This is a genomic window from Desulfurella amilsii, assembly GCF_002119425.1.
GTDB classification, from domain to species: Bacteria; Campylobacterota_A; Desulfurellia; order Desulfurellales; family Desulfurellaceae; genus Desulfurella; species Desulfurella amilsii.
In genome coordinates, this window is record NZ_MDSU01000018.1 from 587,501 (window position 1) to 645,171 (window position 57,671).

A 57,671-nucleotide genomic window follows, 5' to 3' on the forward strand; every position below is an offset into this window, starting at 1 on the left:
ATCCCCAAGATGAATCGCCCTATTCGGACTCGCTTTCGCTATGGATGCGAGGCTTAATACCTCTTATCCTAACCTTGAAGATTAACTCGCTGGCTCATTATACAAAAGGCATGCCAAAAGACTTGGTTACCCAATAGTCCCATGGCTGATTGTTAGCATACGGTTTCAGGTTCTATTTCACTCCCCTCGCCGGGGTTCTTTTCACCTTTCCCTCGCGGTACTTGTGCACTATCGGTCAATTGAGCATATTTAGCCTTGGAGGATGGTCCCCCCAGATTCACTCAAGGTTCCACGTGCCTCGAGCTAATCAAGAGAAAAGGAAAGGGCAGTTTAGTTCCTTTTGCCTACAGGACTATCACCTTCTATGGCAACGCTTTCCAGCGTTTTCGACTAGAAACAAACTAACCCCCTCGCTAAGGGTATTTAGCGAGACTCCTTTTTCTTACAACCCCTGAAGCTGCAACGAATACTCTCTTACACAGCTTTAGGTTTAGGCTTTTTCCGATTTCGCTCGCCGCTACTTTCGGAATCTCGTTTGATTTCTTTTCCTCTGGTTACTAAGATGTTTCAGTTCACCAGGTTTGCCTCTTTGCGCAAAGCGCAAAGATGGTAGAGGTTTACTCTACCGGGTTGCCCCATTCGGAGATCCCCGGATCAAAGCTTGCTTGACAGCTCCCCGAGGCTTATCGCAGCCTGCTACGTCCTTCATCGCTCTCAATTGCCAAGGCATCCACCGTATGCCGTAAATAGCTTAAACTTTTTGCTCTTTAATACTTAGATGCATTATTTACCTATTCTCTTTTAAAAGATCAACTGCAAGGTGCAGGGCAAAAAAGCAACTGTTGGTGGAGGCTAGCGGGATCGAACCGCTGACCTTCTGCGTGCAAGGCAGACGCTCTCCCAGCTGAGCTAAGCCCCCTTTCACTGGTGGGCCTGAGTGGACTTGAACCACTGACCCCTGCGTTATCAGCACAGTGCTCTAACCAGCTGAGCTACAGGCCCGGCTGCTTCTTTGCTATACACCTTAAACAATAATTCCAGACGAAGAGCTTATGGGTTGGTTATTACACCTAAAAAAATTAGAAAGGAGGTGATCCAGCCGCAGGTTCTCCTACGGCTACCTTGTTACGACTTCACCCCGGTCGCTGGCCCTACCATGAACGGCTGCCTCCCTTACAGGTTAGCCTACCGTCTTACAGTAAAGTCAACTCCCATGGTGTGACGGGCGGTGTGTACAAGGCCCGGGAACGTATTCACCACCGTATAGCTGACCGGTGATTACTAGCGATTCCAGCTTCATGCACTCGAGTTGCAGAGTGCAATCCGAACTGTGGGATGCTTTGGGGATTAGCTCCACCTCGCGGTATTGCAACCCATTGTACATCCCATTGTAGCACGTGTGTAGCCCTGGACATAAGGGCCATGATGACTTGACGTCATCCCCACCTTCCTCCAGGTTATCCCCGGCGGTCGCATTAGAGTGCTCAGCATAACCTGTTAGCAACTAATGCCGAGGGTTGCGCTCGTTGCGGGACTTAACCCAACATCTCACGACACGAGCTGACGACAGCCATGCAGCACCTGTGCTAGCTTTCTTGCCCGAAGACAAGAATCGTTACCCTTTCGAGCTCCTACTACTAGCATGTCAAACCCAGGTAAGGTTCTTCGTGTACCTTCGAATTAAACCACATGCTCCACCGCTTGTGCGGGCCCCCGTCAATTCCTTTGAGTTTTAATCTTGCGACCGTACTCCCCAGGCGGGATGTTTAACGCGTTAGCTTACGGCACTGAGAAGTGTACTTCCCAACGCCTAACATCCATCGTTTAGGGCGTGGACTACCAGGGTATCTAATCCTGTTTGCTCCCCACGCTTTCGCGCCTAAGCGTCAGTTGCGTTCTAGCAAGCCGCTTTCGCCACTGGTGTTCTTCCTGATATCTACGGATTTCACCCCTTCACCAGGAATTCCGCTTGCTTTTCCCGAACTCGAGTTTTGCAGTATCTAAAGCAGCCCATGGGTTAAGCCCAAGGATTTCACTTTAGACTTACAAGACCGCCTGCGCGCCCTTTACGCCCAGTGATTCCGAATAACGCTTGCACCCTACGTATTACCGCGGCTGCTGGCACGTAGTTAGCCGGTGCTTCCTCTGCAGGTACCATCAAGCTATAAAAGGTATTAGCTCTTATAACCTTTTTCCCTGCTGACAGGAGTTTACAACCCGAAGGCCTTAGTCCTCCACGCGGCGTTGCTGGGTCAGGATTTCTCCCATTGCCCAATATTCCCCACTGCTGCCTCCCGTAGGAGTCTGGGCCGTGTCTCAGTCCCAATGTGGCTGATCGTCCTCTCAGACCAGCTACCCGTCGTAGGCTTGGTAGGCCATTACCCTACCAACTACCTGATAGGCCGCGGATCCATCCCAAAGCAGAAGCTTGCAAGCAGAGGCCTCCTTTCTTTATACCTCTTATGAGGCATAAAGGTATCCGGTATTAGCGCACCTTTCGGCGCGTTATCCCAGACTTTGGGGCAGGTTATCCACGTGTTACTCACCCGTGCGCCACTTTACTTGAAGGTTGCCCTTCTTTCACGTACGACTTGCATGTGTTAAGCACGCCGCCAGCGTTCATTCTGAGCCAGGATCAAACTCTCAGTAAAAAACTAAAAGTTGTTTATTTGCTCTTCATCTGGAATTTTTCAAAGAACTTGTCATAAGCGACAGTTGTGTAATATATTCTAAAACTATTAGTTTGTCAAGGGGTTGGAGATGTTTTTCTAAAATTTTAAAAAGTCTTTAGAGGATAGGGATATTTTGCATACATATTGAAATTTTTGGTAGTTTGTTATATACTAAAGTATAAATTGTTGGAGGAAACATGAAAGAAAAGGTAGTTGCCAAAGTAAAAAAAGAGAATGATAAGCTTCATTTAACATGTGAAGCCTTTGGAATCAGTGAGTACTGCATTGACGAAGAACAAGCAAAAGCAATTATAGAATCAAAAGCACCAAAAGATGCTGAGATAGAGTGGGTAAAAGATTATATAGACGATAATGATAAATAAAAATTGCAGTACATACCTACCTTATTAATAATCAGTGTATTTGCCTTAAGTTTAGTAAGGAATATAGGCAAATTCAAAATACGCATATGGCAGTTGACATTTGGGGCTGCCGTAGTATGCCTTATAACGGATCGTATAAGCTTAGAGCAAGCTTTTTATTCAATAAATTTTGATGTTATTTTTTTTCTATTTGGGATGTTTTGCGTAGGTAGCGCTGTAGAAAAAAGTGGCCTTGCAAAATTCTTAACCAACTACATTTTGAGGTATATTAAAAATATCGACAGTTTGCTTTTGTTTATTATTTTCTTTTGTGCAATAGCAAGCTCTTTTTTGATGAATGATACAACGGCTGCGATCATTACACCTATTATTTTAATTTTTGCAAAAACATTGCATCTTAACCCCAAAAAACTAATAATTGTAAGCATGCTTGCAATTACAATAGGCTCTTGCGCAAGTCCTATTGGTAGCCCACAAAATATCTTAATTGTAAGCCATATTCCTCACTCAAATCCTTTTATTTTATATGCAAAATACTTAACCTTGCCCACAATCTTAAATTTAATCTTGCTTTTTTTATACGCTAAATTTAATTTTGAACAAAAAGTTTTATGCCACGAAACAAAAAAACCAGAATTTAGCGATGAAAGTTTAGTAATGTTATCAATATACTCAATTATTGCCCTTATTGTTTTGGTTTTTTTAAAAGCTTTTTTTATAACCGATATGCCTTTGCTGTACATCGCTTTGATTCCTGCTGCAATTGTGCTTTCGCATAAAAAAAGGATAACAATCATTAAAGATGTTGATTACAAAACATTAATTTTTTTCATTGGACTTTTTATTTTGATAAAAGCATTTTGGGACTCTAATGTTTTGCAAACCTATATTGCAGGCAGTCATTTAAACCTTGCTTCAGTATATGTAATATTTATTATAACAACGCTTGCAAGTCAGTTTGTATCAAATGTCCCGCTTGTTACGCTTTACTTACAAATACTTTCTTCCTATCATTTAGGATGGCAACCTTACCTAGCTTTATCTGTGGCAAGTTCTATTGCTGGAAATATTTTTTTGCTTGGGGCAGCAAGCAATATTATTGTTGCTGAAAATTTAGAAAAGTACACACAGCGAACCATCACCTCATTTGAATTTTTTAAATACTCAATAATTCTCACCATTATCAATATTTTTGTGTATTTAGCTGTTTTTGCAATTATCTAATTGCGTTAATGTTCTATTAATGTAGCGTGAGTATAGTCCTCTTTAAGATTTAAAAATGGAGGTGTGTTATGAAAAACACAAAAAAACTAGCGGCTTTGGCTTTAGGAGGACTTTTACTTACGACTTCGGCAGCAGGCATTGCAACAGCAAGCAATCAACTAAACGGCTCTATCAAAATCATGCATGATAACGAGGCAAACTATGCTGACCTTGCAAGTCTCACAATTGATCAGGCAGTGGCAAGCGCACTGAAGGCTCAACCCGGTAAAGTTATCAAAGCAGGCCTGGAAAATGAAAATGGATACTTAGTGTGGGACGTAGAAGTTGCATCAAATAATCAGATTCATGAAGTAAAAGTTGATGCAAAAAACGCTAAAATTTTGAAAATTGAAAAAGACAAAGCAGATTCCCAAAAAGAAAGCGCTGAAGAAAACGACTAAATCAAAAGGGGTACTTTGGTGCCCCTTTTTTTCTTGAAAAACTTTAAAAAGTGAGGTAGTATTGTTGCAATGAAGCTTTTAATCGTAGAAGACGAAAAAACCTTAGCTAATTTAATAAAAAAAGGATTCGAAGAAGAAGGGTTCGCAGTTGATATTGCCTATGACGGAGAAGATGGCCTTTATTTTGCAAAAAACAATACATACGATGCTATTATCCTTGATATTATGCTACCAATACTTGATGGCATTAGTTTGCTAAAAAAACTCAGAGATCAAAACAATTCAACACCTGTAATTATGCTTACGGCTAAAGATACTGTAAAAGATAAAGTTTTGGGTTTGGATAGCGGCTCTGATGATTACCTCACTAAACCATTTTCCTTTGAGGAATTACTATCTCGAGCAAAGGCGATTATAAGACGAAGGTATGCAATTTCAAGCCCAATCATCACAATTGGTGAATTAGAAATTGATACTGCCGAGAAAACAGTTAAAAGGGCAAGTGCAGCAATAGAGCTTTCTGCTAAAGAATACGCTTTGCTTGAGTTTTTGGCAGCAAACAAAAATAAAGTGGTAAGCCGCACCAAAATTATTGAGCATTTATACAATGAGGATTTTGATTTAGATAGCAATATTATCGATGTATTTATCAATAAGATTAGAAATAAAATAGATAGAAACTTCGACAAAAAACTTATCCACACAGTTCGTGGCATGGGTTATAGCATAAGAGAGTGAACTCTATAAAGTTTCGATTGTTTATATATTACTGCGCTATATCTTTTGTAATATTTGGTATATTGGGTGTCTTTTTATACTTTAGCCTTGAAGATACCGTTTTAAAGTCTATAGATAATACACTAAGCACAAAAGCTAAAGCTATTGCTACGCTTGTTAGCGAAGACGAAGGGGTTAATTTTAAGTTTTCAGATGAAATTCTTAAAGAATACTCACAGCGCTCAAAACACTATTTTCAAATAATTCAAGGCTCCAAAATAATTGAAAAATCTCAGTCTTTAGGCAATTATGAACTACCTATCATAAACACAACCCAAACGGTTAATTTTAAAAATGAACCTGTTCGCATCGTACCGTTTAATTTTTCGATAAATAACAAACAATTTACCATAGAATGCGCCCAGGATATTGATAACCAAATAGATTTGCTTCAAACCTACCTTGGTATACTATCTATAGCAATAGTAATTGCAATTTTTTTGAGTGCTTTGGGCGGGCTATTTATTGTCAATACAATGCTAAAGCCTATTAAGAAAATTTCTCAGACAATAAACAAGCTTTCTGAGTCCAATTTATCTAAAAGTCATATCGATGAAAATGTTGCAGATGAACTAAAACCTCTTGCAGTAGCTTTTAACCACACATTTGAGCGCCTTGACAATGTTTTTATCAGACAAAAGCAATTTGTTGGCGATGTATCTCACGAGCTTAAAACACCGCTGAGCGTCATACTGATGGAAACAGAAATGGCCCTAAGGAAACAGCGCAGCTTACAAGAATACATTAACACAATAAATCAAATAAAAGACAGCGCCGTGCACATGAAAGGCATTATAGAAACTCTTTTGAAGCTAATTTCAATAGAAAACACAAAACTTATAGAGAAAAAAGCTTGCAATATTAAAGAGATAATCCAGAAGTCTATTTCGCTTTTAAAGCAACAGTTAGAAAAAAAGCGCATAGCTTTTAGCATTCAAGGCAATACATTTTTTGCCGAAGTAGACGAAACACTCATAATGGAAGTTTTTTTAAACTTATTAGACAATGCGGTAAAATACAATAAAGAAAACGGCACAATTGATATTACAATAGATCCAGATAAAAAAGCTGTTGAAATACTAGACAGCGGCATTGGCATACCAGACAAAGATTTAGATAAGGTTTTTGATAAATTTTACCGCGCTGACCCTTCAAGGGCAAAAACAATTGAGGGCTTAGGGTTAGGCCTTAGCCTTGTTAGAGAAATTCTTGATTTGCACAAAGCTAAAATTGAGATTCAGAGCACACCCAATATTGGCACGAAAGCAACAGTTGCTTTCTAGAAAAAAAATAAAAATAAAGTAAAAAAGTAGCCTGTCCCCTTTTTTATCCTTTAACCTGCATCTTTGCATACGCCTTTTTATAGTAAATATAGGCTCCAAACCAACTCAAAATTAAAACAGCAGCAACACCTAAGCCTAACTTACTAAAAGGTATGTTTTGGACAAATACAAAAAAAGGCGATGTTAGATTTAACTTTCTAGACAATACCTGAATCCATTCAATTGTTCCTACAAACAAGGCTACAAATACACTTGCTCCTGTTACAAAAATATTAAAAAATAACTTTCTTATTACATCATTCATTGCCCAATCATACACTTTCATCATAACAAGACCGTCTAAACTATCCATAAGGCTCATACCTGCTGTGAATAAAAATGGAAACACCAATATACCCCATATAGGCAAATGTGAATTTTTTGCTAAAGCGGCTGAGATGCCAAGCACCGCTACTTCTGTTGCAGTATCAAAGCCAAGCCCAAACAAAAACCCAATGGGATACATTTGATAGCTTTTATTAATTTTTTTGTACAAAAAACCAAAAAATCTTCCCATAAGACCCCTTTTGGCTAGTAAGTTATCAATTTCTTCATGTTTAATATTGCCTTTTTGATATTCTTTTGATAAATCATAAAGGCTTTTTACCACTATTAAGTTTAAAATACCTATAATTGTTAAAAATAAAGCCGAAACGGTGGTACCAAAAATATTGCCAAAATTTTTTAAAAAATCCATGTGTGTGTGAATTGCCATTGCCGCTACAATAATACCAAAAGACAACAAAATAACCACTGTTGAGTGACCTAAAGAAAAAAACAACCCCACGCCCACAGGCTTTTGGTCGTCCTGCCTTAGTTTTCTAGTTACATTGTCAATAGCTGCTATGTGGTCTGCATCAAATGCATGCTTTAAACCAAAAAAATAAGCAAGCAAACCTAAGCTTGAAAGAACAGGACTTAGTCGCACCAGATAAAAAAAGGCGCCCCATGCCACAAGATTAAACAGTATAATAAAAACAAACATTAAAACAGCGCGCGATCTAAAAGACACTTCCCCCCTCCATAGTATTACTTTAATTTAAATAATAATACTAAAAAATTACATTTTGATTGAAAAAAAATTAAATCACATGTAGTAAAAAAGTTAGATAATTGACATAAGTCAATTATTTCTAAAAAATATATGATAAATTAATAGAAAATTTGTAAGTAACGGGGTATTTATGCAAGAAAAGCCGTGGCTTAAAAAAGTTGTTATAATGAGCATAGTTGGTGTATTAGTTGGTGTTATATTCTCTTATGCAACATATATTGGTGTTGAAAAAACAGCTGGGGAAAATTTTTGCGCCTCATGCCACTCTATGCAGCCGATGGCCCAATCATACGGGTTGGATGTACATGGAGGAAACAATCAATTTGGCTTTAAAGCTCAATGTACAGACTGCCATCTACCGCATAATAATGTTGCAAATTATTTATATACAAAAGCTAAAACTGGTATCAACGATGTATTTTTTGAGTTTTTTACAAATACTTCAAAGATAAACTGGGAACAAAAATTAAAAGAGCCAAATAAATTTGTATACGATAGTGGTTGTCTAAAGTGCCACAGCAACTTACAGCAAGAATCCCTGCAAAACCAAAGGGCATTTTTAGCCCACAGAGCATATTTTGCAAAAACAACCAACGAATCATGCGTAGACTGCCACAGCAATGTAGGTCATAAAGATTTAAAAGAATTTATTAAGTCATAGGGGGCTCTTATGAAAAAAAACATTGGTAATTGTGGGTGTTATCTTTCTTTTGGTCATTGTAGGTAGCGCTAGTTGGTATCTAAGCAAGGCTAACAAAACTCAAAATCAAGTTGTAGCTGACAACCCAAATGTTTCTCTAAACAACTCGAATTTGCGCTATGCCAATATTGCATACTCTGAAAAAATAACTCTATCAAAAGGCAAAGGCGTAACGAAACAGGCAGCTTCATGTATAGAGTGCCATGCTCAAAAAACACCTGCTATTGTGCAGGATTGGTCAAAAAGTTCTATGGCTCATGCAGGTGTAAGCTGCATTGACTGCCACGGCGTTTCGAAAGATAACCCAATGGCAAACCAAAACTGCCCTGGTGTAAAAGGCACAAATATATATGTGAGCAAAATGGTATCGCCTAAAACTTGTGCAAAATGCCATCCAAACGAAGTTAAAGAGTTTGAAGAAAGCGGCCATGCAAGAGCTGCCTTTCACCTAGCGCTAAAGCCCGATCAGGGGTTGATTGCGCATGAAGATATGGGTGCGCCTGAATACAAAGATGCGGTAGTGCTTACAGGGTGCGCTCAATGTCACGGCTCTATCATAAAAATGGGACCAAACCATGAGCCCACACAAGGCACCTGGCCAAGCCACGGCATAGGTAATGTTTACCCAGACGGCGGGGTTGGCAATTGTGCCTCCTGTCACTTTAATCATCAATTTTCTATAGCGCAGGCAAGAAAACCATCATCCTGTGCTACATGCCACCTTGGCCCAGACCATCCGGATATAGAAGTGTATAATAACTCCGTTCACGGGGCACTATTTGCAGCTCACGGCGACAAATGGCATTGGGGCAGCCCTCCTGGTGCATGGATTCCAGGTGTAGACTACGATGCTCCAACATGCGCTACATGTCATATGAGCGGTGTAAATGGTTTACAGCCAACGCATAATGTTGATATGAGGCTAAAGTGGAACCTTTGGGCACCAATATCAAAAGAAAGAACAGGCGGTTATGAAACTGCGGCTTTTGAATATATGAAAACTGGCAAATTAACAGCAGGCAACCCTCTTGCTGGAAACCCCAAAGGACCTCAGGAAGCAAGAAAGGAAATGCTTCAGGTATGTGCATCATGCCACACCCAATCATTTGCAAACAACTACTTAGCTATGGCTGATAAACAAATAGAGCTTTACAACAAATACGCCCATGCAGCAAGCGAAATGATTAATACATTAGAAAAGAAACATTTAATGATGAAAGACCCGTGGGCAGACCCAGCCTTTAGAACATACTACTATATGTGGCACCACGAAGGCAGAAGAATGCGCCAGGGTGCAGTAATGGAAGGACCAGATTACTCTCATTGGCACGGCGTATTTCAATTACAGCAAAGCCTAAGAATACTGCAGGCAATTTACAACCAACGCATGAAAGATGGCAAAATCGATCCAAATCAAATTGGCGGCGTTGGTATGGGCGAGTAAGCAATTTTGCCAAAGTGTTTGTTTTAAGCACTTTGGCTTTTTTTACCATTGAAAAGCAGATTCAAAAATAGTATGATAAAAAAGGTTGGGATGTTGCAAATGATTTTTAGTATGAAAGAGGTCTTAAATGTACTCTAATGTTTTGTCGATTTCTAATTTTATTTATATTGCAAGCGCCATCGTTTTAATCTTGAGCTTTATAGTAAAGAAAAAAAGCCTTGATGTAGCGGGGAAAAGTATTTTTGTTTTAGCGTTTTTTGTTGAATTTTTGTATTTTGCGCTAAGAACTATAGAAACATACCAAAAAGGATACAATTATCTGCCTGTTACAAACGCTTTTGAATCATTTGTTTTTTTTACTTTATGTTTGGGGTTTTTGCAAACAATTATAATTAAAAAAACTTCTAACTTTATAGTTCTTTTAAGCTCTATTGTAATCAGCGCAACACTTCTTGCCCTATCAATTGCTGGCTTTAGCGAACACATTGAGCCGCTAATTCCAGCCCTAAAAAGCAACTGGCTTGTAGCACATGTCATTACTTCTTTTTTAGCGTACGCTGGTTTTGCAATAAATTTTGCCGCAAGCGCATTTGTTTTGTATACATCAAAAAGATACAGCGATAAAATTACTGGTTCAATGTCTTTTGGCGCACTGCTTAGCTTGATGTTTACAGCATTTATTGTGTCAATTACACACTCAAAACCGTTTGCTGTGGGCATTGTGTTTTGGGTAATCATTTCAAGTATGCTTTTTGTATTGGGTTTTATACTAAAGCCATATGAGAAAAAAGAATGGATTGAAAAACCGCTTGTTTTTGGTTTTGTACTGCTTACAATTGGCGTTATTACAGGCTCAATTTGGGCAAAATACGCCTGGGGTGGCTACTGGAGCTGGGACCCAAAAGAAACATGGAGCTTTATCACATGGATTGTGTATTTAATAAATCTACACTTTATTAGAAAGAAAAAAAGTGTGAGGTTTTTAGCTTATCTGGGCGTTATTGGGTTTGTCTGCGTGCTTATTACATACTTGGGCGTAAATTTCGTACTACCGGGGTTGCACAGTTATGGTTCAAATTAACAAAGTCATTGATAAAATATACAGCTTTTTAAAGAGCTTAACGCTTGCTGTCATACTGCTTAGCTTGATAGCTTTTTTCAGCGCCGTTGGCACGATTGCTGGCAATGTTAAATTTCTAAAAGATTTAGGCTTGGATAATGTTTACTACTCAAAATGGTTTTTGCTTTTAATTGTTTTGTTTGTTGTAAATTTGGTACTGTGCACGCTGAGTATGATACCTGTTACAATTGCGCTCTTTAGCCCAAGCGCCCCAAATAAAACCTATAAAAGCAAAAAAGAAAATGCCAAAGAGCACTTAATAGCCCTGCTTAAATCAAAAAAACTATACGTCCAAGAAAAAGATAATCTTATTGCAGCCTATAGATACCCTGTGAGAAAATTTGCCGTATACGGCATACATTTTGGTATACTTATTATAGCTTTTGGAGCATTGGTAGGCTCTATTTGGGGTTTTCGCGGTATAATGGAAATCCCACAAGATCAATCAAGCAGTATAATAATAACAAGAAACAATTATGTAAGCCTGCCTTTTGCCATTTACAACAAAAACTTTACAGTTAGCTTTTACAAAGACAAAAATATACCATCTGAATATAAAACCACTGGCTACATTCTAGACAACAATCAAAAAATACCATTCACTACTACGGTAAATCATCCTTTTGTATACAAAGGCGTGTGGTTTTATCAAGCAAGCTACCAGCTAAACCCACATAAGAGCTTTATTGCTCTAAATATCAACGGCACTGATAAAAACCTTTACCTGCACAAACCATTGCTTTTCGATGATGCGCAGTTTTATCTGGCAAATTTGAGCTACTACAACTCAAAACCCATAGCGCTTTTGTATGTAGAGCTACCCCAAGGTAGTGCTTCTGGATGGATAAAGTTAGGAGACAGCGCCAATTTGGGCCCTATCAATATAGCCTTCAGCAGTGCAGAAGAAAGCTACATTACAGTACTAAGCGTGGCAAAAGACCCAGGCTCTACTATTGTGATTTTGGGCTTTTTAGCTGTTATTGCGAGCTTACTTTTGATCTTTTTTAAGTTTAGACGCAGGGTATACAGGATAAAAAAGCTCTAAAATTATCAAAATTGTTAAGCAAAAAGCGCACGACAAGGCATTAGACAAGGAAAAAGGAAGAACCGCTAAAAAAGCGACTCTCCCCTAACGGTACTTTTTGCTAAAAAGCGATTAGAAGCCAGTGTATTGACCTGTGCAGGAGTTGTAGGAAACTGCCTTGTCTTTACCACCAATACTAGTATTGGTAATATTGAGGTTATAGCCGCTCACCACGTAGCCATTAGTGCAAGTGGTATCAGCAGTTACCGTAATAATATTGCCGGTTGAAATGTTAAATATACCATTAGTACCAGTAGTAACTAGAGTCCCATTTGCGTCAAACGCTCCGGGGCCTGTCATTTGCTGGACCGCTACAGATCCTGTTCCTGATGCACTTTGACCTGGATACATACCATTAGTTGCATCATACGACTCCAGCGCCGTTACGACATTTTTCACATCACTTCTTACAGAATCTAAGTACGCACCCTGTTTGTACTTCAAAAACTGCGGTATAGCAATAGCCGCCAAAATAGCTATGATTGCAATAACAATCAACAGCTCAATCAAAGTAAAACCCGCCTGCTTTTGCAAAGTCCCTTTTTGTGCCACATCATGCTTTAGATTTAGCATGATTCACCTCCTAAATATAAAATATGTAAATTATAATAAATGAAAATATCATTAAAAGTCAAGAAAAATCGTTGCATAAAGTTAATTTTTTTAGAAAAAAATTTTTGCTGTTTTAGCAGTATTTTCTTGCAATTCAATTTTTAGTTTGTAAAATAAAATAAGCATATGAAAAAAAACACACAAAAACAGACTCAGTGCAAGCTAATAATTATGTATATAAGGTATTCTTAGTTGCGCTTGCGGTATCTGCATTTTTTTAACGCAACACCTGCAACGGCATACGCCACGACGGCATACTGTATCTGGGGCAAGCATTAACTAAACTACACCCAAATTTGCACCTTGATCCTTTTTTTGTATTTGGCTCGCAAAACAACTACACAATTTTTTCTTTCATTTATGCGTTTTTTATAAAGCTTTTAGGCTTAGATTTAACTGCAATTGTACTGCTTATTGTGGGATAGCTCTTTTTTTTAGCTAGCATTTTTTATTTGGCAAGTAAATTTGTAAATTTTAGATTTGTTATTTTAGGTGTTATTTGTGCTGCCATTACATACCCATTTTATGGGGGCTACGGTATATTTTTTTATGCTAAAGCGCTTTGACATAATAATAATCGACCGCAAGCTCAACTGGTATTGCTGCGGCCACAGAGGCAACAAAGCAAAACAAAAGCGTCCTTATCGTAGAAGAAGACTCTTTGGTTGGGGCATCTCAAAAACTGTCAGCTACAAGCAAAACCGCATAGACATAGGTGGGCATAGATTTTTTTCAAAATCTGATTGGGTGCTGGATTGGTGGGAAGAATTGCTCAAGCCTTGTTCGCTAAAAGAAGCTAAATATATACAAAAGTGTATGTTGAAGCGCAAAAGATTGTCGCGCATTTATTTTGAAAGTAATTGGCTTTGAAAGGGCTGGATATAAAATAACAAGCATAAAGCTTTTAAATACCAAAACAAACTAAACCCAAACATTAATCGCTGATTTTTATATCTCAACAATGCCAATAAAAGATTTAGCGTCTATAATAAACCCAAAAATAAACAAAGAAATTTACGATATTGCATTAAATTTGCGCTATAGAGACTTTATAAGCGTGGGCCTATTGTACAAAAAACTACTTAGACAAGAAGCAGGTGCATGTAAAATACCAGACAATTGGATTTATGTGCAGGACAAAAGCATGGGTTTGGGCAGGCTGCAGCTGTTTAACAACTGGAGTCCGTTTATGGTGGCAGATGTGGATAATATAATTTGGCTGGGTTTAGAGTATTTTTGCAGCGAAGGAGACGCTTTGTGGAGCATGCCTGATAAAGGCTTAATTGACTTGGCGAAAGAAGAGCTTGAAAAAATTGGTATTGCAAAAAAAAGCGATTTGCTAGATGGCGCAGTCATTAAACAAAAGAAAGCTACCCTGCATACTTCGGCGCTTATGAAAAATTTAATAAAGTAAAAGGTTATTTTAACTTGTTTGAAAATTTATTCTTAGCTGGCAGAAATGGTATGCACCGCTACAACAACCAGGACCACTCAATGCTTAGCGCTAAAACAGCTCTAGATTGCATCATGCATAAAACAGACAAAAGCGCTATATGGAATATAAACGAGAGATGATAAATGCCACGAAGGCTAATTTTAAAGCATTAAAAAATCACTTTTAAAAACTTAAAAAATATGCCAAAAGCGCGTTTTATTTTTTGCACTTCTGGCATAAACAAAAAATCATTGGTGATTTATATACTGCTGTATCTTCTTAATATCTGCTTTGCCCTTAAAGGGTATGAAAAGAAAATACTAACCCCGCTAAATATATGCACAAGCCTGCTAAACGGCAAAAGCAAAAATAATGTAAGCCCCATAAATATGTGAAGTTTATAAATAAAAGGCATACCGTTTAGATAATTTACGGCACCTGCTTTAAACAAAACAATTGACTGCGCATAATTTCCAAAATTAACAAGCCAATCACCGTTTTTATCCAATAGGTAAGAATACGGCAGGCTCATCAACCCTGCGGCGACTGTTAGAAAAATCCACAACAAGACAACTAAATCCATTGTTGTAGAGGTATTGTACAATAAATCATTAAAAAACCGTCTGATAATAAGTATAATAGCGCCAATTATACAAATAATCCCAGATATTGAGCCAGCATAAATTTCTACAATCTGATGTGTCTTATCTGTTAAGCCAAAAAGTCCAAAAATATAGTGCGGCGTCAAAAGGCCACCCAAATGGCCAAAAAACAATGCAATAATGCCAATGTGAAATAGGTTGCTACCAAGTCTTAGCTGGTCTTTTTCCAATAACTCACTTGAGCTTGATTTCCAGTTTAAAGGCATATAAACAAACCTTACAAAACTGCCTACCACAAAAACAGCCAAAACAATGTATGGGTAAATGCCAAATAAAAAATAATCAAGGTAGCTCACTTAAAACCTCCTTTTTGGCTAATGCTTGAAAAACAAGCGCATAAGGACTATTTAAACCCTTTAGTTTTTTATAAATTTTATCAAAAACATCGCTGTAGCTATCAATTTCAGCTAACGCTTTATCTTTTTCAATCAAAGATAAATACTCTAAATAAATAGGCAGATAATCGGGCGTAGTATTTTGGGCTATGTTTAAGCCTTTTTGCGTGTACTTTTCAAGAAACTCAAGGAGATTTTTGCCTTTATTTTTATCATCGGCAAAATGCTCTAAAATATACAAACTGCACGCAGGTGTAAGATCAAAAATAAAAGTATAATCTTTTTGCAGCTCAATTAAATCTTCTGAATTTTGCATATAATCTATCAAAGGCTCTACAAAACCCAATTTACTGCTGTGCACAAAATTTTTTAACTCACTGCAGTGGCTTATAAGCTCATTATCTGGGTATAAAAGCAGCACAGAAAAAAGCTTGAAGGTTTTCATTTTTTTATGCTTTGGCTTTAAGTTTTATGTAGTATGCAATGGCAATTGAGACTACAGCCAATACCACAAATACTATAAAACCCTTTGCATACCCAGCGCTTTTATAGGCTGCAACAAACTCACCCATAATAGGCGGTATAACAAAACCGCCAAAAGCGCCAAGTCCGCCTACCCAGCCTGCTGCACCACCTATTGCACTACTTACAAGTTTTGGAACAAGCTTAAATACTGCAGCATTATTAACACCCATACCTACTGCAAGTATAATCTCTGATGCAACTGCTATGCCTATTGACTTAGCCAAAAACAAACCCAAAGCGCCAATACCCATAACTGTTAAAGAAATAATAGCTGTTGTTGATCCGCCAATTTTATCTGCTACTGCACCACCTAGTATGCGTATAATAGAAGTTAAAATAGAATACGTTGCAGTTAAAAGCCCTGCATACACAAGACTCAAACCAAAATATGATTTCCAGTATGTTGGAAACCATGCAGTTAGAGCCACAAAGCCGCCGAATGTTGTAAAGTATAAAATTACAAGCAGCCAGGTATTTAAGTTTTTAGCAGAAACAATTAAGCTTTCTATAAGGCTTTTTGATGGAAACAGCTCTTGACCTGATTGTTTTGCTTGCTCAAGCGCTTTTACAGGCTCTAAGCCCTTTTGCCTCAATTGGAAGTAAGGTGCATTTTTGCCTGTTATATAATACAAAATTGTCCCAACAATCAAAAACCCAAGCCAGATAAGGTAAGAGTTAAATAAGCCCAACCTGTGCAAAGCTACTGGCAGCAGGAAAGAAAAAATACCCGGTGCTAAATTGCCAACGCCTGCGTATGCGCCAAGGGCAAAACCTTGTTTTTTTTGGGAATACCAATAAGAAACCTGGCTAATCCCAACAGAAAAGATAGCGATACCGCTGCCGCTAAGCAGTCCAAACAACAGCAAAAATCCATATGCACCGCTTCTTAAATTATTAAACATAACCATATATATAACAACAGACAAACCCAAAAGCCCAACAATGGCAATTAACATTAAGATTAAAAATGGCTTCCTGCCTCCTGTGGTATCTACCCAAGCAGAAAACGGTATCCTAAGCAATGAACCCGATAATGCAGGCATCGCTACCAAAAGACCTACCATTGGCGGTGTTAGATGCAAAATATCTTTAAATTTTGCGGCGGTTGGCCCAAAAAGCGCAACAGCTGCAAAACCAAAAAAGAATCCCAGCGTAGCGCCAAACAAACCTGAAGCGGGTGTACCTTTTACTTGATCCATTTTAACCTCCAAAATCATTTTTTAAAAAACCCGTTAAGCCTTGACCTTTAAAATTATTTTCATCAAGCTCTCTGTGCGCTGTAGGTATACAAAAACGATCTTCATACTTTGCAATAGCAAGCAAATTGTACATTTTTTCAGCTTGTTCAATTGTCAATCCTACTGCTTTGAGCACATTATCGCTAACTATGCCTTCTACGTTTTTTTGCCTATTAAAAGATCTCAGTGCCAAAAGTTTTTTTAATGCCATTATTATAGGCTCTCTATTCGATGCACAAAACATATTTGCCAAATAATCTACTGGTAAACTCAGGTCCTCTATACTGCCAAAAACACTATCATCACTGAAGAGTTCTGGCTTGTTTATGATTGGAGACAGAGGCGGTATGTAAAAGTTCATTGGCAGTGTCCTAAACTCAGGATGAAGGCCAAATGCAATCTTCCACTCTACCACCATTTTATACACTGGCGAATTTTGCGCTGCTTCTATAAAATTTTGAGGTATACCATCAATTTGAGCCTGCTTTATGACGGCTTCATCAAATGGGTTTAAAAAAATACTCATCTGAGCTTCATAAAGTTCCTCTTTATTTTGAGTTTTAGCTATTTCTTCGATTTTTTCTTCGTCGTAGAGCAAAACGCCAATATAGCGGATTTTGCCCACACATGATTCTGAGCATACTGTGGGCTTTCCTACTTCTAAACGAGGGTAGCACAGTATACACTTTTCTGATTTTCCAGACTTGTAATTGTAGTAAATTTTTTTGTAGGGACATGCGCTAATGCACATACGCCAGCCTCTGCACTTATTTTGATCAATAAGCACAATACCATCTTCGTCCCTTTTGTATATAGCCCCCGATGGACAGCTTGCAACGCAGGCTGGGTTTAGGCAGTGGTTGCAGAGTCTTGGCAAATACATCATAAATGTGTTTTCAAACTCTGCATAAATCTCTTTTTGTAAATTTTGAAAATTATAATCCTGGGAGCGTTTTTCAAATTCCCCTGATAGGTCATCTTCCCAGTTTGGACCCCATTGTATTTCCATTTCTTTTTTTGTAATGCTTGATATAGGTTTTAGGGACGGAAAATACTCGTCTTTTGAGAGTTTCAAATACTCATAATCAAACTCAAAAGGCTCGTAATAGTCATTTAACTTTGGCATATAGGGATTTGCAAATATATTTAGCAAAATTGAGCTTCTTGAGCCTAAATTTAGTTTTAATTTATTATTTTCAAGCTTCCAGCCGCCTTTATACTGTGATTGATTTTCCCAACCTTTGGGGTAGCCTATGCCTGGTTTTGTTTCTACATTATTAAACCACGCATATTCTAAACCATCCCTTTTTGTCCATACATTTTTGCATGTAACAGAGCATGTGTGACAGCCAATGCATTTATCCAAATTTAAAACCATTGAAAGCTGCGCTTTTACCCTCATAGCGCCTCCTTTGTTTTTGTCATAGCCGACCAGGTAGGTTTTTCTAATTTTCTTACAATTACAAAATCATCCCTATTTGAGCCAATTGTGCCGTAATAATTAAACGAGTAAGACAATTGCGCATATCCGCCAATCATATGCAGAGGGTTTAATAATATTTTAATTACGCTGTTGTGGACACCACCCCTATTGTTAGTTCTGTTAGATATTGGTGTATTTATAACTTTATCCTGGGCGTGATACATAAAGGCGCTGCCTTTTGGGATTCTTTGACTTACAACCGCTCTTGCAACAACAACACCGTTTTTATTAAACGCTTCAATCCAATCATTGTCTTTGACACCTAAAGCTTTAGCGTCTGTTTCGCTAATCCATATATGCGGCCCACCTCTAGATAGGGTTTGTAGTATAAGTAAATCTACATATGTAGAGTGTATGCCAAATTTTTGGTGAGCTGTGCTCCATTTTAATGTTAGGGTATTTTCTCCACTTTCAATGTTTGTTAGGGATTGAGCATTAACGGGCGGTTTGTAAACAGCAAAATTTTCTCCAAATAACTGCATCCACTTATGGTCTTGATAAAACTGAATTCTACCTGTTAGCGTGCGCCACGGTATAAACTCATGCACATTTTGATAATTTGCGCTGTATGGTATATCTTTTGATTCAATACCGCTCCAGATTGGCGATGTAACTGTCCTTCTTGGCTGAACTTGTAAATCTTGAAATCTTAAACTATAATCAACAGGCGGTCTTACACTGTTGTGCAAACTGCCAGTTTTTTTTGATAGATTATCAAAAGCCTTATGAGAAACTTTTGCGTTGGTTTCTGGCGCTAACTCCAAAATTGCCTCGCACACTTGCCTTGCATATTCAATTTTTGGCCTATTATCTATTTCTCCATTTAGTCTCTTTAAAAACTCAACTTCATCTTTTGTATCCCAGCTTACACCTTTTGCACCATTGCCTACTTTTTCTAGTAATGGTCCAAGCGTAATGTACTGCTTGTAAACATTTGGGTAGTCTCTTTCAATAACGCTAATCGATGGAAAGTTTTTGCCAGGCACAATCTCAACATTATCAACTTTCCAGTCCTTTGGCTCAAATGCCTGAGCCAGTTCAGTTTTTGTATCGTGCATCTGGGGTGATAATACAAGCTCTTTTTGAACGCCTAAATAATCTTTTGCAAGCTCAGAAAACTTTTTTGAGAGTTCTTTAAAAATATCCCAATCGTCTTTGCTTTCCCACAGGGGGTCTAGCGCTTTTGAAAATGGGTGAATAAAAGGATGCATATCAGTTGTGCTTAAATCTTCCTTTTCATACCAGCTTGCAGTAGGAAGCACAATGTCTGAATATATGCAGGTAGTAGACATTCTAAAATCAAGTGTTACAAGCAGATCAAGCTTACCATCAACGGGCTCTCTCCAGACAATTTCTTTTGGTCTTTTTGATTCGTCTATTTCTTTTGCCAAAACACCAGATTTTGCACCCAGCAAGTGCTTTAAAAAGTACTCATGACCTTTTGAGCTTGCGCCAAGCAAATTTGACCGCCATACAAACATATTTCGCACAAAGTTAACCGGGTTGTCTGGATCTTCAAAAGCAAATCTTATCTTAGATTCTTTTAGGTTGTTTATTAGATACTCTTTGGGATCAATGTTTTGGGTTTGCGCTTCTTTTACTATTTCTATTGAGTTTTTATCCAAATAAGGTGCAGCGGGCAGCCATCCCATTCTAATTGCTTTTACATTAAAATCCGCTGGCGTGTAGTCTTTGTATGTACTTTCTGCCAAAGGCGACAATAAATCACCAATTTTTACATCTTCATATCTAAATTGGTCTGTATGAAAGTAATAAAACGATGTGGAGTTCATCTGCTTAGGCGGCCTATACCAATCAAGCCCAAATGCAACAGCACTCCAGCCTGCAAGCGGTCTTACCTTTTCCTGACCAACATAATGTGCCCAACCACCGCCTGATTGGCCTATGCAACCGCACATTGTAAGCATATTGATTACGCTTCTATAAATTGTATCCGTATAATAGTAATGATTAACACCAGCACCAATTATTACCATAGTTTTACCTTTTGTTAAAAGGGCATTTTTTGCAAATTCTCGTGCAATCTTAATAACAATTTCTTTTTTTACGCCGGTAATTTTTTCCTGCCAAGCTGGTGTATAGGCGCACTCGTCATCATAGCTTTTAGCGGTATTTGGGTCATTTAGGTTTCTATCAATCCCATAGTGGGAGGCTAACAAATCAAATACACTTGCGACTAAATACTCATTGTTATTTTTATTAATTTTTAGTGCTGGTACTTTTCTTTTAATAATAGAGCTATTTGTAAAATCTGGAAAGCCTACCTCAACAACATCGCTTGCCAAATCAATAAGACTTAACTTTGGGTCAATGTCTGTATCTGTTAGTGAGTCTTTTGTGTGTAAATTCCATTTACCATTGTCTTGGTATCTAAAACCGATACTGCCATTTATTACTGCAGGCTGTTTTGTGTTTGAATCAATGACAACGGTTTTCCAATCGTCTGATTCTGAGGCGTTAGCAATTGTATCAGAGGCTCTCAAAAATCTATCTGTAACAAAATAATCTCCTATGTTTTTCAAAATCACAAGATGCGGCATATCACTGTAGCGTTTTGCATAACTGCTAAAATAGTCATTGGTTGAATCTATATGAAATTCTTTAAAAATAACATGACCCATTGCAAGTGCAAGGCTTGCGTCTGTGCCAGGCCGCGGTGCCACCCATACATCGGCAAACTTTGAAGCTTCACTAAAGTCTGGCGATATTACGACTGTTTTTGTCCCTTTGTAGCGGGCTTCTGTGTAAAAATGTGCGTCTGGTCTTCTTGTTTGCGGCACATTTGAACCCCACAGCACTAAGTATGTGGAGTTGTACCAGTCAGCTGATTCTGGAACATCCGTTTGCTCGCCAAATACCTGCGGTGAAGAAGGCGGTAAATCGCAGTACCAATCGTAAAAACTACCAACCACGCCACCAATTAATGATAAATACCTAGCACCAGAGGCATAGCTCACCATACTCATAGCTGGAATTGGGCTGAAACCAAAAATTCTATCTGGACCGTATTTTTTAATTGTATAGATATTTGCCGCTACAATAATCTCAAGCGCTTCATCAAAATTAACCCTAACAAAACCACCAGCACCACGCTTTTGCTTGTAGAGCTTACTATCGCTTGACTCTACAACTGCCTTCCAGGCTTCTATTGGGTTTAGAGTTTTTCTTTTTTCTCTGTATAGCCTTAATAAATCGCTTCTAATCATAGGATGCTTTACGCGGTGAGGGCTATATAGGTAGCTTGAGTAGCTGCTCCCGCTTGGGCAACCGCGTGGCTCGTATTCTGGAAGACCAACTTGGGTTTGGGGGTAATCGTTTTGTTGAATCTCGTATGTAATAATGCCGTTTTTTACAAAAATTTGCCAGCTACAAGAACCTGTGCAGTTGACACCATGCGTGCTTCTTACTATTTTGTCATAAGCAAATCTATTTCTGTAGCCGTTTTCCCATGTTCTATCCTCATTTCTCGTTTCACTAAATTTGTCTGTGCTTTTGAGAGGCTTTTTAAAAAAAGAATATCGCTCTAGAAAACCCATATATCCCCCTTTTTTTTTGTCTGTTTTAATATAATATAGCAGCTTTTTTGAAAAAAAATTGACATATGTCAAAAATCTAAAAATTATCTTAAATTTTTTAATTAAGGTTTTTATTCAAAGAGAGCTTTCCTCATCCAAAAGCCTCCTTTGGCCTTCTAATTTTTTTATTTGCGATACATCCTGCATAACTTCCAATGTACCAAAATACTCTCCATTTTCATCATAAATGGGAAAATATATTATATATAAAAACTTATCCTGAAAATTAATCCAGAAATCAGCCGATTTTCGCTTCTTTGACTTAAAGTCATCCAGAATTTTTTGTACTAAATGCAAACTCTTTGGGGGATGGCATTTTTGCACTTTTCTGCCAATATCCAATTTTGTCCTTGCAAATGTCCTGCCTTCGCGCGGCAGATTAAAATACGCTACATTATCGTCTTTATCTACAAATGATACATCGCATGGCAGATTATCCAAAATTCTAAGCAATACATTGATATCTAAATCTTCAAAAAGCTCTAGTGTTGTTTCATTCATCTAAAACCTCCTGTGGCAGCTCAAAATAACCTAGCTCGTCCGATTCACTTTTTATATCAGCCCAATCTTTAGCAGAGAGCATATCAAGTGCTACGTTGTATAAAATTTCTTGTTCTTTTTTTGTATGCAAAGCAAATGTTTCAAGCATATACCTGTAATTTGCCACTAAGTGTTCTACAAAATCCTCATACTTTAATGATTCATGGTTTTCTAGCAATTTTTCAATGCGGTTTCTTGCCTGTTTCATATTTACATGGTCTTGCCACATAATTGATGGGGGCTCTTCAACTCCGTATTTTTCAATCACAGGAAAAAGCGTATTTTCTTGACGCGTATTGTGGTTATCTTCGGCTTGCTTTTGCAATTTTATTGTTTGAGCAAGCTGATTAATCACATTTAAAGCTTCAGTGTAGCTATTGTAATCTTTTAAGCTATTTGCCAATTCAAAGCCTTTTTCCATATACATCATAATTGTATCATGGTCTTTGATCAACCTATAAAGGGGATGATTTTTATCTATGCGCCGCCTTGAGCTTGAGATTTGTTCTTTAAATAATTCCATATGCACATCGCAGGCTTTCATTAAATCGTCTGTGGTGTAGCCTTCGTTTTTAAGTTCGCTTTCAACTACCGCAATAAGTACTGGGTCGGCCTTTTCTATCAAATCTTTAAAACGCTTTCTGGCTTCCTCGACATTTTCTTTATTGTAAATTTGCTTCAACACCGCTTTTAACTGAGTTTTTAACTCTTGCAGGTTGGAATCGCTTTGCTGTTTTGTATTTACAAAACCATTTTTTATACCACTTTCCACTATATCTAAAAATTCTTCAAAGCTGTAGCCACCCCTTGCAGCAACATGAGCTAAGTCTACCTTTGGTGCCATAAGCTGAGCGATTACTTTGTTTGTGAGCATTTTATACAGTGGATTTTTTGAATACAAGTAATCGGTAATATTTGGATAAGTTTGAGTAAGTTTACTAAACTTATCTTTTGGCTTATAATCAAGCATTTTTCACCTCTAAAAAAGGAGGGCTTCTCTTGCCCCCCTTAAAATAAAACTTACTTTCCCTGCATAATAAGTTCTAAGTCCTGCTGAACTCCACCGATGGGTTTTACATCAAAATTTTCTACAATTACCTTGGCCACATTTGGCGATAAAAATGCAGGTAGCTTAGGACCTAATCTTATACCTTTTACGCCCAAATACAAAAGTGCCAAAAACACAGTTACAGCTTTTTGCTCATACCAGGCTATATCGTAAGAAATCGGCAGCTTGTTTATATCATCAAGCCCAAAGGCTTCTTTTAGCTTCAGAGCAATTACAGCCAACGAATACGAATCGTTGCACTGGCCTGCATCTAAAACCCTTGGTATACCGTTTATGTCACCTAAATTTAGCTTATTGTAGCGGTATTTTGCACAACCTGCTGTTAAAATTACCGTATCTTTTGGCAAACTTTCTGCAATGTTAGTGTAGTATTTTCTTGTATTGTGCCTGCCATCGCAGCCTGCCATTACAACAAATCTCTTAATTGCACCAGAATTAACCGCTTCTATAACTTTATCGGCTAAAGCCATCACTTGATTGTGTGCAAAACCGCCTACGATTGTGCCACTTTCAATTTGTGTAGGTGGTGGGCATTTTTTTGCCATCTCAATAATCGGTGAAAAATCTTTTGATTTGCCGTCTTTTCTATCTGGTATGTGTTTTAAGCCTGGATGCCCTACAACGCCTGTTGTAAACACTCTGTCTTTGTAGGAGTCTTTGGGCGGCACAAGGCAGTTTGTCGTCATAAGTATTGGTCCATTAAACGATTCAAACTCTTTTGTCTGAAGCCACCATGCATTGCCGTAATTGCCTACAAAATGATCGTATTTTTTAAATTTTGGGTAGTAATTGGCTGGCAGCATCTCACCATGCGTGTATATGTCTACACCAGAATCTTTAGACTGCTCAAGCAGCTCTTCCATATCTTTTAAGTCATGGCCTGAGATTAATATGCCTGGCTTATTTTTTGTGCCTATATTTACCTGAGTGATTTCTGGGTTACCGTATGTAGCCGTGTTTGCCCTATCTAAAAGTTCCATCGTTTTAACCGAAAACTCACCCGTTTTCATAACAAGCGCAATTAGTTCATCTGCATTTAAATTTTTTGTCAAATCTGCAAGCGTATCTACCATAAAACTCGTAATCGACTCATCTTCAAAATCCAAAACACTTGCATGATCATAATAGGCTGCCATACCTTTTAGGCCATATACAATAAGTTCTTTTAGCGATCTTATGTCTTCGTTTGGTTCGCTTAAAACTCCTATGTTTTTAGAAAACTCAAGCGCTTTTTCTTTAGTTTCAAACTCATAAAGGTTTGATTTGGGTACGCTTTTTCCTTTAGAGGCTAAAAATGAACTAATCAATTTAGCCTGATTGTTTGTTTGCTTAATCTGCTCTATAACACGCTCATCATCAAAATTTACATTAGTAATTGTCATAAATAAGCTTTCGGATACAAACTTCCCAATAGGTTTTGGATCATACCCATTTGTTATAGCTTCTTTAGCAATAACCGACAGACCCTTTAAATTATAAATCAACACATCCATTAAATCAGATGTATGGTCTTCTTTACCGCACACACCTTTTTCTACACTGCAACCTGTGCCGTGCATTGCCTCTTGGCATTGATAACAAAACATTGCCATAAGAACCTCCTTCTTTATCTTCTTAATGATAGTTTAACGATTATTTTTTAAAATAAATTGATTAATGTCAAAAAACATGATAAAAACTATCAAGTTATTTCTGAAACTTCGATTATGTTTAATTAACAAACTCTACTCTTCTAGATCCCCTACTACTTTAAACTTCTCAAGCACTCTGTCATCATGTGGAGCATCTTCTATTTCGTCTGTTAAATCTGCACCTGCAGTGTGCTCACCCATATGATCACCACCTACCCACATGCCAGAATCGCTTAAATCATAGACTTTGCCTTTGTAAGCCACATAAACTGGTATTCCATTTTCGCCGTTGTATTTTTTTAATTCATCTTTCGTCATAACCCTTAGCCCTCCAAAGATATAGATTCTGTCGGACAGGATTCTTTTGCTTCTTCACAGCAGTTAGCATCGCAATTGTCAGCTATTACTCGTGCTTTTGAACCATCTTCATTCATCTCAAACACATCTGGGCACACATCCGCACATACACCGCAACCTATGCATGTTTGCTCATCAATTACAGCTCTCATAATTATGCCTCCATTTGATTAAATTTTATTCTTTAACTCTTCTATTTCTTTTTTGAGTTGCTTCTTTTCTAAAAAGCTTTGCGTTACATCCCTGATTATCGCACCAAAGCCTAATAGTTGTGAGTCTTGCTCGACAATTGCTATGCTAAAATCAATGGATATAGATTTATTATTTTTACCAATAGCAGGCACAGAGAGCAAGTCATCTGAATATTTGCTGATTTTTGATTTTACAGCATTAAAAAAACCATCCCAGTGCCTTTTTCTGTATTTTTCTGGTATTATAATATCAAGACTCTGGCCTAGAGCTTCTTTGGCGCTATATCCAAATATCTTTTCACATCCTCTGCTCCAAAGTCTAATAATACCTTGCGTATCGCAAAATAATACACAATCGCCTACACCGTTAAAGATCGATTCTAAAATCTGACAATTTTGACTCATACTCACCTCCTCTCAATGTATTCTATAAGCGCTTTTGCGTTATTTAAGGGGCTTTTGGATGAATAAACAAGCGTTATTATTTGGTTTTTAGCCCTTTCTAAGATAATGTCTAAAAATTCTTTTTTATTTTTTAATTCATCAAAGTAGCGCTTTTTAAACTCTTCCCATTTAGCTTCATCGTGCGCATACCATTTTCTTAGCTCGCTGCTTGGAGAAACTTCTTTGAGCCATAAATCTATATGTGCTTTTTGTTTTGAAACGCCTCTTGGCCAAAGTCTATCAACAAGTATTCTATAGCCGTCTGATTCTTCGTAATGCTCATATGCGCTTTTTAACTTTAGCATGGCCCCACCCTTTGCTCTAAATTAGCTCATATTCTTCGTTTATATGAAATACCATAACGGCTCTAGCCCATTCAAAACGCGATTTTGTTTTTTCAAAACGTTTTCCTTCAAATTCAAACACTGCAGTGCCTTTTAGCAAAAAACCAGCTCCCATATGGCTTATTCCCATTACTTCTTTCGAACCTATGATCATTTGAACTTCACCGCCATTTTGAATATTTTCTTGTGTCTTGTACAACCCGCCTACAGGAATTAAAAAATTATTATCTTCAACTTCTATGTAGCTGTTCCATGTTGATACCATGTGAACACCATCCCTCCCATTTGTCACAAAAGGTGCAGGACCCTCATATTTTAAAATCTCAAGTATTTTTTCATTCATTTGTTTTGTCTCCTATTTTAATATCCCGATTTCGCGGTGCTTGTCTGCAATTTTTTTGGCTAAAGCAGCTATTTGTTCAAAGTCTTTTGGCTTTGGCTTGCCTTTTATGTATACTGGCTCAAATAGCTCAACATTTAAATTAGCAAGATTGCTTTTGATGTGCTCAACACCTTTCCCGCCCCAGCCAAACGAACCGATTATACCTGCAAATTTGGTTTTTGGCCTTAGAGCATTTGCAAGATATGCGGTTGCGATTATCTTAGGGTGCACACCTGCTAGTATAAAAGGAGAGGCAAAAACAACAGTTGCAGCATCTACAAGATCCATGGCAATCTCTCCAAGACTCGCTTCAGCAATATTGTATGGTCTAGCATGGACACCTTGCTCAATTAAAATATCAGATAAATAGTCCACAAGCTCTTTAGTGCTGCCGTGCATTGATATATAAATTATTAAAGCTTCATTGTCTACATCATCTGATATCCATTTTTTGTGAGCATCAATAATAAATTGAGGATTTTTATATATTACGCCATGGCCAGGCAAAATCATGGAAGGATTTAGTTCTTCTACTTTCTGAACGTTTTTTTGAATATTTTTTCTAAATGGCATCATAATTTCTGCATAGTAGCGCTTTGCACCTTCATAAATTAGCTTTTCATCTTTTGGTCCAAATATTCTGCTTGTTGCTATATGAGAACCAAAAAAATCGCAGGTAAATAGCATCTTTTCTTCTACTAAATATGTAGACATAGTCTCTGGCCAATGAACCCAGGGTGTAAACATAAATTGCAAGGTTTTATCGCCTAAAGACAGCGTATCGTTATCATTTACAGTAATAAATTTATCTTCCTTAATCTCAAGTAAATCTATAAGAAGAGCCTTGCACTTTTCATTTGTAACTACCTTGGCGCTTGGATATTTTTCTAATACTGCGGGTATCGAACCAGAATGATCCTGTTCTGCATGATTTGCAATAACATAGTCTATTTCTTTAACATTCAATACATCTAAATTCCTTAAAAGCTCGTGTGTCTTGCACGGATCAACGGTATCAATTAAAGCCGTTTTTTGAGAACCAAATACAATATATGCATTGTAGCTAGTGCCTTTTGGTAACTCTAATAACTCATCAAAAATTGGCCTATCCCAATGTCTGGAACCTACATAATAAATACCTTCGATTACTTTCTGAACAGCCATTATATGCCTCCTTTAAAAAACACAGTATTATTACTAAAATATAGACAATTTTACTAACTTCAAGACAAACTTTATATATATTTTACGCATTCGACACAAACTTTTTTGCTATCTTTAATTTTTTAATATATTTTCGAGCCACAACATTTCCACATACTTGATAAACTTTTTAGTTAAAAACTCTTCTTTTTTGATTATCATCTATATCAATTTACCCAAAGTGCTTTTCATACACTGGATAGAGCTGTATCTCTTCCTTTGTCATTCTGATTTTTATCATGCTGTAAATCTTTCCAAAATCTCCTGCAAATTGAATATTATCTGCAATACCCGCTTTATATGTATCAAAGAAATTAACCACATCTTTAGAAATGTCTTCCATTTCTTTTTTAAACTTTAAAACATTTTCTTCTACATTAACGCCTAAATTTTTTGCTTCATCAAATTTTGAGTAAAGCAGCCTATCTTCTTTGTCTAAATGTGATAAAAACAAATTTTTGCTTTCAAAAAGTTTTTCTTTTACCTCCTTTCTACCTATATTGCGCAATTCATCAAGCAAAGAAAAAAGTTTTTTGTGTTCTTGTAAAAGCTCATCAATAAGCTTACTCATACTTAACCCTCCAATGTGATTTTTAACATTGTATATTTTTAAATGTAAAAGTATTTGACTTATGTCAAACATAAAGCAATAAAAATTTTAATGATTTAAAAACGTAACATTAACAAATTTTAATATTTGTCATTATCGTCTTTTTTAATTCTCTTACTATGCCGTTTGAAAATAAAAATATTGCAAGAAGTATTATATGAAAATTCTTCACCTGAACACGCAAAAAGGTTTTAGCAAGCAGCAGTTAATAGACCTAGCACAATGACTAAAGGAGCTTAGTATGACTCTATAATAGCTTGCACAGATGAGCTATCCAATTGCTGCACTTGATGCTAATAGCGCTCCACCTAGAAAGAAACTTAAAGCTATATGATTAAACTTTTTTCACATAGATACCTTACCCAAAAATAAACTTTTCACTGCTCACCTTACCTTCTTGATGCCGTATTTTAAATGATTAACCTCACAAACAAAATGTGATAAATGTCACAAATCTATATATTGACATATTCGGATATAATGATATATTTGGCAAAGGAGGTTTATATGCTTGATGAGTTTGTTAACAATATAAAAGCTTTATCGGACCCAAACCGAATAAGGATTTTAAATCTATTACTTCAAAGACAGCTTTGTGTATGCGAAATAATGCAAATTTTGGATATTAATCAGCCAAATGCTTCCAATCACCTTAATATCCTGAAACTAAACGGTTTTATCAAAATAGTAAAGAAAGGTAGATGGTCTTATTATTTCATAAACCCAAAAAAAGAAGATTTGATTGACGATATATTAAAGTTGATAAAATACATACAAGACGATGAAACTATACTTAGCGATAATCAAAAACTCAAGAATCTAAGTAAAGATTTATGTAAAATAGGAGAATAATTAATGCTAAAAAGTGCTATTGAAAAGCTGCATAACTTTAGACTACTGCCTATTTTTGTAATTATATCTATGGTTATTGGGATAGGCATTGGAAAACTCTATGGAATATCAAATTTTACTGTCACACCACCGATTGATGCAATAATTGCTATATTTAAAGGACACTATGAGTTTAACTTGCCAAATATATTAGCCTTAGGCATAATAATAGGTCTTTTTATGATGATTTATCCTGCAATGGCAAAAATTAAATTCGAAGATTTAGGAAAGGCTGCAAAGTCTCCAAAGCAGCTTTTTTTAGTCATGTTCTTTGATTATGCCATAGCACCTTTTTTAATGTTTGCCTTGGCAAAAATATTCTTAAGCGGTGATCCTAATTTATATACAGGGTTGGTATTATACGGTATAGCCCCATGTATCGCCATGGTTATAGTTTTTACTTATTTAGCAAAAGGCAATACACCACTTGCAATCGTACTTGTAGCGGTAAACTCAATTATACAGATGGTTTTACTGCCAATCTATGCCAAGTTTCTCTTGGGAAATATTAATTTTAGCGTAACTATCGTTGCCGAAAGTGTTATTTTATATTTAGGTCTACCTCTTATTGCAGGTATTTTAACAAGAATACTGGGCGTTAAGAGAAAAGGAGAACAGTGGTTTGAGAAAATAAAATTTTATCTTGATACCATGTCTATCGTTGGCTTGCTTTTAACACTTATTGTAATGTTTGCCCTAAAAGGAGACCTAATTTTGAAAAATCCGTTGTTTGTTGTGCAAATGGCAATCCCAATGATAATTTTCTTTTTTATTATGTTTGTTGGTGCTTATTTGGTAAGCTGGAAATTTAAATTAAACTATGAAGATTCTGTTGCTGTAGCGTTCAACTCTACCGGAAGAGATTTCGAGATAGCAATATCTATTGCAATTACAGCTTTTAACCCAACAGTGGCGCTGGCCACCGTCATTGGTCCCCTTATTGAGGTGCCTGTAATGCTTGCACTTGTATGGTTTGCAACCAAAACAAAATCTAAATTGTTTGGATGAAGTATATGAAAAGAAAAAGATTGTGTCACTGCTGGTGGGATGGCTGGGGATACGCAGTTTTAGAATAACTTTTCTAATTTCGGAGGTGATTTATGTCAAAAAACTGGTATCCCATTATAAATTACAAAAAATGCACAAAGTGTTTGGAATGCGTAAAGTTTTGCCCACATGATGTATTGTTTGAAGAAGACGGCAAACCTGTTGTAAAGAATCCAAACCTTTGTGTTGATTATTGCAGAGGTTGCCAAAAAGGCGCGTGTGATTTTGGCGCTATATCTTACGGAGGTGCTTATGCAACCTAAAAAAGGATTCTTGTTATGCGTATGTCAAGGAACATGTCCTTCATTTCACAGCATGAATGTATTTGAAGTGTTAAATGAATTAAGAAAAGATAAAATATTTGATTTTGTGGCGCTGCACCCTCAACTATGCGCAGATGATGGCGATGAATTCTTAAAAACACTCCTTTCTAATAAAAATATTGATGAAATCTACATAGCTGGATGCGACCCTAGGATGCAGCAAAAGATGTTTAAAGATGCAATAAAAGAAGCCCAATTTGATAATTTAAAACACCACGCTGTCGATATTAGAAACATGGATACAACTTCAGCAATTGAGGCTATAAAAAATTTAGCAAATGAAAAAGTTCAATAAAAAAGGAGATAAAAAATGCAAAACCCATCTGTAGATGAAATCTTAAGTTTCATGGCAAAGAAATTAGGCGGTCAAGAAAACATACCAAATGCAATACGCTATGCAAAAGTTTGTGCTCCAGAACTTATTTACCATGTGGCTTTCAGCTCAAAAAATAGTGTTGGAGATGAAAATTCACCATTTGATGAAAAAACACGCACCCTAATCTTTCTTGCTGTAGCGTTGGCTATGAAAGACACAGAATGTATAAAGACACAGCTAAACGCAGCTCTAACTCTGGGAGCGACAAAAGAAGAGCTAATTGCCCTAATCAAAATAGTAAAACATGCTGCACACTCAAGCGTTATAGGCTTCGCAGAACCCATCTTAGAATCCCTATCCAAGTAAACCCCATTTGGCAATACTGGAATACCCCAGCCCGGTATTGCCAAAATATAAATTTTTCTTGACTAAATTGTAATTGTTATAATATAATAACCCAAGTAATTTATCGGAGGTTAAAATGAAAAAGAGCAAAAAGATATTTTTTGGTATCATTACAATAATTGTTTTGGTTGCAATCTTTTCTATTATTAGAAAAAAACACGAATTATCTAGCTTTGAAAAACCTACAAGGTATCCCTTAGTAGTTGATGCTTCCTATATCCACAAAGGAGAGCTCAAATCTTTTCAAAAGTTCTTGGGTGAATTTAGACCCGAAAACGACGCGCTTGTAAATGCAAAATTCAATTCTACAGTAATTTATATAGCAAACGAAGGAACAAAAGTAAAAAAAGGGGACATAATTTTTAAACTTGATTCAAAAGATATTGAGTCTAATATTTCTGCGCTGTCATTTTCTCAAAAAGCACTGCAAAATCAGCTTGAAAGTGCTAAAACACAAATAGAAGCTTCTGCAACTCAATACATTAACTCAAAGAAAAATTATGAACGATACAAAGATTTGTACAGCAAAAATGTCATATCAAAAGTTCAACTCGAAGACATGGAAAATTCTTATAAACAAGCTTTAGCAAATAGACAAGCTGCTTTAAGCAAGGCTAGCGAGTTAGCAAATAACATCAAATCAATATCGGCTCAAATAGACAGCCTCAATGATAATTTAAGTTATTGTGAGTTTAAGGCTCCATTTGACGGTATTGTTGCAAATAAGTTTCTTAATGTAGGCGATACTGCTATTGTTGGAAAACCCATTATTGAATTAGTAGGTTCTGGTAGATATTTGATTTATGTCACTACACCAATTGATGTAGCATTGAAATTGAAAAGAGATGATATAGAAACTGCATACTATAATGATAAACCAATGAATGCTAAAGTAGAAGATATTTTACAATCATCCCAAAATAACCTAGCAACAGTGAAACTATCTGTTTCTAAAAACCCCTTTAACCTACCAGCTCATACATATTTAGATGTGTATATTTACGATGGGAAATGCAAAGGCTTTATAGTTAGCGCTAATTCAATTGTCAAAAAAATCGATGGCATATATGTTATTGGTATTAAAAACTCAAAAGCACAATTGGTTCCAGTTGTACTTAAAGTAAAAACTCCAACCCAAGCGTGCGTTGAAGGAAAACTAGAAAACATTAAAAAGACAGTGGCGGGAGATGAATCTTTGCTACAGAGAATTTATGAAGGTCAAGAGTTAGTAGAGGATAGAGGGGGCAATTAATGTTGAAATGGTATATTTCAAAGCCTCATATTATATTTTCCGTGCTAATTGCTTTTGTTGTGCTTGGAGTAGTAGGGTTTTATGTAATTCCAAGAGATCTTTTTCCTCCATCTGATAGACCACAGGTGGCAGTTGTCGTTCAAGAGCCTGGCGCTACAGCAAAATATGTAGCAGATCATACAGCATCTGTAATAGAAAGAGAGCTATACACTATAAGCGGCATAAGAAGGGTATATTCTACCTCCAATGATGGATTTTGTACGGTAACAGCAGAATTTCACTACTCTAAATCTATTATAGAAGCCAAAACAGATGTAGCAAACTCATTGAGCAAGATCCAAAATTTATTGCCAAGCAATATTATGCCTCCACAAATCTATGAAATAACTTCCTATACTCCACCCGTTATGGTTCTTAGTATAAGTCCCAAGAAAAACTCGCATTTATCTGTAGCAGATGTTGGATACATTGCTCAAAACCAAATAAAAGATGAGATACTGAGAACAAATGCTGTCGCTAATGTAGATGTTTTTGGCGGCTTTGAGAAAGAAGTACAAATCCAGATTGATAATAATAAACTAAGCTCTTACAATTTATCACCACAAGATGTCATTAGTGCCGTTCAAAAATCAAACAACGATATGCCACTTGGTTTATTGATTAATAAAAATATGCAAAACACATTCATTTTAAAAACTGAAGCAAAAAGCTTAGATGAGTTAAAAAATATTCATATTACAAAAGATGTAAAATTAAGCGATGTTGCAAATATAAAATTTGGCATTAAACCGCCAAATGCTCTTTATCAGGGAAATGGCCATCAAGCAATAGCACTTGGCATTCAAAGACCCTACGGTGGCGCCGTTCTTAGTACTATATCTGGTGTAGAAAAAATATTACCAAAACTTAGGGCTCAATTTCCGCAGTTAAATATAGAAGTGGCAGATAGCCAAAAAGAACTAGTTACATTAAGCAATGAAAATATGCTTGCTGCCCTTAGGGACGCTATAATTTTCACATCATTGGTTATTTTTCTATTTTTAGCCGACTTGCGAATGACAATCATTTCTGCGTTGTCTATTCCATTTGTTTATTTGGCTACCATTGCTTTGATGTGGATTTTTGGTATAGGTTTTAATATCGTAACATTAACAGCGATTATTTTAGCACTTGGTATGCTTGTTGATGATGCCATTGTAATTTTAGAAAACATAGAACGGCATTTTTTTGAGTTAAAAAAGCCACCAATGCAAGCAGCTATTGACGGCACGAAAGAGGTTATGCTTGTTGTTTTAGGCGGTACTATTGCCACAAGTGCTGTAATTTTTCCTATGATGTTCGTTGGTGGCTACCCAGAAAAAATTTTTAGGCCACTTGCCAGCACGCTTTTAATTGCAATATTAGTTTCATATTTCGTATCGGTTACGCTAATACCCATTTTAAGCATAAGGTTCCTTAAAGGCAAGGAAAAAGAAGTAAAATCAAAATGGGAATCAAAAATCAATCAATATATGGTATCCTGGCTTAACCCTCTTAAAAATATCTATATTGAGTGGATAAAAGATTTAATACACAAAAAGAAAATAAGGCTCCCTGTAAATATTGCTTTAATAGTTTTGCTTATTATCAGCATAAGGATTATACCGTTTACTGGAAGGGATTTAATGCCCCCAATGGATACGGGTATAGCAAAGGCAAACATTACCTTTAATAGCGATACTTCTATTTGGCAAGTAAACAACGAACTGAAAAAGATAGAGCACTATATATATTCTTTAGGTCATGTCAAAAGCATTTCAACGGCAATTGGAACACAACCTGGCGTTTTTACAGTTAGCGCAGGTACTCCACAAATGGCTAATATTACGGTAAATTTTGTAAATAGGTTTGACAGAAAAGAATCTCTCTGGCAGCTTGAAGACAAAATCCGAAGCTATATCCATACTCTACCAAATGTTAAATATGTTGATGTGTTTGATTATGGTGCAACTGCACTTTCTTCAATAAAAGCAAATCTTGATACAACGCTTTATTCGGATAACATTGAATCACTCAATAAAGCAGGAAATGGAATTTTAAATATTTTAAACAATACAAAAGGTGTCAAATCCGCTTCTAAAAGCTGGGATATGGATAAAATTGAGTACGAGTTTAAAATAGATAAAGAAAAGACTGCTTTTTATGATACAACGCCTTACGATGTTGCGATGCAAGTTAGTGCTGGTCTTCAAGGGCAAGTTGCTTCCATATTCACTGTGCCAAACGAAACAGGGTTCTTAATTAGAGTCATTTTACCATCTCAGCAAAGAAATTATATTGAACAATTCAAAAGTTATCTGATAAAAACACCTAAAGGGTTTGTTTCTTTGGAAGCTTTAGGTAACTTTTCACAAAAAGCTGAACCTACAGTTATTACACGCGAAGCTTTAGATTATACACAAGATATTTACGGATATCGAAGCACGCATGCTGTATCCCACATAATGGATAACTTTAATAAAGAGTTTCAATCCTACCTACATACACACAAAAACTTTATTTTACCAAATGTAAAATCAGAGCAAACCGGTGACATACAAACTATGGCTGACTCTATGTCAAAAATGGCAAAAGCCATATTAATTGGTTTGGTGTTGTTATACTTAGTGCTTGTTGCTGTATTTAGGTCGTGGACCGATCCTTTAGCAATTATGGTAGCCATACCATTATCTATAATAGGTGGTTCGTGGTCACTGTTGATATCTGACAAACATATGTGCTTGCCAGCGATTATGGGTTTTGTTTTGTTGGCTGGAATTATCGTTAAAAACTCAATTTTGATTATAGAATTTATAAAAACATACAGAGAAAAGGGCTATACAAAAGAAGAAGCTATTTTAGAAAGTGTCAATATTAGAACTAGGCCAATTATGATGACTGCATTTGGTACAGCTGTTGGCATGATACCAATTGCTCTGCAGTGGGCTATAGGATTGGAAAGGCTATCTCCCCTTGCAACAGTTGCAATAGGCGGTTTAATTGTAGGAACATTTTTAAGCTTAGTGTATGTGCCATTTTTTTACTATATTATAACAAAAGACTAATTTCAAGTTGATTTGTTATATTGATAATTTACGTATAAAGTATATAATCTAATTATGAAATTATTTTATGTAGTATTGCTGTGTGCGTTTTTTTTACTTAGTTGCACCAAATCCAACAAAAATGAAAAAATCATTAATTTAAGTAATACTACAATATTAAATGAGCAAGTAGATTTACATCATGTAAAAACTTTTAAAGTTGCAATTTCCGCTATGATGTCTCCCGTGCAAAATTATGATGTTTATAAGCCTTTTTTAAAATACCTACAAGATGCATTAAGTATGCAAGTCAAGCTAACCCAAAGGAAAACTTATTTGGAAGTAAATGATTTAATAAAAGATAATAAAGTGGATTTAGCATTCATTTGCACAGGAGCCTATGTATATGGTGACTTAAAAAATAAAGCAAATGCAATTGCTATACCTGTTGTAAATAATAAAATTACATACAAGGCATACATTATCGTCAATAAACAATCAAATATAAATAGCATTTGGGATTTAAAAGGCAAATCATTTGCTTTTATGGATCCATTATCCAATACTGGTTATTTCTTCCCAATGGATCTATTTAAACAGTATGGAATAAACCCAAAAACATTTTTTAAAAGCACCAGTTTTACTTATTCTCACACTTTTTCTATCGAAGCAGTAGCCAATAATATTGTTTCTGCTGCATCCGTAGATGGTATAGTTTACAATTATGCAATTAAACATTCTTCTAAATTAAGAAAAAATACGAAAATTTTGATTGAGTCACCAACTTTTGCTATGCCTCCAGTCGTTGTTCCAAAGCAAATGGATGAAAAAATGCAAAAAAAAATCCAAGATATTTTGCTAAGTATGGATAAAAATTCTAAAGGTAGAAAAATATTAAAAGAAATCGGTGTAGATAAATTTATTCTTCCGCCAAAAAATTTTTATGATAGCATTTACTATTTTCAATGATTAATAAAACAACATTGCAAGAAACGCTTTTAAAAATATACAATGTGCCATTTTACATTAAAATAGTGGGCCTTATTGTATTTACATCTTTTTTTATCGGGATATTAACAATTGTGGCAGTTGAAAAAACATTCTATAACTTTAATTCTAATCAGTTAAACGAACTAAGTGTGTCTATAGCAAAAGAACTTTCGTTTCAATCTGTTAATTACATTTTAGATAATGATATTTTTGGCCTAACAAAAATATTAGATGATTCTAAAAAAAGCAACCCAGATGTACTTTATGCATTTGTTGAAAGTCCAGATAATCAAATTTTTGCCTCTACATTTCATAATGTTTTTCCTAAAGAGTTATTGGATGTAAATAATTCTGATTTTAAAACATCTTCTGTTAAGCGAATAAAAACGAATTTGGGTTCAGTTATTGATGTAAAAGAGCCCATTTTAAATGGGGCATTAGGCGTCCTGAGAGTAGGTATCTCAAAAAAACATTCAGAAAATGTGGTTAACAGTCTAATAATGTACATATTGTTAATAATATTTTTGGGTATTTTTGTAAGCGTCGTTTTTGCAAGTATTATAACTTATTTAATTATGCAACCAATCTTTTTGTTAAAAAAAGCCACAAAAGAAATTTCTAATGGCAATTACAAAATCAAAGTCTATTCCTCAAGGCTATATGATGATTTGGGTGGTCTTATTGAATCTTTTAATTTAATGATTGATAAATTAAATTTTCTAGAAAAAGAAAGAGAAAAAAAGGAGCAATTACTTAAAGAGTTTGTCAACAAAGTTATTGATGCACAAGAAGAAGAAAGAAAAAGAATTTCACGGGAATTGCACGATGAACTGGGGCAATTTTTTGCATATTTAAAGATGAGAATAAAAACGGTTGAAGAATCAAATTCACTTAATGAAACAAAAAAAATATTTTCAGAGCTTAAAGAAAACCTTTTAAAAGAAGTTAACTTGATACACGATATGGCAAAAAATTTAAGACCAAGCATTTTAGATGAGATGGGTTTGTCTAAGGCTATAGAATTTTACTTAAATGATTTTGTTGCTGCAAATAATATCAATTATAGTTTTAATACATTTAATATTGAGCAAAGAAGATTTGATTCACACATAGAAACAAGCATTTATAGAGTTGTTCAAGAAGCTGTATTAAACGTAGTCAAACACTCAAGAGCAAAATTTCTAAAAGTTTTTTTAGAATGGAACAATGGAATATTAAGAGGTATAATTGAAGATGACGGGATTGGAATTGAAGAAAATCAAAAAAATAACTCAGGTTTTGGCATATACAGTATGAAAGAGCGAATAACGCTTTTAGGTGGGAATTTGGAAATAAATTCAGATAAAGAAAATGGCACTATTATAATTTTTAGCGTGCCAACTTAACATAGCTTATGAAAGATGTTTTTACAATATTAATTGTTGATGATCATAATATTGTTGTCTCAGGCTTAAGAATGCTTATAGAAATCCACAAAATGTTTAAAGTAGTTGCAGATGCAAACAATGCAACCGATGCCATTGATTTAACTCAAAAATTTAAACCCGACATAATAATACTTGATATTAGTTTACCGGGCATTAGTGGATTAGATATTATAAGTAGACTAAAGCAAATATCAAATGAATCAAAGATCTTAATTCTAACTATGCACGAGAATCAGATTTATATACAAAAAGCACTTGAAGAAGGCGCATCTGGGTACATCTTAAAACACGCAGCAGATGAAGACCTTATCTATGCTTTAAAAACAATTATAAAAGGCGAAATTTACATACAGCCACACTTAGTTGGCAAAATCTATATAAAGAAAAAACAATCCTATAAAACTCGTGATGAAATAATTTGGGAGACGCTCAGTGAAAGAGAAAAAGAAGTAGCAATATTGGTAGCAAAAGGTTTTACAAATAAAGAAATTGGAGAAAAACTTTTTTTATCAGAAAAAACTGTTGCTACATACAGAATGAGAGCCCTTGCAAAGCTTGAAATGGACAAAACAAAATTGCTAAATTTAATAATTAAATTAAACTTGCTCGAAATGTAAGAAAAAATCTTACAATTGAAATGTATTTTGCCTCATAAGTAGTCTAAAACAATAATAAGATTTCAATAAATAGACGATTTATAAATTATTTTTTTAGTTTATATTAAACTAGAATTTATTATTAAAGGAGGACCTATGAGAAAGCGCACAACCAATGAAAATCTTGACACTGACGAAAAACCCACAAGCGCAAGAAGGACATTGCTTAAAACACTTGGTCTTGGGGTAAGCGGAACACTTATTTTTTCTTTATTTACTAAAAACGCACAAGCGCAAGATCAGGCACCGCAAAAAACTGCTAGCAACGGGCATACTAATGATATTAATATTGATTCAAGCGATCAAATTACTGGGCCATTGCAAAATCACAGGTGGATGGGTTGGGAAAATCCTGTATTTGATGCCAATGATGGCTGGAATGACTGGAAGACGATTTTGAACCCAAATAATTTGCCTATATGGCATGATAGCTTTTCCGAAATACCAAAGACACATCCAAAACACAAATGGGGCATGGTTATGGATAATAGAAAATGCGTAGGTTGTCAAGCCTGCGTAGTTGCCTGCAAAAGTGAAAATAATGTGCCTTTAGGTGTTTTTAGAACGATTGTTGATGTTATGGAAGTAGGCTCTATTAAACCTGCCCAAAATGGTATGATTGTAACAGAAGAGGGTTCGTATGAGCCAAATGTGAAAAAATTCATGCTGCCTAGAATTTGCAACCACTGCGATGAGCCTCCTTGCGTTCAAGTGTGCCCTGTAAAGGCTACTTTCAAAAGGCAAGACGGCATTGTATTAATTGACTATGAGGTTTGTATTGGATGTGGTACATGTGTCCAAGCATGCCCCTACGATATGCGATTTTTAAATCCTATTCAAATGACAGCAGATAAGTGCACATTTTGCGTCCATAGGGTTGATGCTGGCCTTGAACCTGCCTGCGTAACATCGTGTGTTGGTAGAGCAAGAGTTTTTGGGGATCTAAATGATCCAAACAGCGAAGTGTCTCAATTAATTGCGCAGTTTCCTACAGGCAGATTAATGATTTCTCAAGGAACGGATCCTCAAGTATTTTATATTAATTTAAATGGAAACCTTGAAGGAACAACATCAATAGATAAGGTGTTTATGGAGTTTACATATACAATTGGTTTTAACACAACAGACTACAAGCAATTGGGTGGAGAAGTCGAACTGCCAACAATAGAAGAAAAGAAAAATCCATTTAAACAATTTGCAGTATAAGGAGGAGGAAATATGTTAGAAGGTCAGTTTTTAGAGACACCTATATGGGGTTTACCTATTGTAATATACCCATTTTTATCTGGACTTATGGCTGGAGCTTTTGTTATTGATTCGCTATCGCATTTATTTGGGTTTAAAAAATTTGACCCTGTAGCTAAATTAGCAGCCACAGTTAGCTTTGCGATGGTGTTATTAGCTGCCTTTGCACCATTAGTTGATACATTGCAACCCTCAAGAGCAGTTTGGGAGTTGTATGTAAGAGACCATTTTCCATACTCACCACTTGGAGTTTTTATAGTCATATGGACACTTTATGTAATTTTGATGTTGTTTGAGATGTATTTTGACTATAGAGTTGATAATGTAGAACGATCTAAACAAGGTGGCTTAAGAGGCGCAATTTCAAAATTTTTAACATTTGGAAGACCAGAAGTTTCTCAAGAGAGTATAAAAAAAGATAAGAAAGCGCTTTTCATAATTTCAGCAATTGGCGTACCATTAGCATTTGCATTTCACGGATACATAGGGTTTGTGTTTGGGGCTATAAAAGCTAGAGCTTTGTGGACTAGTTCTGTAATGATGTTAATGTTTATTACATCCGCTATAGTTTCTGGTGCTGCAACTGTAATATTTTTTTATATAATAGGCTACAGCTTTTACTCAAAGAAAAATAAAGTAAATTTAGAAACCCTAAACGCATTGGGTATATTCACCATTTTTGCAATTTTACTAGATTTGTTTTTAGATGTTGTAGAAAAACTGTATTCTGTTAGGGCGTATACAGGGGCAGAAGAGTTTCATGGATGGGAACTAGTGTATAACTGGGGTGGAGCATTATCTGTTAATTACCATATTTATCAAATTTTAATAGGGCTTATTGTGCCTTTAGTGTTTTTACTATTCAAAAAAGTTAGACAATCAAAGTTTTTAATGCTTATTATTGCTATCTTAATAAATTTTGGCGTTTGGGAAATGAGGTATGATACTGTTATAGGCGGGCAGTTGCTGCCAAAAATATCACAAGGCACAGTAATATTTCATGCACCATGGCTAGGCTTTGATGGAATACTAAGCGGTATTGGACTGTTTTGTTTAGGATTAGTATTATTCTTTGTCCTATCATGGCTATTTGGCTGGGAAGACAACCCTAAATCTCAATCATTAGATAGCAATGAAAATAAATAGGAGGAAAATTTTATGGATAGAAGAGATTTCTTAAAATATTCAACATTCGGTGTATGTCTAGCTGGTGTTGGAGTAGGAATAAGCCAACAAAGACCAGGAAGATACATACATTATGATGGAAAGTATATTTATCCAGGCAGAATAGAAACATGGCCAGGTGTAGATGTAAAATTTTCTACCTGCAAACAATGTCATAGTGATTGTGCACTAATGGCAAGAGTTTATAAAAATACAATAATTAAACTTGATGGAAATCCATACGATATTCAAACCACTCAACCACCAATTCCTTATGCAACACCGCAGAACAAAGCCATAACATATGTAGGAACAACTTTTGATACATCAAAAAAACCACATGTTAATGGTTCTCATTCGCTCTGTCCAAGAGGTCAAGCAGGCAGACAAACGGTGTATGACCCATATAGAATATACAAACCATTAAAAAGAGTTGGCCCTAGAGGCTCAAAAAAATTCACAACCATATCCTACGAACAATTAATTAATGAAGTAGTAAATGGTGGGTATCTATTTAAAGATGTTCCCGGAGAAGAAAACAGATTTGTAGAAGGTTTTAAACATTTGTGGAATAACGGCCAAAACAGATTCGTCCCTGCAAATGAAGAATATCCTGATTTTGGGCCCAAAACGAATCAATTCGTAGCTTACTGGGGTCGAGCAGAAGGTGGACAAAACAATCTTATAATAAGATTTGCAAGCGCTTTAGGCTCTGTTAATGCTCTACCGCATGTTTCTGTATGCGAGTTAACTCACCATGTTGCTACAAATGCAACCTATCCTGGTACCAATATGCTAAAACCAGATCAACCAAACGCTGAAATTGTTTTAGTATTTGGCTCTAATTATTATGAAGCAAATTTTCCTATGCAAACATTAGCTCGACGCTCCGCAGAAGCTACATCAAGCGGTAAAAAGGTCGTATTTATAGACCCAAGAGGCGGTAATCAAATCGCTCACGCAGATTTTGTGCCAATAAAGCCTGGCGGAGATGGAGCATTTGCTATAGGTATGATCAGGTGGATTATTGAAAATAAACGCTATAATGAAAAATATTTAGAGATTCCGAATTTCGAAGATGCTATAAAACAAAATGAACCAAATTATTCTAACGCAAGTTATTTAATTGTAGCTGATAAAAATCACCCAGATTATGGTCTATTTTTGAAATCACCTAACAAAAAAACAATTATAGATGAAAAAACAAAAAAACCTAAAGTAATAGAAGAATTAATGGTGATTGATAAAAATTTAAAAAAACCTACAGAAGCTACTTCAACAAGTCAAGCAGAACTTTGGCCAAACGGATTTTTATCATTGGATACCGTAGTTGTAAATGGTGTAGAGTGCCTTACAGCAATGCAGTATCTGTGGAAAGAAGCACAAAATCACACGTATGAATGGTATGAAAAAGAATCAGGTATATCAAAACTAAAAATAATTGAATTGGCAAGAGAGTTTACTTCTCACGGCAGAAAAGCCGTCGCTGATCTCTATAGAGGCCCAGCGATGCATGCTAATGGCTATTATAATGCTAGGGCAGTATTATTACTAAATGCGTTTGTGGGTAATATAGATTGGAAAGGTGGTTATATAAACGGTGGAGGAGCAGCAGAAACTTTAGATGGGGTATACAATTTAAAGAAATGGCCTGATTTCGTTCCGCCAAGCGGTGTTAGAATTTCCAGAGAGCGCAGTTTTTATGAGGAAACAACTGAATACAAGAATCGACTTAAACAAGGTAACCCATTTCCTGCAAAAAGACCGTGGTTTCCTTTCGGTTTTGGAATTTGGCAGGAAATCTGGGCGGGTACTTATTTTCAATATCCATACCCAGTAAAAATTTTGTTTCAACATATGGCTAACCCAGCCTGGTCTCAACCCGGTATGGGGGGAGCAGATGATGATTCATTGATGTGGGTTAGAATGATTAAAGATTTAAATAAAGTACCATTGTTTATTTCAACAGATATTGTAATAGCAGAAAGTTCTGCCTATGCAGATTACATTATACCTGATGCAACTTACTTAGAGGGCTGGGGAACACTTGGCGGATACCCTACATACCCCACTTCTAGAATTTCTACAAGGCAACCCATTATTGAGCCAGTAACTGCAAAAATCAAAGACGGAATACATATAACAATGGAACAGTTTCTAATTGATGTTGCAAAAAAACTTGGGCTACCGGGATTTGGGAAAAATGCATTTTTAGAAGGTGGAAATTTAAATGTTAGGGAAGACTACTATTTAAAAATGATTGCAAATATCGCTTACGATGATAAACACTTACTTAAAAAAGAAGGCGATAAATTTATAAAACAAGGGCCTGTACCAGATGCTGATGATTATGAAATGAAAACAGTTGCAGAATACATAAAGAAATATCCAAATGCTTTAAAACCAGACGAATGGAAAAAGGTAGCTTATGTAATTGCAAGAGGAGGAAGATTTGAAGACCAAGATGTAGCTTATTTACCATTTGGTCAACCAGAATGGGTCACACATAGGTGGGGTGAAAAGAAAAACGCGGTTCAAATATATAACGAGGTTGTTGCTAAAACACATAACGCTATTACAGGTGAAAAATTTGATGGTGGTGTCCGATTAGAGCCTCCCAAAAACATGAAAGGACAACCTCTAAGTAAAATCTATGCGATGAAAGATTACCCATTTATGCTTTCAACTTACAAAGTACCTATTCACTCAAAATCTAGAACTATATCGGACCCGTGGTTGTTAGAACTGCTGCCAGGTAATTTTTTAGAAATTAGCGAAGTTGATGCTAAAAAATTAAACCTCAAAGATGGTGATACAGTTAGGTTAAGCTCACCTGCTTATCCAAAAGGCATTATTACTAGAATAAGGATACGTTTTGCTCTAAGACCTGGTGTTGTAACATATTCTCAAGCTTTTGGGAGATGGTCTTATGGCTCTGGTACATGGTATATAAATGGCAAAAAATATGAAGGCGACCCAGCCAGAAATGTTGGAATACACCCAAATCACTTAATGCTTTTAGATGAATCTATTGCGGATAAAGATGGTTGGACAACAGTTTTAGAAAGCGATGTAGCAGGTGGTATGGCTTACTATAACACACCAGTAAAAATTGAAAAGGTATCTTAATATGAGCAACAATCCGCAAACTCAAAATCTACAGAGAAGGTTTTTATACAACCTTCTCTCTGATATATTTATTCTAAAGCCTGAAAAGGAATTTTTAGATAAAATTCATCAAAAAGATATATATACATTCTTAAAGAGTTTTTTAGATAATCATCAAGATATTAAAGAGCTAGAAAACTATATCACTTCTTTGATGAAAAACGATAATAGATTAATTGAGCTGGGTTTAGTTTATGAAAATACTTTTGTCATTCCAGTTGCAATGTATTACATACCGCCATACATGAGTGCCTTTATAAATTATGCAAATTTACGCTCAAATAACTCTTTTTATACAATAAGCGAAGAGTTGAATTCACTTTATGGCCTATATGGCTTGCATTTTGATTATAGAAGCGACCATTTATCAGTTATATTTTCGTTTATGAGTTATTTGATAAATATGGATTTGTCGGAAAATATATCTACTATTGAAGAGCAATATAAATTCTTCAAAAAATATATTGTCAACTGGGTAGAAATTTTTTTTAATGAAGTATTGCAAAGATGCGATAATAAGTTTTATAAGATGTTTTCAAATATCGGTAAGAATTTTATAGCCCTAGAAAGTAACCTAATGAAAGAGGTTTAATCGTGAAACTTTTTATGTTTGTTTCTGTATTGTTAATTTTAAATTACAATAACCTACACGCAAGCCAAAACTCTTATAAAAGCAAAGCAGAAATAAATAAAAAAGTACAAAAAAAAGATAATTCCACAAATTCAAAACCAAATAACATAAAACATAAAATTTTAGGTCCTCCAGCAAATACGGAGTTTTTAGGTTGTTAAATCAAAATCACATGTTGTTTCTTTGTCCAATTATCTTTGTGCAGGTTTATAAACCTTAGAATGTTCTATCTATCAATAAAGTAAATTTAAAATTGGTCGGGGCGAGAGGATTTGAACCTCCGACCACTTGAACCCCATTCAAGTGCGCTACCAAGCTGCGCCACGCCCCGTGTTTGCCTTAAATCCCTTTTGTCTTAAGTCTTTAAAAACATCTTTTGTGCACAAAAAACTCACTTCATAACTTTTATTACTTATTTCTTTTTGTTTGTCAACTAAAATATCAAAGCCTAAGTTCTTCCACGCAGCTAAAAACCTATCTTTATCAGACTCGTTCATCCTGCCTAAATCTGCATAGTATATGCCATTAACAACTCTTGTGCCAACTACATTGTATCCTTTTGACTTTAATACATTTTCAAAATTTAAAAACTTAGATTTCTCTAAACCTCCTACAAAAACCACATAATAATAGTGCGAATTTTCGCTTTGCTCTTTTATTGTGTAAGGTATGCGTTTTTGGTTTAATATTGATTTTAGATAATTTAGGTTGTTGCTGTTGCAAAAAACAGTACAACTTTTTTTGATGGGCTGCGCAGTTGAGACTGGCTTAGGGTTTGAGACAATCTGCCTTAAGTTTTGGTTTGCATTTTGTTTGATTTTAGGCGCAGGCGCTATAACCTCTGACTTTTCTTGAGCGATAGGCTCATTTGTATGGGTTTGCAAATTGGAAACTGTTGCATTCGAAGCAGCATTTTGTAATTTAACTGTGATATTAAATGTATTATTGTTTTTAGTTGTCTTTTCCACTTTCTTTTTAGTAATCTTTGTTTGTGCCTTAATACTTAAATTTGACGTCTGAATTTTGGCTTGTCTATTGGCAAAATAAAACCCTGCTGCAATTGCTAAAAAGATAGCCAAAACAAAAGCTAAAGAAGCAATTAGAAATTTTGCAATATGCAATTTTGACTTTTTTGGAATATCAATTTTATTAGGTATATTGTTTTTCAAAAGATTAATATTAAGCATAAGTTACTTAAAAATCATCTGCAAACTTGGTGTTTTTGATAAATCCAACAACCTTTCGATATTACTTAATCCAAAAAGTTTAGAAACTGACATATTATCGTCACTTAGATCAACAAATTTTAAGCTTTTAATCCCGGTATAATCTTTAAGGTAAGCTTTAGCAGCATCAAAACCCCCAATCGAATCTATTAAATGGTAATTTAGTGCCATTTGCCCAGTAAATACCCTTCCATCAGCTAAGGGTTTTAGCTGTTTTATACTGATATGCCTTGATGTTGATACAGATTGTAAAAATTGATTATATACGCTTTCTACAACGCTAAAAAGCATTTCTTTGTCCGCTTTAGTAGGTTTTCTTAAAGGATTTCCTGCATCTTTTACTTTGCCACTTTTTACAACAAACTCTTCAATACCGATTTTATTTGCCAGTTTGTAAACATTAATCCCCTCAAATATAACACCAATGCTACCAGTTAAAGAAGCTGGATATGTCACAATTTTTCTAGCTCCCAGTGATGCAAAATAAGCACCGCTTGCACCAACGCTTTCAATTAGGGCAACAACGGGCTTTTTTTGATCTATTTTCTTTACTAAATAGTAAATTTTTTCGCTTTGAGTTGCATCACCACCAGGTGAGTCTATTTTTAACAAAATAGCTTTGTAGGTGGGGTCTTTTTGTGCTTCATTTAGCTGCTCACATATAGTTTTCGCAGTATTTGGCGTGATAATACCATAAATATTGACAACTGCAATTTTTGCAGGGCTAAAAATATTGTAAAAAAAATTTATAGCAAAAACTACAACAAAAACTACTACAAAAGCTTTTATTATCTTTTTCATAAATTAATTTACATCAATCTTGAAATCATTTTTCTCTTTTGTATTTCTAGTCTGATTATTTTTATTTTAACTTTTTCATCTTTGTTCACACTAATGTTATTCAGCTCACTCCTTGGAACAAGACTTTCTACGCCTTTTTCAATTTTTACAAAAACACCAAAATCTTTTATGCCTGTAACGACGCCCTCTACTATATCGCCAGCTTTATATTTGCCCTCAATTAAGCTCCATGGGTCTGGCTCAAGTTGTCTTAAAGATAAAGCTATTTTTTTCTTATCTAAATTTATGTCAATAATTTTTACTTCAATCTTTTCGTTAATACTTAAAGTCGGTCTTTCTTCTGGTGACCAAGAAAGCTCGTTAGTATGAATTAGACCTTCAATGCCTTCGTCTAGTTTTACAAAAACACCAAAATCTTTTATGCCTGTAACGACGCCCTCTACGATATCGCCCACACGAAATTTTTCTTCAACACTAGACCAGGGTTCTGCATCAAGCCTCTTAATACTCAGCGCTATTTTTTTCTTTAGAGTATCAACCATTAAAACTTTTGATCTTATAGATTGACCAACGCTTAACTCTTCTTTGGCCTCTTTTGGAAATTTTATCCAGCTAATCTCAGAATTATGTATCAAACCCTCTACACCATCTGATAGTTCAATAAAAATGCCATAGTCAACGATATTTGAAATTTTGCCTTCAACAACATCACCTTCTTTAATTTTTATCTCTTCCCATGGGTCAGCAGATAAATGCTTAATGCTTAAAAACACCCTTTTTTTATCATCCTTATCTTCAATACGCATAACTTTAGCTTTAATCTCGTCTTGGGGTTTTAAAACATCCTGAGGTTTTAAAATTTTTTTCCACGAGATATCAGTAATATGCACAAACCCATCAATCCCGCCAAGATCAACAAAAACACCATAATCAACGATATTTTTTACTTTGCCTTCAACTATATCTCCAACCTTAATTTTATCAATTAAATCAGTTCTTTGTTTGTTAGCAATCTCTTCTAATAATTGTTTTCTTGATAAAATAGCGTTCTTTTTTTGCTCATCTACGCTTATAACTTTAAATTCGTACTCTTTGCCAATATAGTAGTCAAAATTTCTTCTTTTTGATAAATCTACCAAAGAGCCAGGCAAAAAAGCTACAAAACCATCAACATCAACCAAAAAGCCACCTTTTATGGAAGCTTTTATAGTGCCTTTAACGGCTTTTTCTTCTTTGAAGGCTTGAGTAATTGTGTTAAAACCTATAAGCCTATCTGCCTTTAATTTTGATAGCATTTGAAAACCATTTGCGTCTTGTCTTCCCAAAAACATTACTTTTATTTTATCGCCAATATTGCACGGACTTTTAAATTCGTTTAATGGCACAATTCCTTCGGATTTATATCCTATATCTACAAACACATAATCATCTTTTATGTTTATAATAATGCCTTCGATAATCTCACCTTCTTTAAAGTCCTTAAAAGTATTTTCGTAATTCAACATATATTCCTTATCCATACAACCTCCCCTACCTTGATTGATTTATTTATTATAACTTATATAAAAAGCTTGTCAACAAATAAAACTTGACAAGTGCAAACAATCGTTTAAAATTAAAATTATGATTGATTTTCACACGCACACAGTCTTTAGCGATGGCGAGCTTATACCATCTGAGTTAGTAAAAAGAGCAAAAGACAAAGGCTATAGGGCAATTGCAATTACAGACCATGCTGATTTTTCAAACTTAGAAATAATTTTAAATAACATAAAAAAAGTAACATATGGGCTTGAAAAATACTATGGTTTATATGTTTTCTGTGGCGTAGAAATAACGCATGTGCCACCACAGCTAATAAAAAACACCATTTTGTCTGCAAGGCAACTAGGAGCTGAAATTGTTGTAGTGCATGGCGAAAGCCCCGTTGAAAATGTAGCTAAATCAACAAATATATATGCTATAGCAAGTTTTTGCGATATTTTGGCACACCCCGGATTAATTGGTCAAAAGGAAGTAGAACTTGCAGTAAAAAACAATGTATATTTAGAAATTACTGCAAGGAGCGGTCATAGTTTAACAAATGGTCATGTTTTTCAAATGTCAAAAAAATACAATGCGAAATGTGTAATTGATACAGACACGCACTCTCCATATGATCTTATTGATATCAATTTTGCAAAGACTATACTATATGGTTGCGGTATGAATGAAAATGAAGTTAATGAAGCGTTTTATAATTCAGAAGTGTTATTAGAAAAAATTTTAAAAAGGAGATTTATGTGCTCAAAAAAATAAGTGCTTTTTTGCTGTTATTAACAATTTTTTCTGTGTACTCTTGTTCTGGTACTAAACATATTAAATTAACTGTGGAAGAAAAACCATCGCCCATAGCAAAACAAACAAGTATTGTTAGCCCGCCCGTAAAAGTAGAAAAAATTTACAGCATAGGTCCTGTATCTTATAGGGCAAAAATTTTTATTTACGATGATATGATATATATTGGAAGCACAAATAAAAACCTCTATATGATAAACTTAAAAAACCTAGATGCTAAGAAGTTTGATATAAAAGAACCTATAGAAGCAGAAGTTTATGCTGATAATTACATATATGTTGGCACAAAAAAAGGTCAACTTTTCAAGATAGACTACAAAGATAATATTGTATGGAAAAAACAATTTGAATTTCCTATCGTTGGCAGTATAGTAGAAAATGATGGCTATCTTTATATAACTACTACAAACAATACACTATATAAAATAGACAAACTCGATGGCAAGACAGTATGGAAGTTTCACAGAAATACAGCTCCAATGAGCGTAAAAGGCTTTAGCATACCTGTATTTACAAACGACGCCATCTATATTGGCTTTGACAACGGTATGCTTTATAAATTGACTAAAGATGGTGATGAAATCTGGCAAGTAAAGGTGGGTAAAGGAGAGCTTTTTGTGGATGTTGACTCGAAAGCCAAATTGACAAATTCTAATGTTTATGCAACAAGCACAACCGGATATACACAAGCTATATCAATTGATAAAGCAATGCCTGTTTGGTCAAAAGAAATATCTAGCTTTGCAAACCCCCAAATCTCACCTTTTGCACTGTTTGTTGCAAATGAAAAAGGTGGCGTAGAAGCACTTGATCCTCAAAGCGGCAGTACTATCTGGAGTAAAACCCTTAGCTACAATTACGATGTTTATTCAATGTATTTATCTGGCAATGATTATTTGTTTTGCTTGCTTTCAAATGGTAGATTAGTGGTACTTAATGCGCTAAATGGCAAAATTATGCAGATATTTAATTTAGGCGGCACTTTTGACTCAAAATTTACTTACTACAAAAATGCCCTTTATATAATCTCAAGAAATGGCAGCATTTATAAAATTTATTGAAAGGTAACAAAATGCAAAATAATAATGATGAACAAAAACCAAACAAAAATAACAACTACCAAAATTTAATAAAATTTTCCCTGTTTTACTTGCTGATTGGGCTTTTAGCAATTTACTTTTACCAAAGCTTTTTTGCCATTCAGAAAAAAACACTTAGTTACTCAGAATTTAAGACACTTGTTGCTAAAAATAGAATAATAAGCTGTGACATTTCGTCTCAATACATAAAAGGCGAGTATTTAAACGACAAAAACAAAAAAGAACAATTCGTAACAGTTTCGGTAAAAGACCCTAACTTAGTAAAGGACCTTGAAGAACACCATGTAGATTTTAGTGGCACAATTACAAATACATGGCTAACAAATTTGATTTTTGGTTGGATTTTGCCGTTTGGGTTGTTGTTTTTTTTGTGGTGGTTTATGACAAAAAAAATAAGAGGTTCAAGCGGTTCTATCTTTGGCTTTGGCAAAGGTAGGTTTAAGGTTTACCTAAATAAACGCCCAGATGTGAAGTTTTCTGATGTAGCAGGCATTGATGAAGTAAAATATGAAGTAGAAGAAATAGTTGAGTTTCTAAAAAACCCGAGCAAATATCAAAAATTAGGTGGAAGAATACCAAAAGGTGTTTTGCTTGTAGGCGCTCCAGGAACTGGCAAAACTCTACTTGCGAAAGCTACAGCTGGGGAAGCAGAAGTGCCATTTTTAAGCATAAGCGGCTCTGAATTTATAGAAATGTTTGTAGGAGTCGGCGCAAGCAGAGTAAGGGATTTGTTCCAAGAAGCTAAAAAACTGGCTCCTTGTATAGTTTTTATTGATGAGATTGATACAATAGGAAAAAGCAGGGCAATCAACACTATGACCTCAAATGACGAGCGGGAGCAAACACTTAATCAATTGCTCGCTGAAATGGATGGGTTTGAATCAAATTTAGGCGTAATTATCATGGCAGCAACAAATAGACCAGAAATACTAGATCCAGCTTTACTTAGACCTGGAAGATTTGACAGGCAAATTATAGTAGATAAGCCAAATGTAACTGGCCGTGAAGCAATCTTTAAGGTGCATGTTAAAAAAGTAAAACTGGATAATGATGTTGATATTAAAAAATTGGCACAGATGACACCTGGACTTGTTGGCGCTGATATAGAAAATATTGTCAATGAAGCTGCATTGTTAGCTGCAAGGGAAAACGGCGAAACGGTAAATATGAGACATTTTGAAGAAGCAATAGAAAGACAAATTGCTGGTTTAAAAAAACAAAACAGGGCAATGCGCGAAGAGGAAAAAAGACGGGTTGCGGTGCACGAATCAGGCCATGCTATCATTGCCTACTTAACACCAAATGCTGACAAAGTGCATAAAATTTCTATTATACCTCGTGGTGTTGCAGCACTTGGATATACCCAACAGTTGCCCACAGACGATAGGTATTTAATCACAAAACAAGAAATGCTAAATATGATAAAGGTGCTTTTTGGCGGAAGAATTGCCGAAGAAATCGTTTTAAAAGATATCTCAACAGGGGCGCAAAACGATCTGTCGCGCGCAACTGATATTGCAAGAAGCATAGTTACAAAATTAGGAATGAGCGAATCTATAGGATTAGTTGTTTTAGAAGATCCAGCAAAATCAAGATTTTTAGGTTCAGAAGGAATATTTGCTCAAAAAGACGAAATAAGCGAAAAAACAAAAGAGACTGTAGATGCAGAAATTAATAAGATATTAAACGATTGCTATAGGCAAGCAAAGCAAATGCTCGAACAAAATATTGATAAGCTTGAAAAATTAACAAATATACTTTTAGAGAAAGAAGAAATCAATGAAGAAGAGTTAAAAAAAGTTATGGAGAATAAAGATGTATGATTTAAACAAAATTTTAGTGGCAGTTGACTCTAGTCCATATAGCACAAATGCAATAAAGTTTGCGCTTGATTTTGGAAAAAAATTTGATTGCGTTGTGGATGCACTGCATGTAGTAGACACAATGCAACTTGAAGGACCGTTTATTTACGACTTAAGTGGCGTTTTAGGGTTTGAGCCTTTTATTAATTTTAGTGCTGAGCTAAAAAAAACATTGGAAGAAAAAGGCAGAAGTATCTTGCAGGCTTTTTCGGAGATGGCTCAAAACGAAAGCGTAAAGTTTCACTCATTTATAGAAATAGGCATTATACCTATTACAATAGTAGAAACTTCTTATGAGTACGATATGGTTTTTATCGGAAAAAAAGGCGTCAATGCATCATTCGAAAGAGGAATTTTAGGCAGCAATATAGAATCAACTATCAGAAAAATTAAAAAGCCAATTTTTGTTGCAGATAAAGACTTCTACGAGATTAAAAACATCGTGGTGGGTTACGATGGTAGAGATCCTGCCAAAGAAGCTTTAGAACTTGCAAATGTTTGTGCAACAAACCTAAAAGCTAAAATTCATATAGTCAGTGTAAGAAAAGACGAAACAGAAACTTTAGATAATAGCGATTTAAAAATTACATACCTAACTAAACAAAAAAGCGTTGCAGATACATTGATCGAGTACACAAAGAGTCTCAATAATCCGCTTTTGATGCTTGGCGCATACAACAAAAACCGCTTATTAGAAATGATTATAGGCTCAACTACAGAGGCAATCTTGCGAAAAGAATGCAACTTGCCTTTAATTATAGTTAGATAACAATATATTTTAAGCCGTTTCAATTTTGGAAGCGGCTCCAAGACCCAATTCCCTTACGGAAATCTCGCGCATTTCCACTTTTCTTACCTTGCCGGTAACTGTCGTTGGGAAATTATCTACAAATTTTATATATTTTGGCAGTTTGTATCTAGCTATCTTTTCTCTGCAATATTCTTTCACTTCTTCTTCTGTTAATGTATGCCCATCTCTTAGCTTTATCCACACGCAGATTTCTTCTCCGTATTTTTGGTCTGGTACGCCAATTACCTGAGCATCGGCAATGCTTGGGTGAGTATACAAAAATTCTTCTATCTCTCTTGGGTAGATATTTTCGCCACCCCTTATTATCATATCTTTTATGCGCCCTATAATTTTAAAGTAACCATCTTGTGTCATTACAGCCAAGTCACCAGTATGAAGCCATTTAGCCTCGTCAATAGCAGCTTGGGTTGCTTCAATATTATTGTAATATCCGCGCATAACCGAGTATCCTCTTGCACAAAGCTCGCCTTGCTCTCCTGCTTCAACAATTTTACCCGTTTGTGGGTCAATAATTTTAACTTCTAAAAACGGCAATGGTTTTCCAACGGTTTCTACTCTGTATTCAAACGAATCATATGGCGTCGTTTGTGTAATTACTGGACTGCTTTCCGTTTGTCCATAGGCAATAGTTACCTCACTCATATGCATTTGATTATTTACACGCTTCATTACTTCAATTGGACAAGGAGAACCAGCCATTATACCAGTTCTTAGAGAAGTTAAATCAAACCTGCTAAATTCAGGATGTTCTAGTTCTGCTATAAACATTGTAGGCACTCCATGCAAAGCAGTGCATTTTTCTTTCTCAACAGCTGTTAAAGCGGCTATAGGGTCAAAGTATGGCGATGGGATAACAATGCATGAGCCATGAGAAATGCATGTTAAATTGCTCATAACCATACCAAAACAGTGATAAAATGGCACAGGAACACATAATCTATCTTTGTCTGTAAAATTCATAGCTTCACCAACAAAATAACCATTGTTAAGTATATTTATGTGTGTTAAGCAGGCTGCTTTTGGGAAACCAGTGGTGCCAGATGTATATTGAATATTAATAATATCGTCTGGGTCTAGAGCGTTTTCCATATCTTGTAACATTGAATCATCAATTTTTTTGTGCATTTCAACAAAATCATCCCATCTAAACATACCAGAGTATTTTGTTTGAGATATGCAAATAACATTTTTTAAATACGGAAATCTTATAGAATTGAGCCCTGTAGGTTTAGACCCTTTTATAAATGGTGCTACATTGTATAAAATGCTTATATAATCTGATGATTTAAATTCTTCAATTAAAACCAAAGTAGAAGTTTCAGATTGCTTAAGCGCATACTCTAACTCACTTGCTCGATATGCAGGGTTAATTGTCACTAAAATTGCCCCAATTTTTGATGTAGCAAATTGGGTTAAAACCCAAGCTACATTATTAGCAGACCATATAGCTACTCTATCACCTTTTTTAACACCTAGAGCCAAAAAAGCTTTGGCTATTTTATCGACTTCTGCCTTGAATTGCCTATAGTTGTATCTTATGCCTTCTGGTATACTGACTAAACAATCATTATCAGGATACGCATTTACAATTTCATTAAGCATTTCTCCTATAGTTTTAAAAATTAGACTTTTAGAGCTTGTGGAATAATTGTAACTTTTCATATACCCCCCTGCTGTTTATAATGGATTATATGATAATTACATTTGGATTTCAATAATTTTGATATTATATATATAACTTTATTATTTTATTTTTTACTTTACAAAAATTTGAAATTTTGGTATATAAAGTGTAGGTTAATCTCTTAAAAGGGGGCTATTATGAAAAAAACTATACTATCTGCCTTCTTGGTCTTAACACTGGCAACAAGTGCACACGCGAGTGTTTACATAGTTAAAAAAGGTGACACGCTTACAAGTATCGCTCAAAAATTAGGCATACCTCTAGAAAAATTAAAAATTGTAAATCCCGGTGTAAAAAGTTCGGATTTAAACATCGGTCAAAAAATACTACTTCCTTCCGAAAAAACTACTTATGCTAGACAGATGAGTACATCAGGCTTGTCTCAAGCAAAGGTATATGTTGTTGAAAAAGGTGATAGTGCCTATAATATAGCAAAAAAACTAGGTTGTAGTTTAGAGCAACTAAAAAAGCTTAACCCAAATATTGATCTTTCCAACTTAAATATAGGTGATAGGCTTATTTTACCGAATAACACAAAAATAGCTTCAAATACCCAAATAAGCAATATCTATATTGTAAAAAGCGGCGATACAGCCTCTAAAATAGCTGATGAATATAATATTTCTTTATCAGAACTTGCTAAACTAAACCCTCAATTAAATTTGTCCAATATTAATATTGGCGATAGAATTATTGTGCCTACTAGAATGGCTGCCCAGCAAAAGATAGTGCAAAAACAAATACCATTAAACACCGACATATACACTATTGAACCCAAAGATACACTAATTGGTATATCAGAAAAAACTGGCATTAGCATAGATAATATAAAAAAATTTAACTCTAATGTTGATTGGTCAAATTTGCAAATTGGAGAAAAAATAGTTTTAAAAGAACCAAAACAAAGTGAACCTGTATCTCAAAACACTACTGTTGCTGCAACTACAAATGAGCAAGATAACAACTACATAAAATACACCGTAGGTGCTGGTGATACGCTTTATTCTATAGCAAAAGCTTTTTCTACTAAAATTTCTACCTTAAGAAAAATAAACTCTCTATCAAGTAGTAGCCTTTCTGTTGGTCAAATACTATTGGTTCCACCAAAAATTATAGGAACAAATAAACAACCATCAGTTTTAAAGAAAACTGTTAGCGACCAAGCACAAAATCAACCTACTAAAAACTCAAGCGAGAATCAAATTGTAACAAATAACTACGATAAAAACAAAGACTACTCATTATACTTAGATCATTATATTGTTCAAAAAGGGGATACGCTTTATACAATTGCTAAAACATTTGATACAAGCGTAGACGATATTGTATCTTTAAACAATCTACCAAGTAATGAAATTAATATAGGTGAAACTTTATTAATACCTAAAAATAACACTAACTTAGCGAATGCTAAAAATAACTACTCAACCAGCGAATATTCCCTTGTAAATAAAGAAAATACGCTAAATGAACGATTAGTAAAATACGCTAAATTATTTATTGGCGCACCTTACCAGTGGGGTGGTACAAACCTATCGACAGGTGTAGACTGCTCAGGTTTTGTGCAAGATATATTTGCAAAATTTCACATAGAATTGCCTCGCACAAGTTCTGAGCAATTCAACGTAGGAAAACCCGTGTCACTTGCAGACATCAAGCCTGGTGATTTGTTATTCTTTCAAACCTATGCTGGTACCTATCCATCCCATGTGGGCATATACATTGGCGATAATAAATTTATCTCAGCACTGAATCAAAATACAGGTGTTATAATATCTCCACTAGATGGTTATTTTTTAAATAGATTTGTAGGTGCAAGAAGGGTTTTACCATCTCATGAAAAATTTGATTATACTGGGAATAGATCCGGGTAGTAAAACTACTGCTTTTGGCATTGTAGACTGCTTAAACAAAACATTCCACTACGATTTTATAAGATTGCAAAATATAAAAAATTTTGATGATAAAATACATGCAGTCTTTGCAAAAACGCAAGAAGTTATAGAAAACTACGATATAAGCGAAGTTGCTATAGAAGATGTATTTTATTCTGTAAACATAAAATCATCTTTAAAGCTCAGCGAGGTAAAAGGCTCTATTTTGGCAGCTGTAAAAAATGCCCATATTAATATTGTTCATTATTCTACAAGAGAAATAAAACAGGCAATATCTGGGTACGGCGCTGCTTCAAAAACTCAACTAAAATTTATCGTTGAGAAGATATTCAATACAAAATTAGATAAATTGCCATTGGATGTATCAGATGCTATATCAATAGCCCTAGCGCATTGCAGCTACAAGCATACCACAAGCCGCATTAATTGACTCGCCTTTAGATTTTCTTACCGTAACAAACATGTTTTTGTCCCTTAGCTGTTTGGCAAAATTCTCTATAG

General features: G+C 35.4%; 55 protein-coding genes, 3 tRNA genes and 2 rRNA genes (2 of these 60 running past the window's edge). 33 read left to right on the top strand and 27 right to left on the bottom strand.

Translation table 11 applies throughout. From position 1 onward, the window contains the following. The 4 genes from DESAMIL20_RS06485 to DESAMIL20_RS06500 all read right to left on the bottom strand — a co-directional run. Positions 1–757 (bottom strand): 23S ribosomal RNA (locus DESAMIL20_RS06485); it reaches 2,265 nt to the left of the window's first position. An 86-nt stretch (positions 758–843) separates the two neighbouring features. Then, positions 844–919: transfer RNA gene (locus DESAMIL20_RS06490), tRNA-Ala, on the bottom strand. A gap of 6 nt (positions 920–925) precedes the next feature. After that, positions 926–1,002: transfer RNA gene (locus DESAMIL20_RS06495), tRNA-Ile, on the bottom strand. Positions 1,003–1,083: 81 nt separating this feature from the next. Next, positions 1,084–2,651: ribosomal RNA gene (locus tag DESAMIL20_RS06500) — 16S ribosomal RNA — on the bottom strand. The 16S and 23S rRNA genes sit together here with 2 tRNA genes alongside, the layout of an rRNA operon. 218 nt (positions 2,652–2,869) lie before the next feature. Here DESAMIL20_RS06500 and DESAMIL20_RS06505 point away from each other — a divergent pair. From DESAMIL20_RS06505 to DESAMIL20_RS06525, 5 genes are all read left to right on the top strand, one after another. Continuing rightward, entirely contained in the window at positions 2,870–3,055 is a 186-nt protein-coding gene (locus DESAMIL20_RS06505) for a hypothetical protein (protein WP_086033999.1), read from the top strand. Between the two features lie 3 nt (positions 3,056–3,058). Beyond that, positions 3,059–4,279, top strand: a complete 1,221-nt coding sequence (locus DESAMIL20_RS06510; RefSeq protein WP_086034000.1) for an ArsB/NhaD family transporter — start codon at positions 3,059–3,061, stop codon at positions 4,277–4,279. A 68-nt stretch (positions 4,280–4,347) separates the two neighbouring features. Further along, positions 4,348–4,719, top strand: coding sequence for a PepSY domain-containing protein (locus DESAMIL20_RS06515; RefSeq protein WP_086034001.1), 372 nt, complete (start codon positions 4,348–4,350; stop codon positions 4,717–4,719). Between the two features lie 69 nt (positions 4,720–4,788). Next, entirely contained in the window at positions 4,789–5,457 is a 669-nt protein-coding gene (locus tag DESAMIL20_RS06520) for a response regulator (protein ID WP_086034002.1), read from the top strand. Beyond that, positions 5,454–6,779, top strand: a complete 1,326-nt coding sequence (locus DESAMIL20_RS06525) for a sensor histidine kinase (RefSeq protein WP_086034003.1) — start codon at positions 5,454–5,456, stop codon at positions 6,777–6,779. Before DESAMIL20_RS06520 ends, DESAMIL20_RS06525 begins: the two co-directional genes overlap by 4 nt. Positions 6,780–6,822: 43 nt before the next feature. Here DESAMIL20_RS06525 and DESAMIL20_RS06530 read toward each other — a convergent pair whose 3' ends face one another. After that, positions 6,823–7,830 (bottom strand): HoxN/HupN/NixA family nickel/cobalt transporter, encoded by a 1,008-nt coding sequence (locus tag DESAMIL20_RS06530; protein WP_239393399.1) that lies wholly within the window; start codon positions 7,828–7,830, stop codon positions 6,823–6,825. Positions 7,831–8,002: 172 nt separating this feature from the next. Here DESAMIL20_RS06530 and DESAMIL20_RS06535 point away from each other — a divergent pair, with 172 nt between their 5' ends. The 4 genes from DESAMIL20_RS06535 to DESAMIL20_RS06550 all read left to right on the top strand — a co-directional run bounded on the left by DESAMIL20_RS06535 (position 8,003) and on the right by DESAMIL20_RS06550 (position 12,181). Further along, entirely contained in the window at positions 8,003–8,533 is a 531-nt protein-coding gene (locus DESAMIL20_RS06535) for a cytochrome c3 family protein (protein WP_086034004.1), read from the top strand. Between the two features lie 31 nt (positions 8,534–8,564). Then, a complete protein-coding gene (locus tag DESAMIL20_RS06540; protein WP_204218575.1) occupies positions 8,565–10,016 on the top strand; it encodes a multiheme c-type cytochrome in 1,452 nt (483 codons plus the stop codon). Positions 10,017–10,143: 127 nt separating this feature from the next. Further along, positions 10,144–11,097, top strand: coding sequence for a c-type cytochrome biogenesis protein CcsB (gene ccsB, locus DESAMIL20_RS06545; protein ID WP_086034005.1), 954 nt, complete (start codon positions 10,144–10,146; stop codon positions 11,095–11,097). Next, positions 11,084–12,181 carry a cytochrome c biogenesis ResB family protein gene (locus tag DESAMIL20_RS06550; RefSeq protein ID WP_086034006.1) on the top strand — a complete coding sequence of 366 codons (1,098 nt, stop codon included), beginning with the start codon at positions 11,084–11,086 and terminating at the stop codon, positions 12,179–12,181. Before ccsB ends, DESAMIL20_RS06550 begins: the two co-directional genes overlap by 14 nt. A 111-nt stretch (positions 12,182–12,292) precedes the next feature. Here the strand turns inward: DESAMIL20_RS06550 and DESAMIL20_RS10790 are convergent, their stop codons facing one another. Then, entirely contained in the window at positions 12,293–12,793 is a 501-nt protein-coding gene (locus DESAMIL20_RS10790) for a type II secretion system protein (RefSeq protein WP_158090545.1), read from the bottom strand. A 564-nt stretch (positions 12,794–13,357) separates the two neighbouring features. On the opposite strand from DESAMIL20_RS10790, the gene DESAMIL20_RS10580 reads away from it, so the two are divergent. The 3 genes from DESAMIL20_RS10580 (at position 13,358) to DESAMIL20_RS10590 (ending at position 14,407) form a co-directional block, all read left to right on the top strand. Further along, positions 13,358–13,702, top strand: a complete 345-nt coding sequence (locus tag DESAMIL20_RS10580; protein WP_204218576.1) for a hypothetical protein — start codon at positions 13,358–13,360, stop codon at positions 13,700–13,702. A 91-nt stretch (positions 13,703–13,793) separates the two neighbouring features. Then, the gene (locus tag DESAMIL20_RS10585; RefSeq protein ID WP_204218577.1) at positions 13,794–14,246 is read left to right on the top strand and encodes a hypothetical protein; all 453 of its coding nucleotides are present in this window, start codon (positions 13,794–13,796) and stop codon (positions 14,244–14,246) included. A gap of 14 nt (positions 14,247–14,260) precedes the next feature. Then, the gene (locus DESAMIL20_RS10590; RefSeq protein ID WP_204218578.1) at positions 14,261–14,407 is read left to right on the top strand and encodes a hypothetical protein; all 147 of its coding nucleotides are present in this window, start codon (positions 14,261–14,263) and stop codon (positions 14,405–14,407) included. A 119-nt stretch (positions 14,408–14,526) separates the two neighbouring features. Here the strand turns inward: DESAMIL20_RS10590 and narI are convergent, their stop codons facing one another. From narI to DESAMIL20_RS06635, 15 genes are all read right to left on the bottom strand, one after another. Beyond that, positions 14,527–15,225: a respiratory nitrate reductase subunit gamma gene (gene narI, locus DESAMIL20_RS06565; RefSeq protein WP_086034007.1), complete on the bottom strand. Its 699-nt coding sequence runs from the start codon at positions 15,223–15,225 to the stop codon at positions 14,527–14,529. Next, on the bottom strand, positions 15,212–15,709 hold the full coding sequence (gene narJ, locus DESAMIL20_RS06570) for a nitrate reductase molybdenum cofactor assembly chaperone (RefSeq protein ID WP_086034008.1): 498 nt from the start codon (positions 15,707–15,709) through the stop codon (positions 15,212–15,214). Before narJ ends, narI begins: the two co-directional genes overlap by 14 nt. Positions 15,710–15,713: 4 nt before the next feature. Next, positions 15,714–16,988, bottom strand: coding sequence for an MFS transporter (locus DESAMIL20_RS06575; RefSeq protein ID WP_086034009.1), 1,275 nt, complete (start codon positions 16,986–16,988; stop codon positions 15,714–15,716). Position 16,989: 1 nt separating this feature from the next. Then, positions 16,990–18,429: a nitrate reductase subunit beta gene (narH, locus tag DESAMIL20_RS06580; RefSeq protein WP_086034010.1), complete on the bottom strand. Its 1,440-nt coding sequence runs from the start codon at positions 18,427–18,429 to the stop codon at positions 16,990–16,992. Next, positions 18,426–22,067: a nitrate reductase subunit alpha gene (locus tag DESAMIL20_RS06585; RefSeq protein WP_086034011.1), complete on the bottom strand. Its 3,642-nt coding sequence runs from the start codon at positions 22,065–22,067 to the stop codon at positions 18,426–18,428. Before DESAMIL20_RS06585 ends, narH begins: the two co-directional genes overlap by 4 nt. 114 nt (positions 22,068–22,181) lie before the next feature. Continuing rightward, positions 22,182–22,607, bottom strand: coding sequence for a PAS domain-containing protein (locus tag DESAMIL20_RS06590; RefSeq protein WP_086034012.1), 426 nt, complete (start codon positions 22,605–22,607; stop codon positions 22,182–22,184). Continuing rightward, positions 22,600–23,616 (bottom strand): DUF438 domain-containing protein, encoded by a 1,017-nt coding sequence (locus DESAMIL20_RS06595; RefSeq protein ID WP_086034013.1) that lies wholly within the window; start codon positions 23,614–23,616, stop codon positions 22,600–22,602. The genes DESAMIL20_RS06590 and DESAMIL20_RS06595 overlap by 8 nt, the downstream gene beginning before the upstream one ends. Before the next feature lie 50 nt (positions 23,617–23,666). Next, complete coding sequence (gene hcp, locus DESAMIL20_RS06600) at positions 23,667–25,301, bottom strand: hydroxylamine reductase (protein WP_162287161.1); 1,635 nt, start codon at positions 25,299–25,301, stop codon at positions 23,667–23,669. A gap of 138 nt (positions 25,302–25,439) precedes the next feature. After that, positions 25,440–25,664 (bottom strand): cytochrome b5 domain-containing protein, encoded by a 225-nt coding sequence (locus tag DESAMIL20_RS06605; protein ID WP_086034015.1) that lies wholly within the window; start codon positions 25,662–25,664, stop codon positions 25,440–25,442. Between the two features lie 5 nt (positions 25,665–25,669). After that, a complete protein-coding gene (locus DESAMIL20_RS06610; RefSeq protein WP_086034016.1) occupies positions 25,670–25,855 on the bottom strand; it encodes a ferredoxin in 186 nt (61 codons plus the stop codon). Positions 25,856–25,873: 18 nt separating this feature from the next. After that, positions 25,874–26,299 (bottom strand): PAS domain S-box protein, encoded by a 426-nt coding sequence (locus DESAMIL20_RS06615; RefSeq protein WP_086034017.1) that lies wholly within the window; start codon positions 26,297–26,299, stop codon positions 25,874–25,876. Between the two features lie 2 nt (positions 26,300–26,301). Next, positions 26,302–26,643, bottom strand: coding sequence for a DUF488 domain-containing protein (locus DESAMIL20_RS06620; RefSeq protein WP_086034018.1), 342 nt, complete (start codon positions 26,641–26,643; stop codon positions 26,302–26,304). Between the two features lie 16 nt (positions 26,644–26,659). Further along, complete coding sequence (locus DESAMIL20_RS06625; protein WP_086034019.1) at positions 26,660–27,025, bottom strand: hypothetical protein; 366 nt, start codon at positions 27,023–27,025, stop codon at positions 26,660–26,662. Positions 27,026–27,037: 12 nt separating this feature from the next. Next, positions 27,038–28,228: an FprA family A-type flavoprotein gene (locus DESAMIL20_RS06630; RefSeq protein WP_086034020.1), complete on the bottom strand. Its 1,191-nt coding sequence runs from the start codon at positions 28,226–28,228 to the stop codon at positions 27,038–27,040. Positions 28,229–28,439: 211 nt separating this feature from the next. Next, on the bottom strand, positions 28,440–28,838 hold the full coding sequence (locus tag DESAMIL20_RS06635) for a hemerythrin domain-containing protein (protein WP_158090546.1): 399 nt from the start codon (positions 28,836–28,838) through the stop codon (positions 28,440–28,442). A gap of 546 nt (positions 28,839–29,384) precedes the next feature. Between DESAMIL20_RS06635 and DESAMIL20_RS06640 the strand changes: the two genes are divergently transcribed. The 15 genes from DESAMIL20_RS06640 (at position 29,385) to DESAMIL20_RS06710 (ending at position 45,615) form a co-directional block, all read left to right on the top strand. Continuing rightward, on the top strand, positions 29,385–29,729 hold the full coding sequence (locus DESAMIL20_RS06640; protein WP_086034022.1) for an ArsR/SmtB family transcription factor: 345 nt from the start codon (positions 29,385–29,387) through the stop codon (positions 29,727–29,729). 3 nt (positions 29,730–29,732) lie between these two features. Continuing rightward, positions 29,733–30,776 (top strand): arsenic resistance protein, encoded by a 1,044-nt coding sequence (locus tag DESAMIL20_RS06645; RefSeq protein ID WP_086034023.1) that lies wholly within the window; start codon positions 29,733–29,735, stop codon positions 30,774–30,776. 92 nt (positions 30,777–30,868) lie between these two features. Next, the gene (locus DESAMIL20_RS06650; protein WP_086034024.1) at positions 30,869–31,078 is read left to right on the top strand and encodes an ATP-binding protein; all 210 of its coding nucleotides are present in this window, start codon (positions 30,869–30,871) and stop codon (positions 31,076–31,078) included. Then, complete coding sequence (locus DESAMIL20_RS06655) at positions 31,068–31,433, top strand: heterodisulfide reductase subunit A-like protein (RefSeq protein WP_086034025.1); 366 nt, start codon at positions 31,068–31,070, stop codon at positions 31,431–31,433. The genes DESAMIL20_RS06650 and DESAMIL20_RS06655 overlap by 11 nt, the downstream gene beginning before the upstream one ends. Before the next feature lie 15 nt (positions 31,434–31,448). Continuing rightward, positions 31,449–31,820, top strand: a complete 372-nt coding sequence (locus DESAMIL20_RS06660; RefSeq protein ID WP_086034026.1) for a carboxymuconolactone decarboxylase family protein — start codon at positions 31,449–31,451, stop codon at positions 31,818–31,820. 115 nt (positions 31,821–31,935) lie between these two features. Next, positions 31,936–33,111 (top strand): efflux RND transporter periplasmic adaptor subunit, encoded by a 1,176-nt coding sequence (locus tag DESAMIL20_RS06665; protein ID WP_086034027.1) that lies wholly within the window; start codon positions 31,936–31,938, stop codon positions 33,109–33,111. Continuing rightward, positions 33,111–36,194: an efflux RND transporter permease subunit gene (locus tag DESAMIL20_RS06670; protein ID WP_086034028.1), complete on the top strand. Its 3,084-nt coding sequence runs from the start codon at positions 33,111–33,113 to the stop codon at positions 36,192–36,194. Before DESAMIL20_RS06665 ends, DESAMIL20_RS06670 begins: the two co-directional genes overlap by 1 nt. Positions 36,195–36,248: 54 nt before the next feature. After that, a complete protein-coding gene (locus tag DESAMIL20_RS06675) occupies positions 36,249–37,142 on the top strand; it encodes a substrate-binding domain-containing protein (protein ID WP_086034029.1) in 894 nt (297 codons plus the stop codon). Continuing rightward, a complete protein-coding gene (locus DESAMIL20_RS06680) occupies positions 37,139–38,548 on the top strand; it encodes an ATP-binding protein (protein ID WP_086034030.1) in 1,410 nt (469 codons plus the stop codon). The genes DESAMIL20_RS06675 and DESAMIL20_RS06680 overlap by 4 nt, the downstream gene beginning before the upstream one ends. A gap of 8 nt (positions 38,549–38,556) precedes the next feature. After that, complete coding sequence (locus DESAMIL20_RS06685; protein WP_086034031.1) at positions 38,557–39,207, top strand: response regulator; 651 nt, start codon at positions 38,557–38,559, stop codon at positions 39,205–39,207. A gap of 135 nt (positions 39,208–39,342) precedes the next feature. After that, positions 39,343–40,452 (top strand): 4Fe-4S dicluster domain-containing protein, encoded by a 1,110-nt coding sequence (locus DESAMIL20_RS06690; protein WP_204218579.1) that lies wholly within the window; start codon positions 39,343–39,345, stop codon positions 40,450–40,452. Positions 40,453–40,464: 12 nt separating this feature from the next. Further along, positions 40,465–41,637 carry an NrfD/PsrC family molybdoenzyme membrane anchor subunit gene (gene nrfD, locus DESAMIL20_RS06695; RefSeq protein ID WP_086034032.1) on the top strand — a complete coding sequence of 391 codons (1,173 nt, stop codon included), beginning with the start codon at positions 40,465–40,467 and terminating at the stop codon, positions 41,635–41,637. A gap of 12 nt (positions 41,638–41,649) precedes the next feature. After that, complete coding sequence (locus DESAMIL20_RS06700) at positions 41,650–44,784, top strand: molybdopterin-dependent oxidoreductase (protein ID WP_086034033.1); 3,135 nt, start codon at positions 41,650–41,652, stop codon at positions 44,782–44,784. Between the two features lies 1 nt (position 44,785). Next, on the top strand, positions 44,786–45,415 hold the full coding sequence (locus tag DESAMIL20_RS06705) for a TorD/DmsD family molecular chaperone (RefSeq protein ID WP_143340259.1): 630 nt from the start codon (positions 44,786–44,788) through the stop codon (positions 45,413–45,415). A 2-nt stretch (positions 45,416–45,417) separates the two neighbouring features. Next, positions 45,418–45,615: a hypothetical protein gene (locus DESAMIL20_RS06710; RefSeq protein WP_086034035.1), complete on the top strand. Its 198-nt coding sequence runs from the start codon at positions 45,418–45,420 to the stop codon at positions 45,613–45,615. A gap of 93 nt (positions 45,616–45,708) precedes the next feature. On the opposite strand, the gene DESAMIL20_RS06715 is transcribed toward DESAMIL20_RS06710, so the two are convergent. The 4 genes from DESAMIL20_RS06715 to DESAMIL20_RS06730 form a co-directional block, all read right to left on the bottom strand. After that, positions 45,709–45,785, bottom strand: a tRNA-Pro gene (locus tag DESAMIL20_RS06715). Further along, a complete protein-coding gene (locus tag DESAMIL20_RS06720; protein ID WP_086034036.1) occupies positions 45,763–46,641 on the bottom strand; it encodes a hypothetical protein in 879 nt (292 codons plus the stop codon). Before DESAMIL20_RS06720 ends, DESAMIL20_RS06715 begins: the two co-directional genes overlap by 23 nt. Before the next feature lie 3 nt (positions 46,642–46,644). Continuing rightward, positions 46,645–47,481 (bottom strand): signal peptide peptidase SppA, encoded by an 837-nt coding sequence (sppA, locus tag DESAMIL20_RS06725; RefSeq protein WP_086034037.1) that lies wholly within the window; start codon positions 47,479–47,481, stop codon positions 46,645–46,647. Positions 47,482–47,489: 8 nt separating this feature from the next. After that, a complete protein-coding gene (locus DESAMIL20_RS06730) occupies positions 47,490–49,001 on the bottom strand; it encodes a S1 RNA-binding domain-containing protein (protein WP_086034038.1) in 1,512 nt (503 codons plus the stop codon). Positions 49,002–49,104: 103 nt separating this feature from the next. Here DESAMIL20_RS06730 and DESAMIL20_RS06735 point away from each other — a divergent pair, with 103 nt between their 5' ends. The 4 genes from DESAMIL20_RS06735 to DESAMIL20_RS06750 are packed head-to-tail and all read left to right on the top strand — an operon-like array spanning position 49,105 to position 53,549. Continuing rightward, complete coding sequence (locus tag DESAMIL20_RS06735; RefSeq protein ID WP_086034039.1) at positions 49,105–49,779, top strand: histidinol phosphate phosphatase domain-containing protein; 675 nt, start codon at positions 49,105–49,107, stop codon at positions 49,777–49,779. After that, positions 49,764–50,879, top strand: a complete 1,116-nt coding sequence (locus tag DESAMIL20_RS06740; RefSeq protein WP_086034040.1) for an outer membrane protein assembly factor BamB family protein — start codon at positions 49,764–49,766, stop codon at positions 50,877–50,879. Before DESAMIL20_RS06735 ends, DESAMIL20_RS06740 begins: the two co-directional genes overlap by 16 nt. Before the next feature lie 11 nt (positions 50,880–50,890). Then, positions 50,891–52,741: an ATP-dependent zinc metalloprotease FtsH gene (gene ftsH, locus DESAMIL20_RS06745; protein ID WP_086034041.1), complete on the top strand. Its 1,851-nt coding sequence runs from the start codon at positions 50,891–50,893 to the stop codon at positions 52,739–52,741. After that, positions 52,734–53,549, top strand: a complete 816-nt coding sequence (locus tag DESAMIL20_RS06750; RefSeq protein WP_086034042.1) for a universal stress protein — start codon at positions 52,734–52,736, stop codon at positions 53,547–53,549. Before ftsH ends, DESAMIL20_RS06750 begins: the two co-directional genes overlap by 8 nt. 9 nt (positions 53,550–53,558) lie before the next feature. Here the strand turns inward: DESAMIL20_RS06750 and DESAMIL20_RS06755 are convergent, their stop codons facing one another. Beyond that, positions 53,559–55,253 (bottom strand): AMP-binding protein, encoded by a 1,695-nt coding sequence (locus tag DESAMIL20_RS06755; RefSeq protein WP_086034043.1) that lies wholly within the window; start codon positions 55,251–55,253, stop codon positions 53,559–53,561. 159 nt (positions 55,254–55,412) lie between these two features. Between DESAMIL20_RS06755 and DESAMIL20_RS06760 the strand changes: the two genes are divergently transcribed. Continuing rightward, the gene (locus tag DESAMIL20_RS06760; RefSeq protein WP_086034044.1) at positions 55,413–57,149 is read left to right on the top strand and encodes a LysM peptidoglycan-binding domain-containing protein; all 1,737 of its coding nucleotides are present in this window, start codon (positions 55,413–55,415) and stop codon (positions 57,147–57,149) included. Next, the gene (gene ruvC, locus DESAMIL20_RS06765; protein WP_086034045.1) at positions 57,112–57,600 is read left to right on the top strand and encodes a crossover junction endodeoxyribonuclease RuvC; all 489 of its coding nucleotides are present in this window, start codon (positions 57,112–57,114) and stop codon (positions 57,598–57,600) included. Before DESAMIL20_RS06760 ends, ruvC begins: the two co-directional genes overlap by 38 nt. Here the strand turns inward: ruvC and rlmN are convergent. After that, positions 57,556–57,671, bottom strand: partial view of a dual-specificity RNA methyltransferase RlmN gene (gene rlmN / locus DESAMIL20_RS06770; RefSeq protein WP_086034046.1) — the end only. Its footprint extends 916 nt past the window's final position; 116 of the gene's 1,032 nt are visible here — the last part of the coding sequence; its start codon lies off the right edge, out of view; its stop codon occupies positions 57,556–57,558. The genes ruvC and rlmN overlap by 45 nt on opposite strands.

What these genes read in the sequence shown, in the direction of transcription:
- DESAMIL20_RS06610 (WP_086034016.1), bottom strand. Translation starts at nt 25,855, where the DNA reads ATGAGAGCTGTAATTGATGAGCAAACATGCATAGGTTGCGGTGTATGT.
- DESAMIL20_RS06550 (WP_086034006.1), top strand. Translation starts at nt 11,084, where the DNA reads ATGGTTCAAATTAACAAAGTCATTGATAAAATATACAGCTTTTTAAAG.
- hcp (WP_162287161.1), bottom strand. Translation starts at nt 25,301, where the DNA reads ATGTTTTGTTATCAATGCCAAGAGGCAATGCACGGCACAGGTTGCAGT.
- narH (WP_086034010.1), bottom strand. Translation starts at nt 18,429, where the DNA reads ATGAGGGTAAAAGCGCAGCTTTCAATGGTTTTAAATTTGGATAAATGC.
- DESAMIL20_RS06520 (WP_086034002.1), top strand. Translation starts at nt 4,789, where the DNA reads ATGAAGCTTTTAATCGTAGAAGACGAAAAAACCTTAGCTAATTTAATA.
- DESAMIL20_RS06690 (WP_204218579.1), top strand. Translation starts at nt 39,343, where the DNA reads ATGAGAAAGCGCACAACCAATGAAAATCTTGACACTGACGAAAAACCC.
- DESAMIL20_RS06700 (WP_086034033.1), top strand. Translation starts at nt 41,650, where the DNA reads ATGGATAGAAGAGATTTCTTAAAATATTCAACATTCGGTGTATGTCTA.
- DESAMIL20_RS06760 (WP_086034044.1), top strand. Translation starts at nt 55,413, where the DNA reads ATGAAAAAAACTATACTATCTGCCTTCTTGGTCTTAACACTGGCAACA.
- DESAMIL20_RS10790 (WP_158090545.1), bottom strand. Translation starts at nt 12,793, where the DNA reads ATGCTAAATCTAAAGCATGATGTGGCACAAAAAGGGACTTTGCAAAAG.
- DESAMIL20_RS06680 (WP_086034030.1), top strand. Translation starts at nt 37,139, where the DNA reads ATGATTAATAAAACAACATTGCAAGAAACGCTTTTAAAAATATACAAT.
- DESAMIL20_RS06615 (WP_086034017.1), bottom strand. Translation starts at nt 26,299, where the DNA reads ATGAGTCAAAATTGTCAGATTTTAGAATCGATCTTTAACGGTGTAGGC.
- DESAMIL20_RS06595 (WP_086034013.1), bottom strand. Translation starts at nt 23,616, where the DNA reads ATGCTTGATTATAAGCCAAAAGATAAGTTTAGTAAACTTACTCAAACT.
- DESAMIL20_RS06515 (WP_086034001.1), top strand. Translation starts at nt 4,348, where the DNA reads ATGAAAAACACAAAAAAACTAGCGGCTTTGGCTTTAGGAGGACTTTTA.
- DESAMIL20_RS06665 (WP_086034027.1), top strand. Translation starts at nt 31,936, where the DNA reads ATGAAAAAGAGCAAAAAGATATTTTTTGGTATCATTACAATAATTGTT.
- DESAMIL20_RS06655 (WP_086034025.1), top strand. Translation starts at nt 31,068, where the DNA reads ATGCAACCTAAAAAAGGATTCTTGTTATGCGTATGTCAAGGAACATGT.
- DESAMIL20_RS06750 (WP_086034042.1), top strand. Translation starts at nt 52,734, where the DNA reads ATGTATGATTTAAACAAAATTTTAGTGGCAGTTGACTCTAGTCCATAT.
- DESAMIL20_RS06625 (WP_086034019.1), bottom strand. Translation starts at nt 27,025, where the DNA reads ATGAATGAAAAAATACTTGAGATTTTAAAATATGAGGGTCCTGCACCT.
- DESAMIL20_RS06575 (WP_086034009.1), bottom strand. Translation starts at nt 16,988, where the DNA reads ATGGATCAAGTAAAAGGTACACCCGCTTCAGGTTTGTTTGGCGCTACG.
- DESAMIL20_RS06590 (WP_086034012.1), bottom strand. Translation starts at nt 22,607, where the DNA reads ATGAATGAAACAACACTAGAGCTTTTTGAAGATTTAGATATCAATGTA.
- DESAMIL20_RS06730 (WP_086034038.1), bottom strand. Translation starts at nt 49,001, where the DNA reads ATGGATAAGGAATATATGTTGAATTACGAAAATACTTTTAAGGACTTT.
- narJ (WP_086034008.1), bottom strand. Translation starts at nt 15,709, where the DNA reads ATGAAAACCTTCAAGCTTTTTTCTGTGCTGCTTTTATACCCAGATAAT.
- DESAMIL20_RS06605 (WP_086034015.1), bottom strand. Translation starts at nt 25,664, where the DNA reads ATGACGAAAGATGAATTAAAAAAATACAACGGCGAAAATGGAATACCA.
- ftsH (WP_086034041.1), top strand. Translation starts at nt 50,891, where the DNA reads ATGCAAAATAATAATGATGAACAAAAACCAAACAAAAATAACAACTAC.
- nrfD (WP_086034032.1), top strand. Translation starts at nt 40,465, where the DNA reads ATGTTAGAAGGTCAGTTTTTAGAGACACCTATATGGGGTTTACCTATT.
- DESAMIL20_RS06675 (WP_086034029.1), top strand. Translation starts at nt 36,249, where the DNA reads ATGAAATTATTTTATGTAGTATTGCTGTGTGCGTTTTTTTTACTTAGT.
- DESAMIL20_RS06635 (WP_158090546.1), bottom strand. Translation starts at nt 28,838, where the DNA reads ATGAGTAAGCTTATTGATGAGCTTTTACAAGAACACAAAAAACTTTTT.
- DESAMIL20_RS06620 (WP_086034018.1), bottom strand. Translation starts at nt 26,643, where the DNA reads ATGCTAAAGTTAAAAAGCGCATATGAGCATTACGAAGAATCAGACGGC.
- DESAMIL20_RS06505 (WP_086033999.1), top strand. Translation starts at nt 2,870, where the DNA reads ATGAAAGAAAAGGTAGTTGCCAAAGTAAAAAAAGAGAATGATAAGCTT.
- sppA (WP_086034037.1), bottom strand. Translation starts at nt 47,481, where the DNA reads ATGAAAAAGATAATAAAAGCTTTTGTAGTAGTTTTTGTTGTAGTTTTT.
- DESAMIL20_RS06585 (WP_086034011.1), bottom strand. Translation starts at nt 22,067, where the DNA reads ATGGGTTTTCTAGAGCGATATTCTTTTTTTAAAAAGCCTCTCAAAAGC.
- DESAMIL20_RS06535 (WP_086034004.1), top strand. Translation starts at nt 8,003, where the DNA reads ATGCAAGAAAAGCCGTGGCTTAAAAAAGTTGTTATAATGAGCATAGTT.
- DESAMIL20_RS06640 (WP_086034022.1), top strand. Translation starts at nt 29,385, where the DNA reads ATGCTTGATGAGTTTGTTAACAATATAAAAGCTTTATCGGACCCAAAC.
- DESAMIL20_RS10580 (WP_204218576.1), top strand. Translation starts at nt 13,358, where the DNA reads ATGGGGGCTACGGTATATTTTTTTATGCTAAAGCGCTTTGACATAATA.
- ccsB (WP_086034005.1), top strand. Translation starts at nt 10,144, where the DNA reads ATGTACTCTAATGTTTTGTCGATTTCTAATTTTATTTATATTGCAAGC.
- DESAMIL20_RS06660 (WP_086034026.1), top strand. Translation starts at nt 31,449, where the DNA reads ATGCAAAACCCATCTGTAGATGAAATCTTAAGTTTCATGGCAAAGAAA.
- DESAMIL20_RS06685 (WP_086034031.1), top strand. Translation starts at nt 38,557, where the DNA reads ATGAAAGATGTTTTTACAATATTAATTGTTGATGATCATAATATTGTT.
- DESAMIL20_RS06720 (WP_086034036.1), bottom strand. Translation starts at nt 46,641, where the DNA reads ATGCTTAATATTAATCTTTTGAAAAACAATATACCTAATAAAATTGAT.
- ruvC (WP_086034045.1), top strand. Translation starts at nt 57,112, where the DNA reads ATGAAAAATTTGATTATACTGGGAATAGATCCGGGTAGTAAAACTACT.
- DESAMIL20_RS06670 (WP_086034028.1), top strand. Translation starts at nt 33,111, where the DNA reads ATGTTGAAATGGTATATTTCAAAGCCTCATATTATATTTTCCGTGCTA.
- DESAMIL20_RS06755 (WP_086034043.1), bottom strand. Translation starts at nt 55,253, where the DNA reads ATGAAAAGTTACAATTATTCCACAAGCTCTAAAAGTCTAATTTTTAAA.
- DESAMIL20_RS10585 (WP_204218577.1), top strand. Translation starts at nt 13,794, where the DNA reads ATGCCAATAAAAGATTTAGCGTCTATAATAAACCCAAAAATAAACAAA.
- DESAMIL20_RS06735 (WP_086034039.1), top strand. Translation starts at nt 49,105, where the DNA reads ATGATTGATTTTCACACGCACACAGTCTTTAGCGATGGCGAGCTTATA.
- DESAMIL20_RS06630 (WP_086034020.1), bottom strand. Translation starts at nt 28,228, where the DNA reads ATGGCTGTTCAGAAAGTAATCGAAGGTATTTATTATGTAGGTTCCAGA.
- DESAMIL20_RS06705 (WP_143340259.1), top strand. Translation starts at nt 44,786, where the DNA reads ATGAGCAACAATCCGCAAACTCAAAATCTACAGAGAAGGTTTTTATAC.
- DESAMIL20_RS06650 (WP_086034024.1), top strand. Translation starts at nt 30,869, where the DNA reads ATGTCAAAAAACTGGTATCCCATTATAAATTACAAAAAATGCACAAAG.
- DESAMIL20_RS06645 (WP_086034023.1), top strand. Translation starts at nt 29,733, where the DNA reads ATGCTAAAAAGTGCTATTGAAAAGCTGCATAACTTTAGACTACTGCCT.